Origin of the sequence: Calidithermus timidus DSM 17022 (assembly GCF_000373205.1) — a bacterium.
Taxonomy (GTDB): Bacteria; Deinococcota; Deinococci; order Deinococcales; family Thermaceae; genus Calidithermus; species Calidithermus timidus.
Window position 1 is genome coordinate 444,478 of sequence record NZ_KB890696.1, and the last position, 53,974, is coordinate 498,451.

58 protein-coding genes and 3 tRNA genes (2 of these 61 running past the window's edge) are annotated in these 53,974 nt (G+C 65.4%); 21 read left to right on the forward strand and 40 right to left on the reverse strand.

The features are described from left to right. A protein-coding gene (locus tag B047_RS0108715) for a TQO small subunit DoxD (protein ID WP_018466579.1) crosses the window boundary here: on the forward strand, positions 1–426 show its 3' portion. 153 nt of this gene lie to the left of the window's left edge; the window shows 426 of its 579 coding nt (coding positions 154–579); its start codon lies off the left edge, out of view; it ends in the stop codon at positions 424–426. Between the two features lie 87 nt (positions 427–513). Continuing rightward, positions 514–1,281 (forward strand): metallophosphoesterase family protein, encoded by a 768-nt coding sequence (locus tag B047_RS0108720; RefSeq protein ID WP_018466580.1) that lies wholly within the window; start codon positions 514–516, stop codon positions 1,279–1,281. A gap of 7 nt (positions 1,282–1,288) precedes the next feature. Here the strand turns inward: B047_RS0108720 and B047_RS0108725 are convergent, their stop codons facing one another. Next, positions 1,289–1,615, reverse strand: a complete 327-nt coding sequence (locus B047_RS0108725) for an HIT domain-containing protein (protein ID WP_018466581.1) — start codon at positions 1,613–1,615, stop codon at positions 1,289–1,291. A 17-nt stretch (positions 1,616–1,632) separates the two neighbouring features. Here B047_RS0108725 and B047_RS0108730 point away from each other — a divergent pair, with 17 nt between their 5' ends. The 3 genes from B047_RS0108730 to B047_RS0108740 are packed head-to-tail and all read left to right on the forward strand — an operon-like array spanning position 1,633 to position 2,723. Continuing rightward, a complete protein-coding gene (locus B047_RS0108730) occupies positions 1,633–1,998 on the forward strand; it encodes a hypothetical protein (protein ID WP_018466582.1) in 366 nt (121 codons plus the stop codon). Between the two features lie 22 nt (positions 1,999–2,020). Next, the gene (locus tag B047_RS0108735) at positions 2,021–2,407 is read left to right on the forward strand and encodes a HEPN domain-containing protein (protein WP_018466583.1); all 387 of its coding nucleotides are present in this window, start codon (positions 2,021–2,023) and stop codon (positions 2,405–2,407) included. Then, positions 2,358–2,723: a nucleotidyltransferase domain-containing protein gene (locus B047_RS0108740; RefSeq protein WP_026234758.1), complete on the forward strand. Its 366-nt coding sequence runs from the start codon at positions 2,358–2,360 to the stop codon at positions 2,721–2,723. The genes B047_RS0108735 and B047_RS0108740 overlap by 50 nt, the downstream gene beginning before the upstream one ends. Here B047_RS0108740 and B047_RS0108745 read toward each other — a convergent pair. Next, complete coding sequence (locus tag B047_RS0108745) at positions 2,720–4,027, reverse strand: MiaB/RimO family radical SAM methylthiotransferase (protein WP_018466585.1); 1,308 nt, start codon at positions 4,025–4,027, stop codon at positions 2,720–2,722. The two genes, B047_RS0108740 and B047_RS0108745, sit on opposite strands and share 4 nt — an antisense overlap. 91 nt (positions 4,028–4,118) lie before the next feature. On the opposite strand from B047_RS0108745, the gene B047_RS0108750 reads away from it, so the two are divergent. After that, positions 4,119–5,033, forward strand: a complete 915-nt coding sequence (locus tag B047_RS0108750; RefSeq protein WP_018466586.1) for a threonine/serine dehydratase family protein — start codon at positions 4,119–4,121, stop codon at positions 5,031–5,033. Positions 5,034–5,060: 27 nt separating this feature from the next. On the opposite strand, the gene B047_RS0108755 is transcribed toward B047_RS0108750, so the two are convergent. After that, positions 5,061–6,230, reverse strand: a complete 1,170-nt coding sequence (locus B047_RS0108755) for a M28 family metallopeptidase (RefSeq protein ID WP_018466587.1) — start codon at positions 6,228–6,230, stop codon at positions 5,061–5,063. A 115-nt stretch (positions 6,231–6,345) separates the two neighbouring features. On the opposite strand from B047_RS0108755, the gene B047_RS0108760 reads away from it, so the two are divergent. The 3 genes from B047_RS0108760 to B047_RS0108770 all read left to right on the forward strand — a co-directional run bounded on the left by B047_RS0108760 (position 6,346) and on the right by B047_RS0108770 (position 6,793). Further along, positions 6,346–6,422, forward strand: a tRNA-Pro gene (locus B047_RS0108760). A gap of 157 nt (positions 6,423–6,579) precedes the next feature. Beyond that, a tRNA-Gly gene (locus B047_RS0108765) sits at positions 6,580–6,655 on the forward strand. Positions 6,656–6,716: 61 nt separating this feature from the next. Continuing rightward, positions 6,717–6,793: transfer RNA gene (locus B047_RS0108770), tRNA-Arg, on the forward strand. Between the two features lie 105 nt (positions 6,794–6,898). Here B047_RS0108770 and B047_RS0108775 read toward each other — a convergent pair. From B047_RS0108775 to B047_RS0108780, 3 genes are read right to left on the reverse strand one after another with little or no spacing between them, the layout of a single operon-like run. Further along, the gene (locus B047_RS0108775) at positions 6,899–8,113 is read right to left on the reverse strand and encodes a site-specific integrase (protein ID WP_018466588.1); all 1,215 of its coding nucleotides are present in this window, start codon (positions 8,111–8,113) and stop codon (positions 6,899–6,901) included. Beyond that, a complete protein-coding gene (locus B047_RS18145; RefSeq protein ID WP_169336596.1) occupies positions 8,085–8,249 on the reverse strand; it encodes a hypothetical protein in 165 nt (54 codons plus the stop codon). The genes B047_RS0108775 and B047_RS18145 overlap by 29 nt, the downstream gene beginning before the upstream one ends. Continuing rightward, positions 8,230–8,421, reverse strand: coding sequence for a helix-turn-helix domain-containing protein (locus B047_RS0108780; RefSeq protein ID WP_052606089.1), 192 nt, complete (start codon positions 8,419–8,421; stop codon positions 8,230–8,232). Before B047_RS0108780 ends, B047_RS18145 begins: the two co-directional genes overlap by 20 nt. 174 nt (positions 8,422–8,595) lie before the next feature. On the opposite strand from B047_RS0108780, the gene B047_RS0108785 reads away from it, so the two are divergent. Continuing rightward, positions 8,596–8,847, forward strand: coding sequence for a hypothetical protein (locus B047_RS0108785; protein WP_018466590.1), 252 nt, complete (start codon positions 8,596–8,598; stop codon positions 8,845–8,847). 88 nt (positions 8,848–8,935) lie between these two features. On the opposite strand, the gene B047_RS0108790 is transcribed toward B047_RS0108785, so the two are convergent. From B047_RS0108790 to lipB, 16 genes are all read right to left on the reverse strand, one after another. Next, on the reverse strand, positions 8,936–9,436 hold the full coding sequence (locus B047_RS0108790) for a hypothetical protein (RefSeq protein ID WP_018466591.1): 501 nt from the start codon (positions 9,434–9,436) through the stop codon (positions 8,936–8,938). A 126-nt stretch (positions 9,437–9,562) separates the two neighbouring features. Next, positions 9,563–9,772, reverse strand: coding sequence for a hypothetical protein (locus tag B047_RS0108795; protein WP_018466592.1), 210 nt, complete (start codon positions 9,770–9,772; stop codon positions 9,563–9,565). Next, on the reverse strand, positions 9,769–10,419 hold the full coding sequence (locus B047_RS0108800; protein ID WP_018466593.1) for a hypothetical protein: 651 nt from the start codon (positions 10,417–10,419) through the stop codon (positions 9,769–9,771). Before B047_RS0108800 ends, B047_RS0108795 begins: the two co-directional genes overlap by 4 nt. 3 nt (positions 10,420–10,422) lie before the next feature. Then, on the reverse strand, positions 10,423–14,253 hold the full coding sequence (locus B047_RS0108805) for a hypothetical protein (RefSeq protein WP_018466594.1): 3,831 nt from the start codon (positions 14,251–14,253) through the stop codon (positions 10,423–10,425). 2 nt (positions 14,254–14,255) lie between these two features. Further along, positions 14,256–14,543 (reverse strand): hypothetical protein, encoded by a 288-nt coding sequence (locus B047_RS0108810; protein WP_136805034.1) that lies wholly within the window; start codon positions 14,541–14,543, stop codon positions 14,256–14,258. 85 nt (positions 14,544–14,628) lie between these two features. Continuing rightward, on the reverse strand, positions 14,629–15,195 hold the full coding sequence (locus B047_RS17230) for a terminase small subunit (RefSeq protein WP_018466596.1): 567 nt from the start codon (positions 15,193–15,195) through the stop codon (positions 14,629–14,631). An 89-nt stretch (positions 15,196–15,284) separates the two neighbouring features. After that, a complete protein-coding gene (locus tag B047_RS0108820) occupies positions 15,285–15,521 on the reverse strand; it encodes a hypothetical protein (protein WP_018466597.1) in 237 nt (78 codons plus the stop codon). A 125-nt stretch (positions 15,522–15,646) separates the two neighbouring features. Further along, on the reverse strand, positions 15,647–16,123 hold the full coding sequence (locus B047_RS0108825; protein WP_157205856.1) for a hypothetical protein: 477 nt from the start codon (positions 16,121–16,123) through the stop codon (positions 15,647–15,649). 274 nt (positions 16,124–16,397) lie between these two features. Further along, the gene (locus B047_RS16560) at positions 16,398–17,813 is read right to left on the reverse strand and encodes a YfjI family protein (protein ID WP_018466599.1); all 1,416 of its coding nucleotides are present in this window, start codon (positions 17,811–17,813) and stop codon (positions 16,398–16,400) included. After that, positions 17,810–18,664: a toprim domain-containing protein gene (locus tag B047_RS0108835; protein WP_018466600.1), complete on the reverse strand. Its 855-nt coding sequence runs from the start codon at positions 18,662–18,664 to the stop codon at positions 17,810–17,812. Before B047_RS0108835 ends, B047_RS16560 begins: the two co-directional genes overlap by 4 nt. Then, on the reverse strand, positions 18,654–18,785 hold the full coding sequence (locus B047_RS18545; protein ID WP_018466601.1) for a hypothetical protein: 132 nt from the start codon (positions 18,783–18,785) through the stop codon (positions 18,654–18,656). The genes B047_RS0108835 and B047_RS18545 overlap by 11 nt, the downstream gene beginning before the upstream one ends. Before the next feature lie 221 nt (positions 18,786–19,006). Further along, positions 19,007–19,180: a helix-turn-helix domain-containing protein gene (locus B047_RS17600; RefSeq protein ID WP_084784969.1), complete on the reverse strand. Its 174-nt coding sequence runs from the start codon at positions 19,178–19,180 to the stop codon at positions 19,007–19,009. Positions 19,181–19,246: 66 nt separating this feature from the next. Beyond that, a complete protein-coding gene (locus B047_RS0108845) occupies positions 19,247–19,684 on the reverse strand; it encodes a hypothetical protein (protein WP_018466602.1) in 438 nt (145 codons plus the stop codon). Between the two features lie 267 nt (positions 19,685–19,951). After that, on the reverse strand, positions 19,952–20,392 hold the full coding sequence (locus tag B047_RS0108850; RefSeq protein WP_084784970.1) for a DUF3054 domain-containing protein: 441 nt from the start codon (positions 20,390–20,392) through the stop codon (positions 19,952–19,954). Positions 20,393–20,458: 66 nt separating this feature from the next. Next, positions 20,459–21,436, reverse strand: a complete 978-nt coding sequence (lipA, locus tag B047_RS0108855) for a lipoyl synthase (protein WP_018466604.1) — start codon at positions 21,434–21,436, stop codon at positions 20,459–20,461. Next, a complete protein-coding gene (lipB, locus tag B047_RS0108860) occupies positions 21,433–22,134 on the reverse strand; it encodes a lipoyl(octanoyl) transferase LipB (protein WP_018466605.1) in 702 nt (233 codons plus the stop codon). Before lipB ends, lipA begins: the two co-directional genes overlap by 4 nt. A 136-nt stretch (positions 22,135–22,270) precedes the next feature. On the opposite strand from lipB, the gene B047_RS0108865 reads away from it, so the two are divergent. Both B047_RS0108865 and B047_RS16565 read left to right on the forward strand, forming a co-directional pair. Further along, on the forward strand, positions 22,271–22,828 hold the full coding sequence (locus B047_RS0108865; protein WP_018466606.1) for a YIP1 family protein: 558 nt from the start codon (positions 22,271–22,273) through the stop codon (positions 22,826–22,828). 62 nt (positions 22,829–22,890) lie between these two features. Further along, positions 22,891–23,595, forward strand: coding sequence for an MOSC domain-containing protein (locus B047_RS16565; RefSeq protein ID WP_018466607.1), 705 nt, complete (start codon positions 22,891–22,893; stop codon positions 23,593–23,595). On the opposite strand, the gene B047_RS0108875 is transcribed toward B047_RS16565, so the two are convergent. From B047_RS0108875 to B047_RS0108930, 12 genes are all read right to left on the reverse strand, one after another. Then, positions 23,578–24,249 carry a Dph6-related ATP pyrophosphatase gene (locus B047_RS0108875; protein ID WP_018466608.1) on the reverse strand — a complete coding sequence of 224 codons (672 nt, stop codon included), beginning with the start codon at positions 24,247–24,249 and terminating at the stop codon, positions 23,578–23,580. The genes B047_RS16565 and B047_RS0108875 overlap by 18 nt on opposite strands. Beyond that, positions 24,239–25,384: an alpha/beta hydrolase family protein gene (locus B047_RS0108880; RefSeq protein WP_018466609.1), complete on the reverse strand. Its 1,146-nt coding sequence runs from the start codon at positions 25,382–25,384 to the stop codon at positions 24,239–24,241. The genes B047_RS0108875 and B047_RS0108880 overlap by 11 nt, the downstream gene beginning before the upstream one ends. A gap of 21 nt (positions 25,385–25,405) precedes the next feature. Continuing rightward, positions 25,406–26,515 (reverse strand): aminotransferase class I/II-fold pyridoxal phosphate-dependent enzyme, encoded by a 1,110-nt coding sequence (locus B047_RS0108885; RefSeq protein ID WP_018466610.1) that lies wholly within the window; start codon positions 26,513–26,515, stop codon positions 25,406–25,408. Positions 26,516–26,660: 145 nt separating this feature from the next. After that, on the reverse strand, positions 26,661–27,110 hold the full coding sequence (gene rplI / locus B047_RS0108890) for a 50S ribosomal protein L9 (protein ID WP_018466611.1): 450 nt from the start codon (positions 27,108–27,110) through the stop codon (positions 26,661–26,663). Positions 27,111–27,120: 10 nt separating this feature from the next. Beyond that, positions 27,121–27,405 (reverse strand): 30S ribosomal protein S18, encoded by a 285-nt coding sequence (gene rpsR / locus B047_RS0108895; protein WP_018466612.1) that lies wholly within the window; start codon positions 27,403–27,405, stop codon positions 27,121–27,123. Then, positions 27,402–28,232 (reverse strand): single-stranded DNA-binding protein, encoded by an 831-nt coding sequence (locus B047_RS0108900; RefSeq protein ID WP_026234750.1) that lies wholly within the window; start codon positions 28,230–28,232, stop codon positions 27,402–27,404. Before B047_RS0108900 ends, rpsR begins: the two co-directional genes overlap by 4 nt. 116 nt (positions 28,233–28,348) lie before the next feature. After that, a complete protein-coding gene (rpsF, locus tag B047_RS0108905) occupies positions 28,349–28,648 on the reverse strand; it encodes a 30S ribosomal protein S6 (protein WP_018466613.1) in 300 nt (99 codons plus the stop codon). Between the two features lie 148 nt (positions 28,649–28,796). Beyond that, positions 28,797–29,402 (reverse strand): hypothetical protein, encoded by a 606-nt coding sequence (locus B047_RS0108910; RefSeq protein WP_157205857.1) that lies wholly within the window; start codon positions 29,400–29,402, stop codon positions 28,797–28,799. Further along, positions 29,399–29,950 (reverse strand): hypothetical protein, encoded by a 552-nt coding sequence (locus B047_RS16570; RefSeq protein WP_169336597.1) that lies wholly within the window; start codon positions 29,948–29,950, stop codon positions 29,399–29,401. The genes B047_RS0108910 and B047_RS16570 overlap by 4 nt, the downstream gene beginning before the upstream one ends. Before the next feature lie 170 nt (positions 29,951–30,120). Further along, complete coding sequence (locus tag B047_RS0108920) at positions 30,121–30,999, reverse strand: alpha/beta fold hydrolase (RefSeq protein WP_018466616.1); 879 nt, start codon at positions 30,997–30,999, stop codon at positions 30,121–30,123. After that, on the reverse strand, positions 30,992–31,228 hold the full coding sequence (locus B047_RS0108925) for a hypothetical protein (protein ID WP_018466617.1): 237 nt from the start codon (positions 31,226–31,228) through the stop codon (positions 30,992–30,994). Before B047_RS0108925 ends, B047_RS0108920 begins: the two co-directional genes overlap by 8 nt. A gap of 52 nt (positions 31,229–31,280) precedes the next feature. Then, entirely contained in the window at positions 31,281–31,868 is a 588-nt protein-coding gene (locus B047_RS0108930) for a class II aldolase/adducin family protein (protein WP_018466618.1), read from the reverse strand. Between the two features lie 197 nt (positions 31,869–32,065). Between B047_RS0108930 and B047_RS0108935 the strand changes: the two genes are divergently transcribed. After that, complete coding sequence (locus B047_RS0108935) at positions 32,066–32,545, forward strand: Hsp20/alpha crystallin family protein (protein ID WP_018466619.1); 480 nt, start codon at positions 32,066–32,068, stop codon at positions 32,543–32,545. A 64-nt stretch (positions 32,546–32,609) separates the two neighbouring features. Here B047_RS0108935 and B047_RS0108940 read toward each other — a convergent pair whose 3' ends face one another. The 5 genes from B047_RS0108940 to B047_RS0108960 form a co-directional block, all read right to left on the reverse strand. Next, a complete protein-coding gene (locus B047_RS0108940) occupies positions 32,610–37,190 on the reverse strand; it encodes a DNA-directed RNA polymerase subunit beta' (protein ID WP_018466620.1) in 4,581 nt (1,526 codons plus the stop codon). Between the two features lie 80 nt (positions 37,191–37,270). Further along, positions 37,271–40,648 (reverse strand): DNA-directed RNA polymerase subunit beta, encoded by a 3,378-nt coding sequence (rpoB, locus tag B047_RS0108945; RefSeq protein ID WP_018466621.1) that lies wholly within the window; start codon positions 40,646–40,648, stop codon positions 37,271–37,273. Between the two features lie 456 nt (positions 40,649–41,104). After that, positions 41,105–41,488 (reverse strand): 50S ribosomal protein L7/L12, encoded by a 384-nt coding sequence (gene rplL / locus B047_RS0108950; RefSeq protein WP_018466622.1) that lies wholly within the window; start codon positions 41,486–41,488, stop codon positions 41,105–41,107. Between the two features lie 35 nt (positions 41,489–41,523). Beyond that, entirely contained in the window at positions 41,524–42,048 is a 525-nt protein-coding gene (rplJ, locus tag B047_RS0108955; RefSeq protein WP_018466623.1) for a 50S ribosomal protein L10, read from the reverse strand. Between the two features lie 340 nt (positions 42,049–42,388). Next, on the reverse strand, positions 42,389–43,318 hold the full coding sequence (locus tag B047_RS0108960) for an acetamidase/formamidase family protein (protein ID WP_018466624.1): 930 nt from the start codon (positions 43,316–43,318) through the stop codon (positions 42,389–42,391). A gap of 68 nt (positions 43,319–43,386) precedes the next feature. Here B047_RS0108960 and B047_RS0108965 point away from each other — a divergent pair, with 68 nt between their 5' ends. From B047_RS0108965 to kynA, 3 genes are read left to right on the forward strand one after another with little or no spacing between them, the layout of a single operon-like run. Then, positions 43,387–45,675, forward strand: coding sequence for a xanthine dehydrogenase family protein molybdopterin-binding subunit (locus tag B047_RS0108965; RefSeq protein ID WP_018466625.1), 2,289 nt, complete (start codon positions 43,387–43,389; stop codon positions 45,673–45,675). A 10-nt stretch (positions 45,676–45,685) separates the two neighbouring features. Then, positions 45,686–46,921 (forward strand): kynureninase, encoded by a 1,236-nt coding sequence (gene kynU / locus B047_RS0108970; protein ID WP_018466626.1) that lies wholly within the window; start codon positions 45,686–45,688, stop codon positions 46,919–46,921. Positions 46,922–46,937: 16 nt separating this feature from the next. Further along, a complete protein-coding gene (kynA, locus tag B047_RS0108975) occupies positions 46,938–47,768 on the forward strand; it encodes a tryptophan 2,3-dioxygenase (RefSeq protein WP_018466627.1) in 831 nt (276 codons plus the stop codon). 27 nt (positions 47,769–47,795) lie between these two features. Here the strand turns inward: kynA and B047_RS0108980 are convergent, their stop codons facing one another. After that, positions 47,796–48,230, reverse strand: a complete 435-nt coding sequence (locus tag B047_RS0108980) for a hypothetical protein (protein ID WP_157205859.1) — start codon at positions 48,228–48,230, stop codon at positions 47,796–47,798. Positions 48,231–48,524: 294 nt separating this feature from the next. On the opposite strand from B047_RS0108980, the gene leuC reads away from it, so the two are divergent. The 5 genes from leuC to ilvD form a co-directional block, all read left to right on the forward strand. Next, positions 48,525–49,949: a 3-isopropylmalate dehydratase large subunit gene (gene leuC, locus B047_RS0108985; protein ID WP_018466629.1), complete on the forward strand. Its 1,425-nt coding sequence runs from the start codon at positions 48,525–48,527 to the stop codon at positions 49,947–49,949. Positions 49,950–50,005: 56 nt separating this feature from the next. Then, complete coding sequence (gene leuD / locus B047_RS0108990) at positions 50,006–50,611, forward strand: 3-isopropylmalate dehydratase small subunit (protein WP_018466630.1); 606 nt, start codon at positions 50,006–50,008, stop codon at positions 50,609–50,611. 65 nt (positions 50,612–50,676) lie between these two features. After that, entirely contained in the window at positions 50,677–51,729 is a 1,053-nt protein-coding gene (leuB, locus tag B047_RS0108995) for a 3-isopropylmalate dehydrogenase (protein WP_018466631.1), read from the forward strand. A gap of 29 nt (positions 51,730–51,758) precedes the next feature. Further along, positions 51,759–52,505 carry an SDR family NAD(P)-dependent oxidoreductase gene (locus tag B047_RS0109000; protein ID WP_018466632.1) on the forward strand — a complete coding sequence of 249 codons (747 nt, stop codon included), beginning with the start codon at positions 51,759–51,761 and terminating at the stop codon, positions 52,503–52,505. Between the two features lie 106 nt (positions 52,506–52,611). Continuing rightward, positions 52,612–53,974, forward strand: partial view of a dihydroxy-acid dehydratase gene (gene ilvD, locus B047_RS0109005; RefSeq protein WP_026234754.1) — the 5' portion only. Its footprint extends 293 nt past the window's final position; 1,363 of the gene's 1,656 nt are visible here — the first part of the coding sequence; it begins with the start codon at positions 52,612–52,614; its stop codon lies beyond the right edge, outside the window.

Below are 53,974 nucleotides of genomic sequence, written 5' to 3' on the forward strand. Positions count from 1 at the left end.
AACCCGGCTGGGGTTTGGATCGGGGATAAAGCGGGAACGGCGGTGGGCGGCTTCCTCGAGCGGGCGTTGAGCAAGACCACCGGCGAGCACCCCGACGTGACGGGCTGGTACGCCTGGTTCATCCAGAACGTGGCCCTGCCCAACAAGGTGCTCTTCAGCTACCTGGTGACCTACGGGGAAATCCTGGTCGGACTGGCGCTGATCGTCGGCTTCCTCACCGGCTTTGCGGCCTTTTTTGCCGGCCTGATGAACGCGGCCTTCCTGCTCGCAGGCACCGTCAGCGCCAACCCCTGGATGTTCATCGTCGCCACCTGGCTCGTCCTCGCCTGGCGCACCGCGGGCTACTTGGGCCTCGACTACTTCGTCCTGCCCCGGCTGGGCGTGGTCTTCAGGAGAAGGAGCGAAGCAGGAGCACAGAGCTCATAGGCCTTCGTCCCTGCTGACCCCACGGCAAGACCGTGGGGTTTTCGTGTGGTTACGACGGTTCTTCCAAAACCCAGTAGGCTAAGCCCAATGCTTCTGCGAACGCTGATCCTGCTGTTGTTGCTGTTGGGGTCGTGGGTATGCGCCCAGCGCCTCGCCGTGATCGGGGACTGGGGGGCGGCCAGCCCTCACCGGCCCAAGGTAGCCCAGGCCATGCGCGAAACCCACGAGCAGCGCCCCTTCGACGGCCTGCTCACGCTGGGGGACAACTTTTACCCCAGGGGCGAGCCCGTGCAAGCTTTCCTCGACGAGTTGCCCAGAGTGCGCATCTACCCAGCCTTCGGCAACCACGACGTTCCGGCACTGGGGGCGCAGCTCAAGCTCTTCGGCGTAGAGCGGCCCTACTACAGCTTCCGGCTGGGGGCGCTCGAGGTCTTCGTGGTCTACTCCGAAGGGTTCGACCCGGCGCAACGAAGCTGGCTCGAGGCCGCCCTCAGGGCCTCGAGGGCCCCCTGGAAGGTGCTGGCGCTGCACCGACCGCTGTACAGCTCGGGTTTGCATGGGGGCAGCCGCAGCTTGCGCAGCGCGCTCGAGCCCCTGCTGCTACGCTACGGCGTTCGCCTGGTGCTGGCCGGACACGACCACGACTACGAGCGCCTCGAGGCCAGAGGCATCACCCACGTGGTCTGCGGGGGCGGAGGGGCCTACTTGCGCGGCTTCCTCAAGGCAGTACCCCAAAGCCAGGTGCGTGCAGTGGCAGCCCACTTCGGGGTACTCGAGGCCTCCGACGAGCGGCTGACCTTCACGGCAGTCGCGCCGGAGAAGGAGGTGCTCGACACTTTCACGCTCAAGCGGTGAAGCGCATTTAAGCGTCCGACCGCAAGTGCACGTGCATGTGAAACACTTCCTGCCCCCCCTTCTCGCCCACGTGGATGCGCACGAAGTAGCCCTCGAGGCCCATCTGGCGGGCGATGCGGTTGGCCGTCAGCAGCAGCTTGCCCAGTTTGCGCGCACCCTCCTCGGTGTCGGGGTAGTCGGCCAGGGTGGGGATATATTCCTTGGGACAGACCAGGATGTGCACCTTCGAGCGGGGGCGGATATCCTCGAAGGCGATGAACTCCTCGTCCTCGTAGACGATGCTGGCGGGGATTTCACGGCGGATGATCTTGCCGAAGACGGTGGGGTTGTCCATGCGCAATACTTTAAGCCATGACCGCTCGAGCCCTCTGGACGGGCATCCTCCTCATCCTCGTGAGCACCATCGCCATAGTGGCTTCCAAGCCCACCCCCACCGCCTTCATCCCCGGCACCCTGGGCCTCTTGATCGCCCTGCTGGGCATCGTGGGCGACAAGACCCCCACCCTGCGACGCCCAGCCATGAACGCCGCGCTGGGCCTGGCGACGCTGGGCATCCTGGGCTCACTGCGCGGCGTCCCCGACTTCCTCACCCTGCTGGGCGGGGGCAGCGTCGGGCACCCGGTAGCGACCATGGCCCAGTTCGCCACCCTCTTCATCTGCCTGGGCTTCGTGGTGCGCGGCGCGCAGGCTTTCCTCGAGGCGCGGCGAAAGCCCTAAGCATCGAGGGTACACTTAGACCATGAACCGCGCCCCAGACTGGCTGGAGCAGGCCGAGAAGGATCTGGCCCTCGCGGAAATCGCCCGCAACGCCACCCGACATGAGTGGGCCTGCTTCGCGGCTCAGCAGGCGGCGGAGAAAGCAGTGAAGGCCCTGCACCTCTCCCACGGCCAGGAAGCCTGGGGGCATCTGGTGGCGCGACTCCTGCGCGAACTTCCCCTGTCTGCACCTCAAGAGCTCGTGGAAAAGGCCCGGACACTGGATGCCCTCTACATTCCAACCCGCTACCCCGATGCCTTTCCCGAAGGCTCCCCAAGCGAGCACTACGGTCCCATGCAAAGCGAGGAGGCGATTCGCTATGCCCGTGAGATCCTTGCGTTCGTCCGTGATCACATGGCCCAGCCGTGAAGCGGTGGAGCAGGGCTTGCGGGAGTGGGTACAGCGGCTCGAGCTCCCCGGCCTCCTGGCAGCCGGCTACTTCGGCTCCTATGCTCGTGGCGATCAGGGGCCCGGAAGCGACTTGGACATCATCCTCATCGTCCAGGAGGCTTCTTTGCCCCCCTGGCAGAGGCCCCGTCTCCTGCCCCTGGAGGAGTTGCCTGTGCCGGCTGAAGCCTTGGTCTACACCCAGGCCGAGTGGCGGAAGCTGCCTCGAGCCAGCCCCCGCTTCGCTCGAACCCTGGCCCTCGAAGCCCGCTGGCTCATCGGCCCGCCTATGCCCTAGGCCATCGGCAAGAGCACGCGCTGCGGCTCTTCCTTCACCGCCTCCACCGGCCCGATGAGGGTGTAGCCCTCGAGACGCTCGACCCGCACCCACACGGTCTGGCCCTGTTTGGAGGCGGGACCGTCGGCCAGGACCTCGTAGTAGTCGGGGGTGTGGCCCACCCACTGCCCCCCTCGGCGGGACTCGAGCAACACCTCCACGCGGCTGCCGAGCTTGGGGGCGATGCGCTGGGCGGCGAGTTGTTGGGCCAGGGCGATGATCTCGTGGGTGCGCCTTTTGCGAATTTCGATGGGCACCTGGGGCAGGGAGGCGGCGCGGGTCTTGGGGCGGGGGGTGTAGGTGAAGGCGTGAACGCGGCTGGGGCGCAACTCGCGCAGGAACTCGAGCGTCTGCTGGTGTTCCTCTTCGCTCTCGGTGGGCAACCCCGCGATCACGTCGGTGGTGAGGGCGAAGCCGGGGATCAGCTCGTAGGCCCGCATGACCAGCTCGCGGTAGTAGTCCTTGTCGTAGCGGCGGCCCATCAGCTTGAGCAGGCGCTGGGAGCCGGTTTGCAGGCTCAGGTGCAGGTGAGGTCGCACCTGCGGGGCATAGCGGGCGATGGTGCGCAGCAGGCTCTCATCGGTGTCCTCGGGCTCGATAGAGCTCAGGCGCACCTTGGCCCCCATCAGGGCCAGCTCCTCCACCAGGCCCGCCACCCCGCGCGGATGGCCCTTGTAGGAGCCCAATCGCACACCCGTCAGCACGATCTCCTGTACCCCGGCCTCGAGCAGCCTCTTCGCCTCGCTCAGCGCATCGCGGCTGTCACGGTGGCGCTCACGCCCGCGCAGCCGGGGGATGATGCAGTAGGCACAGCCCGCGTTGCAGCCGTCTTGCACCTTGACGAAGGCCCGCACCCAGTTGTTGAGCAAGCCGCGCTCCCCGGCTCCCCAGAACTCGTTGGGCGGGGTGGTGAGGGGGTCGGCAGGCAGGCCGAAGTGCTCGAGGATCACCCTGGGCAGCTCGGCTTTGCGGGCGTTGGGCACCACGGCGTCGGCGCCCAGCTCGGCCAGTTGGGCGGGGACCAGCTCGGCGTAGCAACCGGTGACCACGATGAAGGCCTGGGGGTTGGCCCGCCGCGCCCGGCGCACCTCCTTGCGGGCATCGGCCTCGGCGCTGGTGGTCACGGCACAGGTGTTGATCACCACCAAGTCGGCCCCCTCCTCCAGCCGCACCACCTGGGGCTCGAGCGCCCGCAGCAGCCCCACCAAGGCATCGGACTCAACCTGATTGACCTTGCAACCCAAGGTGCGCACCGCCAGCCGCATAGCTGAACCATTGTCGAGGGTCGGGGGGCGGGGGTCAAGGGTCGGGGAATGTCGACAGCCTCCGACCCCCGCCCCACGTACAATGACCCTCGTGATCACGCTCGAGGACATCCAGGCCGCCGCCCGCCGCATCGCCCCTTACGTTCACCGCACGCCAGTGCTCACCAGCCACAACCTGGACCGGATGTTCGGCAAGGAGCTTTTCTTCAAGGCCGAGCACCTGCAAAAGACCGGCAGTTTCAAGGCTCGAGGCGCGGTCAACGCCGCCTTACAGCTGCAAAAGCCCAAGGGCATCATCGCCGTGTCCTCGGGCAACCACGCCCAGGGCGCAGCCTACGCGGCCCGGGTGATCGGGGTCCCCGCGCTGGTGGTCATGCCCCAAGACGCCTCCGAAACCAAGAAGGCCGCCACCCGCGCCTACGGGGCGGAGGTCTTCGACGAGGGCGTGACGGTGGAGAACCGCGAGGAGATCGTGCGGCAGAAGGCCGCCGAGCTGGGCTACGCCCTGATCCATCCCTTCGACGACCACGCGGTGATGGCCGGACAGGGCACCCAGGCGCTGGAGTTGCTCGAGCAGGTCGAGGGGCTCGAGGCCGTGCTGGTAGCGGTGGGGGGCGGCGGCCTGATCTCGGGCATCGCCACCGTGGTCAAGCAGCTGCGGCCCGAGTGCGAGGTGATCGGGGTCGAGCCCGAGAACGCCAACGACGCCCAGCAGAGCCTCCGCTTGGGTCGGCGCGTCAAGCTGGAGCAAGCCCCCCAAACTGTGGCCGACGGCGTACGTACGCTGATGGTCGGCGAGCGCACCTTTGCGGTGATGCAAAAGCACGTCGACCGCATCCTCACCGTGCCCGACGAGGTGACGCTCGAGGCCCAGCGCCTGATGATGAGCCGCCTCAAGCAGGTGGTCGAGCCCACCGCCGGACTGGCCCTCGGCCCCGTCTTGATGTCTTACGAGCTGCCCAAGCGGATAGCCGTGATCGTCTGCGGGGGCAACTGGATGCCGTAGGGCGAGCCAGATCACCCCTCGCGGCGTTTAGCGCTTTGCATTCGACTTGAGGATGCGCTCCAGGGCCAAGCGCACCACGCCCGCCGTCTCGGCCATGAGCTGGGGGTCGGCCATGGTGTCGGTGGGTTGGTGGTAGTTGGGGTCTATTCCCCAGTGGAAGAACAGCACCGGCACCCCAGCCTGGGCGAAGGGCACGTGGTCGCTGCCCCCTGAGCTGCCGATGTCGTTGAACTGCGCCCCGCTCTGCTCGAGCAAGCGCAACAGGGCCGGATCTCCCCCGATCCCTAGCATCTGGCTCGCCCTCACCCCCACCATGTCCAGGTTGATCATGGCCCTGAGGCCCCGCACCCACTCGGGATAGGCCTGCACGAAGTTGCGCGAGCCCCATAGCCCGTCCTCTTCCCCGTCGAACCACACGAACCACACGTCCTTCGCCCAGCCCTCCGCCAGCAGGGTTCGCGCGAGCTCGAGCACCGTCACCGTGCCCGAGGCGTTATCGTTGGCCCCTGGCGCCCCCGTCACCGAGTCGTAGTGACCGCCCACGATCACAGCCGGAGCCTGGCTGTCGGCTCGGCGGGCGATGACGTTGCGGGAGTGGGCCTGCTCGAGCACAGCCCCCACCACCAGCCGCGCCTGTTCCCCACTGCGGGCAAACAACCCCTCCCCCTCCCGCCCGGCGACCGTGACCCCTGGGATTGGCCCCGTGGTCCCATACGTACCCCGCACCCCACCCGGCTCGTTGTTGACCACCACGATCGCCAGCGCGCCCCTGGCCGCCGCCTGGCGGGCTTTCTCGAGGAAGGGAATTCCCCCGCGCCGCACCACCACGATCTTGCCCTGCACGTCCAGCTTGTCATAGTCGCCCGCTGCGCCAATTCCCGGCACCGCCTGCAATCTCGCCTCGAAGATCCCACCCGGGCTGCCCGAAAGCGCAAAGGCCTCGAGGCGGCTCTCCCCCAGGCTCAGACTGCTGCCGGTGTCGCGGCTGCGGGTGTAGCTAAAGGGCTGGAACTCTGCCACGTAGCCTGCGACCCTGGCCTGCTGCGCGAGGTACTCGGCGGCCTGGGCCGCCGCAGGGCTCCCCGCCACCCTGGGCCCAATCCCCACCAGGTAGTCCAGGTCGGCCTTCGCCCGCTCCGGGGCGAAGGAAAGCGCGCTAAAGCTAAGGAGCAGGGCAAGCCACAGGCTGCGTTTCATGGGCACAGTGTGGCAGCAAGGCCCCCAATCAACCATCGGCCAGATCACCGAGGCTTTACCCGCACAAAAGCGCGTGCTATCTTTGGGTTCGGGTCCCGCATGACCCGAGGTGCGCCGGGGCGTAGCGCAGTCTGGTAGCGCACCTGCTTTGGGAGCAGGGGGTCGCTGGTTCGAATCCAGTCGCCCCGACCACAAACACCGCGGAGTCGGGCGGGCCTTGTCATTCCGGCACTTTGCTGTCAAAATGACAAGCCGGAGACAGAAGCGCTTTCCGAGTAGGAAGTGCGAGGAAACTCCGCTCTGGAGCAGGAAATAGTGCGGCCTGATAGCACAGCTGCTCATGGGAAACGCGGGAGTAGCTCAGTTGGCAGAGCGTCAGCCTTCCAAGCTGAATGTCGCGGGTTCGAATCCCGTCTCCCGCTCCACCAAACCCCGCTTGAGCGGGGTTTTTCCTCTAGCGAGACTCTGCTAGACTATCGCGCGGATGCGCCCGTAGCTCAGCCGGATAGAGCAGCCGCCTTCTAAGCGGTAGGTCGGGGGTTCGAGTCCTCCCGGGCGCGCCACCCAGGAACAACGTCACCAACGCAAAACCTCCCGACCTATGCGGTCGGGAGGTTGGCGGTTTTGGCCGAAAATGTAGCAACCGTGTAGCAACCCAAGTTGAGGGGTTAGTTCGGGAGGGTTGCCGCCGGGGGTTGGGGGGGCTCGAGATGGGCCACCGTGTCGGTCACGCCGAACAGGTAGCCGGTGTGCTCCCGCTCCAACAGGTGGCGGTACACGTTCAGCGTGATCGTGGGGTTAGCGTGGCCCAGGCGGGCGCTCACCACCTCGAGGGGCACCCCGCTAGCCAGCAAATGTGAGCCGTAGGTGTGCCTCAGATCGTGAACTCGCAGGGGCCTAATCCCGGCCCGTTTGCACATGCGCTTCAAGGCGTGGTTGGGCGCACAGGACTCGAGGGGCCGATTGGCAAGGGGGCTACTGAACACGTAGACCCCGCCGATGTTCGGCCCTATGGCCTTTACGGTGGCCTCCCGCAGGGCTCGGAGGGCGTGTGCGGTGTTCGGGGGGATGGGCACCACCCGCCTCGAGCCTCGGGTCTTGGGCTGGGTCATGTGGCCCTGCTTGCCGTTGCCCGTCCACGCCTTGGTGATGCTCAGCCGGGCGGGGGCGGCCTCGAGGTCGAGATCGGCCCAGGTCAGGGCCAGCGCCTCGCCCTTGCGAAGCCCACAATCGAGCACCAGCTTGAAGAACAGGCCCAGCGGGTGAGCCTCGCACTCCCGTAACAGGGCGGCCAGCTCTTGCGGCTCGAGTGCCCGGCCCACGGGCTCAGGGGCGGGGGCCTTAACCCGGATGCCGTCACAGGGGTTGCGGTAGACGACCTCGAGCCGCACGGCGTCTTGCAGGATGGCCCTGAGCCGCTCGAGGCACTTGCGGATGGTGCGCGGGGTGTAGGGCCTGGGCTCGGGGTTGGGGTTGCGCTTGTGCGGCTTGGGGGTCCACCCCTCCCGTGTCATGCGGTCGAGCATCCCCCTGACGTGAAGGGGCTTTATCGCCTGTAGTTTCATGTCACCCAGGAAACGCAGGATGTGCCCGACCTCGGTCTTGTAGTTGCGCCGGGTGCTTCGTGACTTGCCCACCGTCTCCCGCTCGAGCCAGCCCTCGGCAAACTGCCGCAGGGTCACGGCGTCAGGCTCGGCAAGGATGCCCTTGTGGTGCTTGTCCAGCAGCTCGGTGAGCTTTTGCGCGGCTTCAGCGCGGGTGTCACCGTACACCACCCGGCGCTTGGGGCTGCCGTTTGGCCCGTAGCCAACAGTGACCGCACCGACCCAGCGGCCATCTTTGCGCCTGTAGACGCTACCCTCGTTGTTGCCGCGCTTGCTCATCCCGCACCACCTCCAGCACGTCACCCACCTCGAGCCGTTTACCTGTAAGCCGCCCGGTGGCTGCGAAGGTACACACCAGCACTACGCCGTCCCATCCGTCGGACTGTTTGCAGGATTCAGCTTTGGCCCTCTCCATTCTTGGCCTCTTCGATGAGCTCGAGCCGGATTCGCACCCCTAGGAACTCGAGCAAGTCTTTCCCGGTGTCTGTCAACAACGACTTGTGACCCCGGAAGTACGGGTTTACCGCTTGTGGGGTCTTGCCCTTGGCGGCGGCAAAGTCCTTCTGCGTTAGCCCTCTACGCCGCATAACCCTAAAGATTTCGTCCAGTAGTTGGTTTTCGATATCTCTCACCCCCAAACGATAACTTGCCACGCGCTCTATACACCCATGATAAACCTTTCAGGGTGATTTATAAACTTGTAGGGTTTATCAGATGATGTATCATTGCCACGCTGACACGCTCAGCGAAAGGGAGACAACATGCAAGTTCAAGCTATCGAACGGGACACGCAGATCGTTGACGCCGAGTTTATAGTGGTTCACAGCCTGCGCGGAGTCATCAAGCCCGGCACCGAGATCACGGTAGAGTGGCGTGACCCAGAGCCTGGTGAGATCGGTTGGGGGTTGCTGTTGCCAGAGAGCAACGAGCCCATGACCTTGATCTACCGCTGCCAGGGCAATGAGGGCGAGGATTTCCCGCTTAGGGGTACGGTGGTCGGGTATCGGTCCTAACTCAAGGCCAGTGGAAGGCCAGCAGCACTCATACACTGGCCCCCGGTGTTCAACCTGGGGGCCAGCCCTTACGCCAATCAAAGCCCTGTTACTTATAGCACTTGAGGTTGCTCAGGGCATCCTTTAGACCTACTACGCTAAAGCGGTAGGTGTAGCTCTCGAGCTCCAGGAGCCCAAGGCGTATAACAACCTCCTTACCCGTTAGTAGGCTTTCAGTAAAGCGCTTATGCGCCCCCGAAGGAACAAATAATGCTCTCCCCGTGGTTGATCGGCTGCCTTGAATGGTTTGAACTTGGCCGCGATCTACCCTCCAGAAGATGGCTTGTCCATAGTCGCGGTCAAGCAGATCGCCTGCAAAAACCAGAATCTCGAGCCGGTCACCCCTACACCGCCAAATGATTTGTGCCTCCGAACGGGGATTTAGTTGGTCTGTCGTAAAGACCATAGAACGATCCTCGTCAGTCATGAGGTCAACACGATTGATGAGGCGAACATCCCCGAAAGTTTGCCCCTGCTCCTGTTCTTGCGCTAGGGCAAGTCCATATACCAAACCACATAGAACCAGCCATCCGAGGAATGCTCTCTTCATACTCTCACCTCGAGAATGAGAATACCAAACCGGGAGTAGATTCAAGGTTTGTTTTGGATATTCATTGTGGCTCACCCGATCGCCATATCTCTCATCTGCGATCGGGCGAACCCTTAAGGCTAAACCCTACTCCCCCCTGCCCCTGCGGGCGGTCAGTATCCTGCGCCCCAGACGGCGCTCGAGTTGGTTGAGCAGGTCATCGGCCAGGGCCGGACCGTTGCTACCGTAGACGTTCATGCTCTGGATGTTGAGCGAGACCATAGGCCCGCCCACCGGGGCCACGGCGGGCTGACCGCCGGGCAAGCGGGCATCGAGGATGTCCCTGATCTGGCTCAAGATGCCGATTTGCGAGGGCAGGGAGGCCAGGGGCGAGAGCAGATCAATGAGCAGGTCGCGGGTGGGGCCGGTGATCTCGCTGACTCGAGTCCCGCCATTCCTGGGGCTCTCCCCGCCCCCACCGCCTCCACCGCCCCCCCACCGCCACCGCCGGGGCTGCCGCCCTCCGGCAGGTCGATGGTGTCCACGTGGACCCCGGCCCAGCCCAGGAGGTTGTTGATCGCGGTAGCTATCGCATTCCAGATACCGGCAATAAGCCGCGCCACGAACACAAACACCGGCGCGACGATGTTTTGCAGCACCCAGGAGATGATTTGCAGGACGGGCTTTAGCTGCGCGGCCATCAGTTGCACGACGGCCGCCACCGGGGGCACCAGCGCGGCGATGGCGGGGATGAGGGGCTCGAGGAAGATCTGCACGATGTCCCGCTCTCGGATGTCGAGGGGGTGGGCTTGCGTGCCGCCCCGAAAGGCGGCATCAATGCAATCCCAGTGTGGTGTGAGGTTCCACTCGAGGTCATAGATGAGGGCGGGGGTGGGGGTCACGCTCCCCACCCCCAAAAGCGTCGCCGGGCCGCTGAGGTTGCTATACGCGGCCTTTTGGGCTGCCGCCTTGGGGTCCAACACGCGAACCACGAAACGAGACATACGTTAGACCCTCCGAAGCGCTCTAGACAGGGGCATGTAATCCCCTCTGAGGCTCATTACCGTTTTCTCGAACAACTGGGCGGCCCGAAGCTGGATGTTCGCCGCGTTGAGCATGATGTTCGCCGCCTCGAGGTTGGCGACGCTGATGGACGGGCTGCCTGCCGAGGGCGCGGGCATAGACGCGCTGGGCGAGGGGCTCGAGGCATCCCCAAAGGCATTGCCGCCGCCTTCCGGCGCGGGGATGCTGGGGGCCTGTACCCGCATATCCACGGTGCCGAAGGTCACGATCCGCACCAGCTCGGCAATCGCGTTCCAGATGGCGAGCAGCACGTTAGCGACGAAGGTAAAGACGGGTACGACCACCTTCTCGAGGATCCAGCCCAGCAGTTGGAACGCGGGCCGCAACTGCCCCGCCAGAGCCATGGCGAGCTTGGCGACCACGGGGATGAGCAGCTTGAGCGGGGGGATTAGCGGCTCGAGTAGCTGCCCGATCGCCGCCAGGGCGTCGAACAGGGGGCCGAGCACCGGCTGAAGGCGCTCGAGAAGCGGCCCCAAGAGCTTCAGGATCGCCCCGAGCACGTCGCCTGAGGCTAAGGAGGCCCCGGCCCCCATGAGGGCTACGCCCGCCTCGGCGTCGGGCCGCCTGCGGTCCTTCCTGTCCATCAGGCCCGCCACCCTGCCGCCCAACTGCTCGGCAACGCCCAGGGCGGCTTTCAGGCCCTCTACGAAGCGCTCCCAGAAGCCCTTGCTATTTTTATCCAGCTCTTTCTGCGCCTCGTTGACCTTGCCCAGCGCCTCGGCCAGCGCCCCGTAGGCGTCGCTGCCCTCCTGGGCTGTGGCGAGCTGGGCCTCGAGCTGGGCCTTTAGCTGGGCTAGCCCCGTGCGATACTGCTCATCGGTGATCAGGCCGGCTTTACGTTTGGTCTCGAGGAGCTCCACCGCGTCGGCAAGCTCCTTGGTGCGGTCTGCGGTCTCGCTCGAGGCGGTGGCGATGTAGCCCAGGCCCGTGATGTAGGTGCCCATGCCCTCGTTGGCCCCCTCGAGGCTCCGGGTGGTGGCCGCGAGCTTGGCGGCCAGAACCTCAGACGCAGCCGCCGCGCCAGGGATGCCCGCCGCCGCCAGCGTGTCCAGGGTGACGGCCAAAAGGTTGAGCTGCTCGAGTTCCTCCTGCGTGGCCTGGGACAGGTCGGCCCCGCCCAGGATCGCCGCCAGGGGCGTGAGGTCCTGGGCTTCCTGCGCGGCCCGGATTAGCTCGGGGATGCCCAGCTTCTCCGGCAGGCTCAGCCCGCCCCCGTCGGACGGCCCGGCGAACACCTCCGCGATCTTCTTCTCGAGTTGCTCGGCCTTGGCTATGGCCCGGTCGAACTGCTCGCCCGTGATGTCGCCCCACTCGAGGAAGAGTTGGGCATTGGCCCGCATCTCCTCAGCGATCTGGCCCAGCCGCTCGGCGTACTCGGTCGGGCCGATGGCCCCGGACTTGAACAGCCGCTCGATGTCGGCTATTTCCTCCTCCATCAGGAGGCCCTCGAGGATGTTGATATTTCCGGCTTTGCCCAGATCCTCGAGGTATTGGTTGACGATGGCCTGTAGCTCGGCAGTCCAGGTAGGCAATATCTCCCCGAGCCACGCCTGCAATTTCTCCTCATCGAAGGTGGCGGCTAGGGCCTGCTGTAGTTTTTCCTCGCCACTATCTACGAAAGAATCGTAGAGCCGTCTGGACTCCGGCCCCCACTGCTCATCGAAGGTGTCAACGAAGCCCTTGAGGGTGGCTTTGGTGGCCTCGGAAATGGCCGGGTTGTCCAGCAGGGAGCGGAAGAACTCGACGATGCCCCCGGCGGTGAAGAAATCCCCGCCCTGGAGTGCAGCGGATAGCTGATTCAGCAGGTCGTCCAGGTCCACCCCGAACAGCGCCTGGATGAGGTCGCGGTCCTTGGCCTCAGTAGGGGTAAATGCCAGGGTGATGCGCCGCCGCAGGTCGCCAACGGCATTGCTAAGCTGCTTGAACGCCTCGGCCACCGGCCCGCCGATGCGGTCAGCGAACTGGGCGAGCTTTTCGCCCAGGCTGGGGATTTTGCTGAGCAGGTCGGTGATTTTATCCCCGACCTCCTTGTACAGGTCACGGGCCTGCGAGAGGATCTTATTCTTCTTGATCCACTCGTCAGAGCCGGGCTTGAGCGCGTCCCGCTCCTTGGTCAGGGTGCCGATGATCCCGGCCAGCTCTTCCCTAATGGCTTTGAGGCTCTTGGGGTTTTCCTCGGCTCGCGCCTTCAGCACCTCGAGCCGCCGCTCCACGGCGCTAAGCCCTTTGTCGGCTTTGTTGCCCGCGTCGCCGGTGCCCTCGAGGGCGGGGCTGAACTTGTCGGTGAGGGTGTTTGAGGCGTCGCCGGAGGCGCTCGCCAGCCCCGCAATCTGCTTATAGAGGTCTTCCCCGATCTTAAGGAACCTCTGGGTCTCGGGGTTCACCTTCCCGCTGAAGGCGTCCGCGACGGCGCTCACGCCCTCCAGGAGGGTCTTATTGGCCCCCTCGAGGTTGGCCGCCCAGCGCTCGAGGTTGATCCCTTCCCGCAGGGCCTTGCCCGCCTCGGCAAACTTGCCCTGGAAGGCCAGGGCCACGGCGTTGCCCAGCGCTACAACGCTCTCCACCACCGACTTGATAAACCCGCCGATGGCCTGCCCGGTGCCGATCAGGACTTTTCCGACCCCGATAGCGCCCTGGGCGATCAGCTCGAGGCGCTTACGGGCCTCCTCTGCCGGGCCGCCGAACTTGACGTAAGCCGCCGCGAGCGCGGCGACGGCGAGCACTAGCGTGGTGATCGGGTTGGCCTGCATCACCGCCCACAGGCCCTTAGTGGCCCCGGTTAGGGTGATCTTGCGGGTGGCGAGGGCGATAACCGCCTTGCCCAGCGCGGTTTTCTGGAGGGTGAGGGCAACCACCACCCCCAGCAGGGCCGAAAGGCTGCCCGCGAGTTCGCGGCTTTGGGGGTCGAGCCGGGTGAACGTACTCAACAGGGCGTTGGCCGCGCCCACCACCTGATTCGCCACCCCGTAGAGCTTGACCATCACGGGGGCCACGAATGAGCCGATGGTCTGGGCCAGTTGTTGCTTCTGCTTGTTCAGCTCGATGGTCGTCTTGAGCTGCCCTTGCAGCATCACATCGGCCACCTTCACATCATTGGCTAGCTCAGCGTTGAGCGCCGCCGTGATCGCGGTGGCCCGCTCCTGCTCAGTCAGCTCCTCTGCCGTTTTCCCCAGGCTCTTGGCGTATTTGTCCAGGGTAGGGCCGATGTTGGTCACGATCCCCGCGTACTCGAGCAGCTCGCTTCGCCCGGTGGCGAGGCCCTGGGCGGTGTTCTCGAGGGCGATCCGCATCTGCCCAAGGTTGCCCTTGGTCTTGACGACCGCGCTCGAGAGCGCCCCGTTGAGCGCCTGGGCCACCTGATCCACGGTGTAGCCGTTGCGGAGCAGCAGGGCCGTGGCGTCCTGGAGGTCGGACTTAAGCAGCCCGTACCTATCGGCCAGCTGATCCACGACCAAGTTGGCCTTTTCCGCCGAGACGTTTTGGCTCTCGAGGGTGAAGGCGAAAACCTTAGCCGCAGTGGTGGCCTCGGTGAACTGGCTCGCCGCGTCCTGGAGGTAGCCGGTGAGCTGCTGGATGCCCACCGCCACGCCCACCGCGCCGAGCGCCTGGGTGATGGTGCGGCCCATGCGCTCAAAGGCGCTCTCAACAGTTTTAGCAACCTGTTGGGCTTTCTGCTCAACCGCATCGAGGTCTTTGACAGCCTGTCCCCGGTTGATGATGATCTTTCCGAAGAGCTCGAAGGCTTCGAATGCCATGACTACCCCGCCTTCCTCTTGACTTTTGAGGCGATGTACCCCGCCACAGCCTCCCAGCCCCTCCGAACCTCTTCACGGTCGGGGTCTTCACCCGAGAGCTCAGTCAGCCACTCGAGGGTTTCCCGAACCTCCCGCATCGCAGTCGCTTCGCTCTTGCCTTGTTCGCGGGCGAGGGCATAGGTGAGATACCCAACGTGCATTACAAGTCCTGCAACGAATCTGCGGATGCTCTCGAGTTCTCTCGGATCACTGGAAACCTCTTTGGTCTTGCGAAGAAAGAACCGTCGCATATCTACCTCTCAACACAAGCCCCATGCCGGTATCACCACCGCACGGGGTCAGAGGGGCAGATGCCCCACCCTGTGTGAAACGGCTTCAGTTGGGCCGTTCCCTTTGGTCACGCAGGGCCTCGATAGACTCCACCAACTTATTTAGCGGGCTATCACCGTCGTTTTCCTCAGCCTTGCCGGGTTCCAGAAGGCCCAAGTACCGCCCCAACAGCTCGAGGGCCTGGACTTTGGGGTGTAGCTCGATGGTAAGGGTGTCCTCTTCGACCTTGCCTCGTTTGCGAACGTGCTTGATGCTCCGGATCATGCGACGTATTTCGTTCCGCAAACCCGCCGAGTCTTTGACGTTGACGAAGAGTTGTCCGTTTTCATCCCTTCCCCACTCGCATATCTCGCCAATGTCGGAAAGACCGATGTAGAGTAGTTCCCGAACAATCCGCTCGCGAGTGATGTTGTACTTCTCCAGCAGCGGTTTGACCCGGTTACTAAGGGCTCGAGCAACACTAGCATTTGCTAACAGCCTCGAGCCCTGTTCGTTGGCGCTCTTCTTGCTGTAGCCCGCCCGGATCGCCGCCTGAGTAGCATTGAGGTCAGTCAGGTATTCCTCGACAAACCGCCGTTGCTGAGGGGTCAGCCCCTCATGGTCCTTTGGCATTTTCCACCTCCCTTCGATCTGGCCTGCCCAAGGGACAGACCCAATAAGGGATGAGCCAAGCGCTCACCCCCCACCTGATGCCAGCGCCTCTACTCGGGCTGCTTGCCATCAGGTCGTACGTCGAGCTGTTGCTGTCTCAGAATCTCTTGCAACTCCTCAAGGGTTGTATCCGGCCTGATCACCACCGTTTGCTTTCCAATGAGTGCCACGCTGGTATAGCCCTCGGGCACGTTGAGGACTTCCTCGAGCGTCTCGCATTCCCGTACCGTGATGCCGAGAGCTTCATAAGTTCGAAGTAGTGCCTCAATGCCCTTGCTTTTCTTCATGGCCCCATCGTAGCTCAGTTAGGCTCACGGCAATTCCGAGATTTCGGAGCGGTTTTATTTCTCTTCAGGCTGCCGCCATCCCCGTCTCGAGGGCGGCCAGCTTCCGGACGGCCTCGAGCACCGCGTCAACCCCAGCTCACCCTACCGTGCGAGCTTCTGGCTTTGGTAGCGGGCGACGCCGCCAAGTTCGCTCTCGAGCTTGGCGTTCGCAAACTTTTGAACCTGCCATAGTCGGTATCTCCACTCAGATTCAGAGGGCTTAAGGTCTGGAGCTTATAGGCGGGGTGAGCGAATCTAGGGGGTGCTCGAGCCGGGCGGTGGGCCAGCACCACCCGGCGCACCGGCTGGGAGGGGGTGCCCGGCCACAGGCCGATGACCGCCACCGCTCGAGGGGCGGGGTAGGTGGCGGCCAGCACCTCGAGCACCTGCCCCAGGAGGGAGGTCACGCCCTCGGGGTCCAGGCCCTCGAGGGAGCGATACGTACGGGCCAGGCCATCCACATCCACCCTGAGCCGGGGGGCCTGTAGCTCCACCAGCCGGGCGGCCAGGCCATCCAACTGAGCAAGTAGGGTAGGCCAGGGGCTCGACCCAACCGCACACATACCGCTACCTACCCGCAAACCTGCAAGGTCGGGGTTTTCCTCGTCCAGGACGCTACTCCCGCTTGCGGGTAGGTTACCCGCATCCACCCGCATAACCCGCGAGTCCACCCGCGAGGGGGTAGGGGGGTCAGGGGCTTGCGGGTAGGTTGCGGGTGCTTGCGGGTGGGTTGCGGGTTGAGTACCCGCATACTCCAATGCTGTGCTGGACGGCGTTTCTCGGGGGCTTGCGGGTTTGCGGGTGGGGTGGGCTATGTGTACTAGCAGCGAGTCAAGGTCAAACATTGTCTACCTCCCGCACGCGGGGATTGGCCCGGTAGCCGTCCCACTCGCGGATGACCCACCCGGCCTCGAGCAGCCGGGCCACCACCCGCCGGGCCTCGGCAATGGTGGCGATGCCCGCCACGTTGCGGTGGGATAGGTGGCGCTCGGTGAACGTGACAAGCTCCCCGGCCCTGAGCTTGCGGGCCAGCCTCAGCACCGGCTCGTCATTGCCCGAGAGGGCGCGGTGCCAGACGCGCCGGGCGTGGGGCTCCAGCCACAGCACGAGGGCGATGGCCCGCCGTAGGGTGGCGGCGCTTATCTCGCCGCTGTGCTCATCCCACAGCAGGGAGAGCACAGCCGCGAGCCTCGCGGTGAGCCCCAGGCGCTTGCCCAGCAGGGCCTTCCAGGCCTCAGGGTGGTCAGGGTGACGCTGCTCCCGCTCGGTCTGGCCCTCCCACTGGTGCCACAGGCTTTGAGCCTCGGGGGTAAAGCGCAGCACCCGCTCATCCCCGTGGCGCAGGGTGTCGTACACGCGGGCGATGAGGGCGTGATAGCGCTCCTTGGCCTCGAGGGGGATGGCCGGGCGCTCGTCCACCCAGGGCCGCTCTTGGCCGGTGACGATCACGAAGCGCTGCAAGAGCCCATCCGCGCCGGCCCCGTCGCCGCCCTGGGCCTCGAGGACACGCTCGCGGAAGGGGCCGGGCTGGACGAAGCCGATGAGCGAGAGCACCGGGCGGGGGATGTGGGTACTGCCGCGCAGGATGCGGTCAACGGCGACGGGGGCGGCGCTGTAGGCGCTGAGGTAAAAGGCCCGGTCCGCGCCCCGGTCCTCGCGGCCCCAGGTCTTGAACAGGCCCGACAACTCGTCGTGATAGGCCAGTATGCCGGGGTTGTGGGCCAGCAGATCGCCCAGGGCCTCACGCGTGGCGTCCTGCGCCAACAGGCGCTCAGGCACCGGCGGCTTGGGCTTGGGGCCGCGCTCTCCTCGCTTGGCGGCCTCCCAGCGGGCTAGCTCGGCCTCGTACTCGGCCATAGCCCGCTCATGGGCCGCACGTAGCTCGGCCTCGATGGCCCACACCGGCGCGAGGGCGGCCTTGAGCAGGGGCGTCTTCTTGGTGCTCACCCCCATCACCACCGCGAGCCACAGGGCGGTGGGCTCGCGCCAGGTGGGGTTATCCCGGTCGGGCTCGACCCACACCCGGCCATTGCTCGCGGCGGTGGCGGCGGCGAGCATGGTGAGCATCACCGGGCCGGGGTCCAGACACAGCCGGTCCGCGAAGGCCAGGCCGTAATCCTCGATCTCGGGCGGCAGGATAGCGCCCTCGGGCCAGGGCCTGAGCCGGGCGGCGGTGTCGAGGGGCTCGGGCTCCGGCCATACCTGCTCAGGCGTGGCCTCGGGGGCGGCTTTGATGGCGTCCAGGGCGCTCATGCCGCACCTCCCGCAACGGCGTCGAGCCAGTCCGCACCGGCTCGAGGGGGTACGGCCATCCGCACCTTGCGCCCCTCGGAGAGCAGCCGCCGGGCCAGCTTGCGGGCGGCCTCGAGTCCTGCCTGATCGTGGTCGGCGGCTATCACCACCTCACGGGCCTCGGCGGGTAGCTGCACCCGCTCGAGCCCGCCAGCCGATACGCAGGCCCACGCGGGCCAGCCGGTGGCCTGGTGCACGGCTAGGGCGGTCTCGATACCCTCGCAAAGGGCCAGGGGTTGGCCGGGCTCGAGGGCATAGAGCCGGATGGCACCACCTAGCGGCTTGCTACCGGCGGCTAGGCGCTTGCTCACCCGCCCTGAGCCATCGGGCAATAGCTCGGTGACGTGCATCCCCACCAGCCCGTGTGTGGGGTGCTCCACGCGGGCCAGCATCACCGGGGTGCCGGCCCACAAGGCCAGCCTTAGCGAGGGTGGGGGCTTGAGGGAGAGCCCTCGAGCCCGCAGATACCGGGCCAGCAGCGGGTGCCCCGGCTTGGCGGCGTCCCACCAGCTCGCCCACCGGGCTACCCGCTCGGCGTCGGGGGTGGCAGGGGCCGGCGCAGGGCGGTAGTAGCCGGGGGCCTCCCAGGGTCGGGCGTGGCCCTGGTGCAGATCGGCCCAGGTCAGGCCCACAGCCTCGAGCACCCGCTCAGCCGGGCAACCGGCGAAGCAATGGAGCAGGATTTTATCCCCCTCGAGCCGGACGCTCAGGCTCGGGGTTCGGTCGGGGTGGGCCGGGCAAAGGGCTACCCACCGGCCCTGGCCGGTGGGGTGGGCGCGGCGCAGCCGCTCGAGCAGCAGATCAACGGCCACGGCCTGCCTCCTCGCGCCAGAGACGCAGATCAACGGAACGGTTGATCAGCTCGAGCAGGGCCAGCAGCGCGGGCCAGGGCAGCCGCGAGATGGCAAGCGTGATAAAATGCTTGTAGCACATCCCCACACCTCCTACCCAGCCCCGCCCTCGCCCTGGGCGGGGGTTTTCTCTTGTTGGATTCGACTTCTGTTCAATGTGGTGCTCCTTTCCGGGCGCTTGTTGCGCCCCGATGTTTTGTTAGCCACGTTGTCAAGGTTCGCGGTTACGTGAATGACGTAACCAGAGGCGTTGATCTATGAGCCGCTAGAGCAAGTTGAGCGATCTAGAGCTTGGGGGTTAGGTCAGTTGTTGGAGTTTTCCTCGAGCCACCTTTGAAGGGCTTGAACCGGGAATACGATCTTTCGACCAATACGCTTGTGAGGGATTTTCCCGGCCCGGACCCATTTATAAACACTCTGCTCGTGCGCTCCAATCAGCCGCGCAGCTTCGCGAGCGCTAAGAGCCAACTTTTCCACTGCAACACTCCACTGCGGCAGAACGGTGCCGCACCGCTAATAGCCTGAAGCCGAAAGCCTCGAGTCCTAGCGGGCGTTGGGAGCGTTCGGGATTGTGGTTCTGGCTTTGATCGGCAGTGTCTTGAGCAGGGGTCGTGGGGGGCTTAGGTAAAACAGGAGCCTCACCCAGAGGGAAAAGAATACGGCGAGACCTACAACCCCCAGCTGTGCCAGCATGAGGCCAAGCCCTCGGAATATGGCCTCGAGCCGTTCGAGCGCATACCACTCGACGAGCACCGCGTGAATCAGGCTTCTGTGCCGGGGGTGGACATGCGCGGCCAGGTGGGCCCAGTATGCAGCGCGGTTGGCGCGATGGTGCCTAAGAGCAACCTCAAGGAGTACCGCGTTAAGTGTGGGTTTATGTTCGTTGAATAGCTCGACCAACTCCGCGAGCTTACGGAGCGCCGCATTCAGCGCGGGATTATGCTCTTTTAATAACTCGATAAACTCCGCGAGCGGATGCATGCTGTTTAAAGCTTATGTTTTTACCGAAGTGCTGTCAAGCCCGTCCAGGACGGATATTAGCCCACTTATATCAGTGTAGCAACCATGTAGCAACCGTGTAGCAACCAGGGGCTTAAACAGACTTAAACCAACTCAGCTATACGAAGCACCTAAGCCTTTATTATCGCGAAAAGCTTAAGTCGGCTTAAAACCGCTCAATGCCCGAAGGCAACTTCTAAGCGGTAGGTCGGGGGTTCGAGTCCTCCCGGGCGCGCCACTTTCGAACACTCAGCGCTTGGCGTTCGATACGCTTTGGTTTTGGTGCAAGCGCCACCACAGCATGGCCAGTCCTCGCCAGGCCAGCAGCAACGCCAAAGTAGAAGCCAGTGCCACACCCCAGAAGATGAAAAAACCCAGGTTGAAGTCTTTGCCTAGGGCCGTGAAGCGAAAGAACACCCCAGCCGAGACCGCCAGTGCCCAGTTGAGCAGCAGGTTGCGCCAGGTGGGGCGGGTGTAGGTGCGCAGGAAGGGGGCGAGCAGAAACCAGACCACCAGGATGGGCAGGGAATTCTCGAGAAAACCCCTCCAAGCTGCGGCCAGGCCGCTCAGTGTGCCGTGTATCCCCTGCCCGATGAGGGCAAAGAGCACAAGGCAAAGGGCGTCACCTCGAGCCAACAGCCGCCCGAAGGGGTTTGTGTGGGGTTGAGTGGTGGAGGTGGGTTCGGTCATGCGCGATAGCGGGATATCTAGGGGCGAGCGCCTTGAGCATTGGCCCTTGACCCTCACCCCCAAGCTCTAAACGCTTTGAGTCGCCTCGAAGAAGACCTTCTCGGCCCGGTAGGAGCTGCGCACCAGCGGCCCGCTGAAGACCTCCATGAAGCCCTCCTCGTAGCCCCACTCGGCGTAAGTGGCGAACTCCTGGGGGGTCACGTAGCGCTCGACGGGCAGGTGGTGCTTGGTAGGACGCAAGTATTGGCCCAGGGTGAGGATGTCCACGCCCACTGCGCGCAAGTCGCGCATGGCCTGGCGAATTTCCTCTTCGCGCTCGCCCAGGCCCAGCATCAGGCTGCTTTTGGTCAGGACCTCGGGGCGTACCTTCTTGGCGTGCTCGAGCACCTTGAGGGTCTGGTCGTAGCCCGCGCGGGGATCGCGCACCCTGGGGGTGAGGCGGCGCACGGTCTCGAGGTTGTTGGCGAAGACCTCCTGGCCTCCTTGTAGCACGGTCTCGACGTCGGCCAGGTTGCCCCGGAAATCGGGGGTCAGGGTCTCGACCTTGACCTCGGGGTCGCGCTGCTTGATCTGGCGCACGCACTCGGCAAAGTGGAAGGCCCCGCCGTCGGGCAGGTCGTCGCGGTCAACGGAGGTGAGCACCACGTACTTGAGCCTCATCTCGGCCACGGCCTCGGCCACGTGGACGGGCTCGAAGGGGTCCACCCAGCCCCTGGGATTGCCGGTATCCACCGCGCAGAACTTGCAGGCGCGGGTGCAGATGCCGCCCAGCACCATGATGGTCATGGTGCCGTGACCCCAGCACTCTCCGATGTTGGGGCACATGGCCTCCTGGCAGACGGTGTGCAGCTTGAGCCGCTGGGTCAGGGCCTTGAGACGGGTGTAGTTTGGCCCAGTGGGCACGGTGGCGCGTAGCCAGGCGGGTTTGTGGCGGTCGATGGGCTCGGGGCGCTCCTGAGCCACGCCCTTGTGGATGACCTTGAGTTCGATCATCCCGCCGGTGGCGAAGTCTTCGAGCTGGACGGTCTTGATGCTGTCGCTCATGTAAGCTCCTTCGGAGCGTCGTAGGTCGCGCGTCGTAGGTCAAAGGCCGGAAATTCCCGTTCAAAGGCGCCGATCACGCGCTCGGCCACCTCTTCCATGCTCACTTCCCGACCCAGCAGCTTTTGCAAGCTGGTCACGCCCTTGTCGCGGATGCCACAGGGCACGATGAGGTTGAAGTCCTCGAGGTCGGTGTTGACGTTGAGGGCGAAGCCGTGGAAGGCCACGTCCTGCTTGATGGCCACCCCGAAGGCGCACAGCTTCTCCTCGAGGTCGGGCCAGGAGGGGATGGGGGCTGGCCGCTTCACCCACACGCCCGCGTAGCCCGGGCTAGGAAAGGTCTCGATACCGTAACTGGCCGCCACCCGCATGATGGCCGCCTCGAGCCGGCGCAGGTAGTCGCGTACCCGCCGCCCCACCGGGAAGATGGGGTAGCCCACCAGCTGGCCAGGGCCGTGGTAGGTCACGTCACCGCCGCGTTCGATCCAGAATAGCTCGATTCCCTGAGCCCGGTACTGTTCCTCGCTCAGCAGCAGGTTTTCGCCGGTGGCTCCCCGACCCAAGGTGATGGTGCGGGGATGCTCGAGCAGCAGCAGCGTAGGGGGCCGCACACCCGAGACAACCTCGGCGTGGACTTGCTTTTGATAATCCCAGGCCTGGGCATAGGGCACCCGGCCCAGGCGCTCTACCCGGAAGGGCATTCCGCTCACGCCCTCTAGCATACGCCCGCGGCGGAGCTCTTTGGAGCCCAAAGACACCATCGCTGGGCCGCGACCGGCGATCGGGGGTACAATCGGGTGGAAGCACTACCGCAAAGCTAAGCCGGGAGGAAGCCCTATGAACCCCAGCCCCTCCATCACCGAGACCATCAGCACCATGTTCAGCCAGAGCCTGCAGGTGCTCACCAAGCCCAGCGTGGCCACCTTCGAACAGTACGAAGCCAAGGGCACCCTGCGCGAAGCCCTGATCTACGTACTGTTCTTCGCCATCATCGGGGCGCTGGGGAGCCTAGGCGGCGGGGTCACGGCTTTTCTCAACAGCATCATCGCCACGGTGGCCGGCTTTCTGATCTTCGTCTACCTGGTCCACACCATCGGCAAGAGCCAGGGCGGCACCGGTAGCCTCGACCACGTGGCCTACACCTTCGCGCTGTTCTGGGGACCGTTGTCGGTGCTGCTGGGCATCGCCACGCTGATCCTGATCATCACCCTCGTCGGCATCCTGCTGCTGCCGCTGCTGTTTCTGGCCTTCCTGGCCGTCAACATCTACTTCGGATACCTCGCCGTGCAGTCGAGCATGAACCTCACCGACAGCGGCAAGATCTGGATCACCCTAATTGGGGCTGCGGTGGGCAGCTTCCTGGTCAGCATGGTGATCGGCGCGATCCTGGGCTGAGCCGCTGGTTTTCGCAAGGGCGGCCCGAATCCTTGGCGGGCTCCTCTGCTAGCATGGGCCCTATGCGCCTGATCGCGGTCAACCTGGGGAAGGAGCGGGAAGTGCAGGTGGGGGAGCGCACCGTACGCACCGGGATTTACAAGACGCCGGTGACGGGCAAGGTGCGCATAGGCGCCTACGGCCTCGAGGCCGACGTGGTGGCCGACACCAAGCATCACGGCGGGCGCGACCAGGCGGTATATGCCTACAGTGCCGAGGACTACGACTGGTGGGCCGAGCAGCTCGGCGAGGCGCTCGAGCCCGGTACCTTCGGCGAGAACCTCACCCTCTCCTCCTTCGGTCCCGAGCCGGTGAGGATAGGCGACCGCTTCCGCGTGGGCGAGGTGCTGCTCGAGGTCAGCGCCCCGCGCATCCCCTGCGGGGTCTTCGCCACCCGCATGAACGACCACCCCGCCATCGCGGCGAAAATACGCCTCGAGTGGGTGAGGCAGTTTCGCCAAGCCCGCCGACCTGGTTTTTACGCCCGCGTGCTGGTGAGCGGCCAGGTACAGGCGGGCGACCCTATCGAGCGCCTTTCCACCCCCCACGACTACCCCACCCTCGCCGAGCTCTTCGAGCTGCACTACGCCAAGAAGCCCGACCCCGCCCGGGTGCGGTGGCTGCTCGAGGCCCCCGTCGCCGAGCGGACCCGGCGGGCCTGGGAGCGCTGGCTCGAGGCGTCGTTTCGCCGCGACAGCGGGGTGGAGCACTCAGCCCGCAGCGCCTGAGGGGGGCAAGGGCTCGAGGAACCAGTAGTCGCCGTGGAGGCGCCTGGCGCCGAAGCCCACCTCGAGCCGCTGCGCGAAGAGCGGGCAATTCACCACCAAGGTATGGTACTCGCCGTTCTCGCCGCAGGGATCGGCCCCGGCCGCCTCGAGGTCGGCCACGGTTTCGGCGGTGAGGGTACGGCCTAAGAAGCCGGGGCCCAGGTGGAGGTTGCAGGAGACGATGACCGCCTCGAGCCCCTCGGCCACCATGCGGCGCACCAGGGCGGCGCGGTCCTCCTTCCACAGCGGCAGCACCGGCTCGAGGCCCACCCGCGCACACACCTTCTCCTCCCACTCGCGGTGGGGCTCGAAGTCGATGTCGCCGAAGACCGCGTGGGTCACGCCGTGCTCGAGCCGAAGCTGCTCGAGCGCCCCCACGAAGCGGCTCTCGTACTCTGCCCAACTGCTGGGGAAGGCCACCAGGGGCACCCCCATGGCCCGGGCCTGCTGCTCGAGGACGGGGCGGGGGATGCCGTGGGAGCGGGAGATTCGGCCCTCCTCGTTGAGCACGTTGAGCAGGACGGCGGGTTCCAGGCCGCGCCGCCGGGCCTGTAGCACGGCGTAGCAACTGTCCTTGCCCCCGCTCCAGGAGGCGACGAAGCGCCTAGCGTCCATGCTCGAGGCGGATACCCACCTTGGCGCGGGGCCGGAAGCCGGGGAGGCCGGGCTCGAGGTACTGCCCGGCCCGGGCGTCGCCCTTGAGGTGATGCTGGAAGAAGGCGGCGGTGAAGTGGCGGGCGAGGTCGAAGAGGCGCTCCTTGTCCCACACGGGCTCCCAGCAGCGCTCGAAGTCCTCGGGGTTGGCGCGGGCCTCGGGCGGGCAGACCACGAAGGGGTTGTGGCGGGCACCCTCCAGGGTCAGGAGGTACTTGGCCTTCGACCCGGCGCGGCGGTAGACCTCGAGGCCGTCGCGGGCGTAGGTCGCCACGTCGTCCTCCTCGCCCACCGCCACGAAGAGCGGCACCTCGAGCCTGGGCAGCGAGCCGTAGTACCAAGGGGCGCCGTAGGGGGCAATGACGAACACCGCCTTCACGCGCGGGTCGGGCCGGACCGCTTGGGCCCCCCGCTGGGGCTCGACCTGCGCCAGGAAGGGCAGCAGGAAGCAGGGGCCCTCGTTGCCCGCCTTCTGGCAGTACTGCTCGAGCCCGGCCCGCTCGATGCCCGCCCCGGCCGCGTTGAGCACCGAGTAGCCGCCATAGCTGTAGCCGATCAGGCCCGCCGTGTCGCCGTCGGCGCTGGGCACGCTCTTGGGCACCTGGCCCAGCACGAAGAGGACGTCGAGCGGGCGGTCGACGAGCGAGGTGACGTAGGCGGGCTGGGTGAGGTCGCGGTAGAGGCTGCCGGTGTGGTCGATGGCCGCCACCACGAAGCCCCTCGAGGCCAAATGCTCCATCAGGTAGGCCGACTGGTAGCGGCTGCCGGGCTGCCCGTGCGAGTAGACGAGCAGCGGGAATTTCCCGGCCTCGGGCGCCGCGTCGCGCAGGGCCTGGCCCGGCAGGTCGAACTCCACCGAGCCCACGACGCCCTTGTAGACGGCGGGCTGGGCCGCCCCGGTGGCGCGGCGGGCCGGGTACCACACCTCCACGGTGAGGCCGCGGCCGCGGGCGGGGTCGGTGAGCTGCAGGGTGCGGACCCCCACGGCGTAGCTCCCGGGCACGGCCAGGGGCGGGGCATCAGGCCGCTGCACAGGGACCCTCTGCGAAAGGGTGAAGGCACACAACGTCAGGGAAAGGGCGGCGATTTTCCACATAACCCAGAATACCCGCTGGGCTCACCCCCGCGAAAGGAAGCGCTCGAGCCGCTCCAGCGCCTCGGGCATGTTCCTGCGCCCGTAGCCCACCCGCAGGTGCCCGGGCTGGTCGTAGACCGTCCCCGGCAGCAGCAGCACGCCGGTCTCGCGCACCACCTCCTCGCAGAACTCCGCCACGTCCTGCGGCGACTTGAAGCGGGGGAAGCCGATGGGGCTGGCGTCGGGCCGGACCCACTCGAAGAGGTGCGCGTGGCGGGCGAAGAAGCCCTCGAGCAGCGGCAGGTTGGCCCGCACGATCCCCAGGTTGCGCTCCACCAGCACCTCCCGGTGGCGCAGGGCCAGGGCGCTCAAAAACTCGCTGGGGGCGCTGTTGCAGATGCTGGTGTAGTGCTTGAGCTCGAGGCAGCGCCCGATCACCTCGGGGTCGCGGCTCGCCAGCCAACCCAGCCGCAGCCCCGGCAGGCCGTAGGTCTTGGACATCGAGCCCAGGCTGATCGCCTTCTCGTACACGTCGCAGGCGGCGGGCAGGCGGTCGGCGGGGTCGTGCTCGAGCTCGCGGTAGACCTCGTCGCAGAAGACGTACAGGCCACGCTCGCGGGCGAGCCCCATCACCTGCTCGAACACCCCGCGCTCCATCAGGGTGCCGGTGGGGTTGTTGGGGGTGTTGACGTAGAGGAGGCGGGTGTTGGGCCGCAGGAGGCGCTCGAGGGCCGCGAAGTCGTTGGCCCAGCCGTCCTCGTAGCGGCGCTCCCAGGCCGAGACCTCGGCGCCGGTGCTGCGGGCGAGTTCGAACGCCGACTCGTAGCAGGGCGTCTCCACGATCACGTGGTCGCCGGGGCCCACCAGCGCGTGGTAGACCAGGAAGATCCCCTCCTCGGCGGCGGCGGCCACCAGCACGTCGTCGGGGGCGAGGCGCTCGTAGATGGCGGCGATGGCCTCGCGCAGGTAGGGCGCGCCCGGCGACTCGGTGTAGCCGAGCCACAGCCGGTCGAGGCGCTCGCGGGCGTCGGGCTCGAGCGCCAGCAACTCCTCCACGCTGCGCGACTCGGCGTCGGAGCTGGAGAGCATGTACTGGGCGGTGAACTCGTACTTGGCGTAGTACTGCTCGATGCGGAAGGGCTTGAGCTTCATGCCCTCGAGTCTGGGGGATTGGGGGCCCCGCCGTCTAGGGCGAACCCGGCCCGGTGCTGCGCAGGGGTCACGCCTGCCCTCCGCTCGAGCGACAAAGCGAGGAGGGCGGCCCTGGCGGCCGCCCTCCCGCGAACGCCGAGGCCGGTCAGGCCTTGTCGGCTACCACCACCACCTTGAGGTTCATGGGAACTTCGGGGTGGGGCTTGTAGACCAGGGTGTACTCGCCCAGGTCCTTGATGGGGCGCTCGAGCAGCAAGCGCTTGGGGTCGATGCCGATCTGGTGCTGGGCCTCCAGCGCCGAGGCGATCTCACGGCTGGTGACCGAGCCGTAGATCTTGGTCTCGCCGGCCTTTACCTTGAGCTCGAGGGTCAGGGACTCGAGGATCTCCTTCAGGCGCTCGGCCTCGGCCTTGCGCTCGGCGGCCTTCTTAGCCTGGGCGCGAATCTTGGCCTCGAGGGTTTTGAGGTTGGACTCACTAGCCAGTGCGGCAAGGCCCCGGGGCAGCAGATAGTTGCGGGCATAGCCCGGCTTGACGTTGACCACAGCGCCCACGTCGCCCAGGTTCTCCATGGGTTCGAGCAGAATCACCTTCATGGCTCACCTCTTACTTGCGCACCAGCTTCTCGACGTAGGGCAGCAGGCCCAGGTGGCGGGCGCGCTTGATGGTGCGGGCCAGCTTGCGCTGGTCTTGGGCGTTGAGGCCGGTGCGGCGACGCGGCAAGATCTTGCCGGTCTCCGACAGGAAGCGCTTGAGGATGTCGACGTTCTTGTAGTCGTTGAGGTCAAAGGCCCCAACGGCAGCCGCTACTTTGGGCTTGCGGCCACGACGGGCGCCACGATCGGGGCGTTCGCCCTTGGCGCCTTTAGGAGAGACTTTCTTGGTGCTCAAAAGGGTAGATCCTCCTCCGGTGGGAAATCTTCTAAGCCTTCGTCAATGTCTACCTTGCTCGTACGGCCTCCAGCAGCACCCTTCTCTGCGCCGCTGAGGGAAGCGGCTCCACCATTACCGCTTCCACGGGCAAGGCGCTCGAGGCGGCCGGCTTCCACACGGGTGGTGTAGCGCCGCTCGCCGGTCGAGCTGGTCCAGGAGTCGTTTACCAAGCGCCCGATTACAAAAGCTCCGTCGCCCTTCTTGAACTCGGCGGCCCACTCGGCGAGGTCACGCCAGGCCTGGCCCTCGACGTAGTGCACCTTCTCCTGCTCACCCTGGCGGGTGGTGAAGCGTTCGTTGACGGCCAGAGAGAAGCGGGTCACGGCGGTGCCCTGGGGGGTGTAACGCAGCTCGGGGTCGCGGGTGAGGTTGCCCACCAACATCACGTGGTTGAGCCCCTCGCGCAGACGGTGCTGCCCGCGCGCGTCGGTGACGGTGAGCTCGCCGCGCTTGCCCTCGAGGCTCACCACTTCCAGGCGATCGGCCCTGATCTCCAGCGTGCTCTTCTTCTGCCCCTCCTGTTCCCAGGAACGGTACTCGAGCTTGCCCTCGACGAAGAGAGGGGTTCCGGCCTTGAGGCCATCGCCCCAGAACTCCGCACTCTTGCCCAGCAGCTTCACGCGGTGGTACCAGGGAACCTCGCGGGTGTTGCCCGACTCGTCGATGATGATGTCGTTGCCGCCGAGATTGAGTTCCAAAACAGCCAGCCCCCCGGGGGTGTAGCGCATCTCCGGGTCCTGGGTTAGGGTTCCAACGAGCGTTACGCGGTTGAGTCCTCGTGCCATATCGGTCATCCTTCTTCAGCTTGCTTGCGTTTGAGTCATCCTAACTGCTCTTGGGGGCTTGGGCCTGCTTTGGTCGGCTAGGAAGCTTGGAAAGGCTTGGAAAAACAAACCCGCGCTCACTTGCGCCACTCGGGGCGGTCACGGATGATCAACACCCGGCGCACGTTGTCCCGCAGGCGCAGTTCCTTCTCCAGCGGCTGGGCGTTGGCACCTTCCATCTCGAGGGTGTAGAAGATCACGTAGCCCTCGGGGTCCTTCTGGATGGGGTAGGCCATGCGGCGCTGGCCCCACTCGTCGGTGGCTTTGACCGTGGCTCCGTAACGGGCGAGGGCCTGCTGGATGAACTCCTTCTCCACGGCAACCTGCGCAGCGTCGAGGTTGGGGTTGAGCACCAGGTTGAGGTCGTATTGCGGCATATTCACCTCCTTTCCCTCTTGCAGCCCAATCCAGCCATGAAAGCGGTATGGGCAGGATAAACCTGTGGTTCCGACGAACCACGCAAGTGCCAAGTATATCAGGCCAGGCTTAGGGTGGCTAGCCTTTTTCAGGCCACCCGCGGGGTACTTAACTCCCCGCGCCAGCGTTTAGCGCCTCACCCCAGATCCCCATCTCCAAACGCAACAGCTGCCGTATGATCCGCAAGAAATCTTCCGGGTCAACCTGGCTCCAGATCGGGCGCACCAGGGTGTCCAGCCTCGACAGCAATTGCTGGATCTCTTCCGAGGTCCAGCGCTCACACATGAATTCCATGAGTTCATTGGTCGGGACGGCTTCCCGCCAGAGCTGTTGGTAGGTGCGGTGAAAGCACCAGTTCATGGCCAGGGCCAGCGGGTAAGGCAGGCGCTCGAGATCGGTGAACACCTGGCAGTAACGTTCGGTTTCGGGGTATAGCGGGTGGTGCAGTGGGCTGATGTGCTCCTCGAGCCAGTCGGCGTCCTCGCTCAGCGTCAGCAACAGCACGGCCAGGATATGGCGGTGGGAGGGCGGGGCCTCGCGCAGGAGGTGGGCCTGGAAGCGGATCAGGGCGTCGTTGATGTAGAGCCCCTGAACCATCCAGGCCGTGAAGGCCCTTGAGGGCAGGCTGCCTGAGGAAAGCCGCTGCACGAAGGGGTGCTCGGCCACCGCTTCGAGCTGGGGAAGGCGGGTGGAGAGAAAGTAGTTGAACATCATGAGCTCTGATCTGCCTCCTCTGCTATGCGCAAAGCCATCTCCCAGGAGCTGTCTTCGAGGTCGAAGAGCCGGTTGAGCGGGGCATCAAGCTCGGAGAGATCGAGGTGCTCGAGGGCTTCGTCGGCCAGAACCGCCAGGTCGTAGAGGACGGCCCCGAAGCCGCCATCGGCCCAGCGCTCGAGGATGACCTGCAGGCGCTCATCGGGGGCGTCGATGGTTTTGAGCGCATCCATAAACACCTGGTGCGTAGCCCAGTGCATGACCGTCAGGTGGGGATAGGGTAGACACTGGAGGTCCTGGAAAAAGGCCTGGTAGCTTTGGCGGGAGGGGTGAGGGGGTTCGCTGAGGTCGATCCCTTGTGACAGCAACCAGTCCATCTCCTCGACCATGTTGAGCACGATCTGCGCCAGCAGTACCCGGTGCTCACGCGGAGCCTGACGCAAGATGCCGAGCTGAAAGCGCATCATGAGCTCGTCAAAGTAGTAGAGCTGGGTCAGCCAGCGACCGAGGGCCACCGGCGATACGCTGCCCTCACGCAGACGCCGCAAGAAAGGTTGAGCCGCAAAAGACTGCCACCGCAGTAAATACCGCTTACGCAGACTTTGTATGCGGTTGGTCGGGTACATCCATAGCTATGATAAGCCCAGGAAAAGCCTTCCAGGTTGTAAAGAATCAAAATAGGGCGATTTAGGTAATTTTACCCAACCACTCCCTCATCCTAAGTGCCGCCGTCCGGCTCGAGCTGCTCGAGAAAGCGCTGCAGCGCTTGGGCGAAGGCCACAGGCTGGTCGATCCAGGGGTAGTGCCCAGCTCCCTCGATCACCTCGAGACTGCCCCCGCTGAGATCTGCCACCACCTCGGCCTGCTCGGGATAGCTGGTCCCGTCCAGCGAGCCCACCATCACCACGGGCTGCACCCGCAGCTCGAGCAGGTGAGGGGTGTAGTCCAGTTCCCACAGCCCGTTGTAGACGAACATCTGGCCCGGAGCATCGTTGCCCAAGATGCCCGCACCCTCGCTCAGCCATTCGTACTCCATACGCCCGTGCTCGCTGGGGAACATCAGCGCGTCGAAGATGGCCTTGGGCTCGAGCAACCTGAAAGCCTCGCTCAAGGCCAGCATGGGGTCTTCAGGGGCAGCCGCAGCGGGCAGATCGCGCAGGGCCAGCGCAGCCCGGAAGAGCCGCTGGGCCAGCGCGGGGAAGCTGACCCAAGGCGCAATCAAGCCCAGGCAGAGCACGTTCTGGGCAAAGTGCCGGGCGTACTCCAGGGCCGGTATCGCTCCAAAGCCATGGGCCAGCAACCCCCATCGCTCGATCTCCAGGTGCTCGCGTAGGGCCTCGAGGTCCTCCACCAGCGCATCCACCGTGAACAGACGCGGTTCGGCCTCCAGCATAGGGCTGCGCCCACCCCCGCGCTGATCAAAGTAGATCACCCGGAAAGCGCTCAGCTCCTCCTCGAGGCCCTCGCGCAACACGTAAGCCGACCCTCCCGGCCCCCCGTGCAACACCACGATGGGCAACGCATCCACGGGGCCCACATCCTCGACGTAGAGCTCGACTTCGTCATTAACGGCGATTATGTCTATTTCTTCACGCATCCGCGGCCCCTGTCTTGTACCCCTCTTCGACCAGTTCAAAACTCCAGGCCCTAAAGCCCTCCAGCCCCCCCACCGCAGCCTCCATCTGTGGCGTGACGGCCCAGGCCTCGAGCACGTAGAGCCCCTGCTCCTTGCGGTAGAGCAGGCGGTAGGGGTTAGGGAAGCTGCGGGCGAACTCCCGCAGCTTATCGCCATTCTTGCCTTCGACAAAGAGCACCTTCACCGCCATGGCCTCCCGCTCACGCCTACAGCGTCCCCGAAAGAAGCACTTTTCGCAAGCCTCAAGGCAGACTGCGCCAGAGCTTCTCCAGGTACAACACCTCACAAGCCTCCTCGAGGCTGGTCATCAGCGAGTAGGCCTTGAGCAGCGACTTCTCGGCGCTCTCCTCCACGCCCTTGACGAAGGCCCCGTGCCCCCGTAGCACGCAGGCCCGGTGCGTCTTGAGGGCCTCGGCCACGGCCTCGGCGGCCTCCTCGGTGCCTGAGAGGGTATTGGGGGCGAGCACGGGGACGGAGTCGAAGTAGTAGCGGCCCTCGAGGTCGATGGGTTCGATGGCGTCGAGGTGGAAAGAGAGGGCGATGGCGTAACGGGGGTGGGCGTGAACCACCGCCAGGGCGTCGGTCTGACGGTAGATGGCCCGGTGGATCACCCGCTCAACGGAGGCCCCCTGGTCTTTGTCGGGGTCGGGCTCGAGGGGCAAGAACATGAGATCCTCGGGGTTCAGGTGGGCTTTCTGAGCCCCGCTGCGGGTAATCCACAAGCCCTCTTTATCCCGCACCGAGAAGTTGCCCGAAGTGGCCGAGGCCAGCCGGGAGGCGAACAGGTCAGCGCCGATCTGCTGAAATGTGGCGAAGAGTTTGGCCTTCATAAAGGTTGCCGATAGATAGCTTATAGGCAATCGAGCCGAAGGCTTAAAGATCCCGACAGCCCAATGCCCCAATCCATACTGTTCGTATAAGGATACTTGACAAAACAACGCTCAGATTTTATATTCCGAATTGCGGACTACGAGGAGCCCAATCCCTTGTGGTCCTCGAAAATTCAAGCTCAAAGGAGGTTTCAGTCATGCTGGACATCGCGAGGAGACAAAACCTTCAACCGGTGCCCTTCAGAAGCTGGAATCTCGCTAATTTTGGCGCTTTCAACGACCTCTTCAGCGAGTTTGACCGGCTCTGGGGCGAGCTGAGCGCGCCGCTGTCGAGCCAGTTCCGCTGGGCTGCTTCGTACCCGGTGGACCTGTACGAAACCGGGGACAGCGTGGTGCTGGAGATGGCGGTCCCTGGCATCCGCAAGGAGGACCTCGACATCAGCATCGAGGGCAACCAGCTCACCATCCGGGGCAAATACCCCGAAATCCCCGAGGGTGACGAGCGTCGCTACTGGGTGCAGGGGATCCCGCACGGAGCCTTCAGCCGCAGCGTGAGCCTGCCGGCTTCGGTCGAGGTGGACAAGGTCAAGGCCGTCATCAACGATGGCTTGCTGACCCTGACCATGCCCAAGGTAGCTGAGGCCCGGGTGCGCGAGATCGCCATCGCGAGCAATTGAGGAAACACTGAGGCAGGGCCGGGTAAAGACCCGGCCCTGCGGTTAATTTTCCGCTCAGAGCGGTTCAGCGCTCGGCTTCACGCCCCGGTGGCTCGGGGCGAAGCGCCGGACGGCGTCCGGAGATGGCAGGGGCCTCGGACACCTCCTTGCGCAGCTCCTCGAGGCGCTTGAGGGTCTTGGTATCGACCACCTGGGTCTCGCGTACGAAGTCGGAACCCGTGCCCGCCGGGATGAGCTTGCCCAGGATGACGTTCTCCTTCAGGCCGATGAGTTCATCCATCTTGCCGGCGATGGCGGCCTCGGTGAGCACGTGGGTGGTGTGCTGGAAGGAAGCGGCGGAGAGCCAGCTCCGGGTGGAGAGGGCGCTCTTGGTCACGCCCATGAGCACCGGCTTCCAGGCCGCGGGGAGCTTGCCCTCCTCGCTGAGTTTCTCGTTGGCAGCCTCCACGTCCCACTTCTCAATGACCTGACCTTCCAGGAAACGGCTCTCGCCGGAGTCGGTGATCTCGACGTACTTCAGCATCTGCCGCACGATGACCTCGATGTGCTTGTCGTGCAGCTTCACACCCTGGGCACGGTAGACGCGCTGGATCTCGTCTACCAAGTAGCGCTGCACGGCGTCGGGGCCCTTGGCGTCGATGAGCTGGTGAGGGTCGATGGCGCCACGGGTGAGGGGCTGCCCAGCTTCGACCGCCTCGCCTTCTTTGACGATGATGCGGAAGTCCTTGGGTACCTTGTACTCCTTGTTGAAGCCCTCGCTCGTGACGAAGATGCTGGTCTTGTCCTCGTGCTCTTCGATGTGGACGATGCCGTCAATCTCGGCGATGATGGCCTTGACCTTCGGACGGCGGGCTTCGAAAAGCTCGATGACGCGGGGCAGACCCTGGGTGATGTCGGTGCCGGTAGCCACGCCGCCGGTGTGGAAGGTGCGCATGGTGAGCTGGGTACCCGGCTCGCCGATGGACTCTGCGGCCACCACACCCACGCTCTCGCCGATGGAGACCAGCTTGGCGGCGCTGAGGTCCCAACCGTAGCACTGCTGGCAGACCCCGTAGCGGGTGCGGCAGGTCAGGGGCGAGCGCACCGGGATCTCCTCAATGAGGTTGGCCTCGGCGGCTTTGTAGAGGAAGTTCACGTCCTCGAGCGAGAGCTGGCTTCCCTCGGCGAAGGTACGCCCATTCACCTCGAACTCCCGGGCCACGGTGCGGCCATACAGCCCGCTCTCGATGTCGCTCTTCTTACGCAGGCGCTTGGCCCGGAAGGCCTCGTCGAACTGCATCAGCGGGACGACGATGTACTCGGTGGTCCCGCAGTCAGCCTCGCGCACGATGACCTCGTGGGCCACGTCGTGGAGCTTGCGGGTGAGGTAGCCCGAGTCGGCGGTGCGCAGCGCGGTGTCGGCACCACCCTTACGCGCACCGTGCGAGGAGATGAAGTACTCCAGCACCGTGAGCCCCTCGCGGAAGGAAGAGAGCACCGGGCGCTCGAAGGTCTCGCCCGAGGGCTTGGCCATCAGGCCGCGCATCCCCGAGAGCTGGCGGATCTGCTGCTTGTTACCGCGCGCACCTGACTGGCTCATCATGTAGAAGGGGTTGAAGGGGAAGTTCTGCTCGAAGTTGTCGAACACCGCTTTGGTGACCTTCTCGGTGGTCTCACTCCACAGCTGCACGATCTGGGTGTAGCGGTCCTGGTCGGTCATGAAGCCCATCTCGTAAGCCTGCTCGATCTGGGCGAGCTTGGCGTCGGCTTCCTCGAGGTAGCGCCGCTTCTCCGCCGGGATCACCGCGTCGTCGATGCCGATGGTGATGCCGGAGGTGGTCGAGAGCATGAAGCCGTAGTACTTCAGCGCGTCGAGCAGCTTGGCGGTCTTCTCCACGCCCAGGAGCAGGAAGGACTTGTAGACCAGGTCCTTGAGGTTGTCGCGCTCCATCACCAGGTCGTAATTGACCAGTTCGGTGGGGGCGTCCTCGCCCACGGCCTCGAGCACGATGCGGTTGAAGAGCACCCGGCCAGGGCTGGTCTCCAACACCCGCCCACCCACGCGTACGCTCACCACATCCTGCAAGTCGATGATGCCGTGGGCCACGGCAGTGAGGGCCTCTTCGGGGTTGGCGAAGATGTACTTCACCCGGCCTACACTGGTTTCCTTACCTGCGATCTTGATGGGGGCGTTGAGCGCGACCTCGCCAGCCTCGTAGGCGGCAATGGCCTCGGCGGCGTCCTTGAACTCGCGACCAGCACCCTTCTTCTCACGGCGGAGCTGGGTGATGTAGTACAGGCCCAGCACGATGTCGCGCGAGGGCTTGGCGGTGGGCTCACCCGAGGCGGGCGAGAGCAGGTTGTGCGAGGAGAGCATCTGGACGCGAGCTTCGGCCTGCGCGTAGCTCGACAGCGGCACGTGCACGGCCATCTGGTCGCCGTCGAAGTCGGCGTTGAAGGCCTCGCAGACCATGGGGTGAAGCTGAATGCTCTGGCCCTCGACCAGCACGGGCTGGAAGGCCTGGATGCCCAGGCGGTGCAGGGTGGGGGCGCGGTTGAGCAGCACCACCTTGCCGTGGATGACCTCTTCCAGCGCGTCCCAGACCTCGTCCTTGATGTCGCGGGAGCGCTCGAGCATGCGCCGGGCGTTCTTGACGTTGTTGGCGATGCCCTTCTCCTCCATCTTCTTCAGCAAGAAGGGCTTGAAGAGCTCCAGGGCCATGCGCTTGGGCAGACCGCATTGGTGCAGCTTGAGCTGCGGACCCACCACGATCACCGAGCGGCCGGAGTAGTCCACCCGCTTGCCCAGCAGGTTCTGGCGGAAGCGGCCCTGCTTGCCCGAGAGGATGTCGGTTAGCGAGCGCAACGCCCGGTCGGAGCCGGGGTTGGTGACGGGGGTGCCGCGACGCCCGTTGTCGAGGAGCGCATCCACGGCTTCTTGCAGCATACGCTTCTCGTTGCGGATGATCATCTCCGGTGCGCCCTGGGAGAGCAGCTTCTTCAGGCGGTTGTTACGGTTGATCAGGCGGCGGTAGAGGTCGTTGAGGTCGCTGGTGGCGAAGCGCCCACCATCGACCTGCACCATCGGGCGCAGATCGGGGGGCAGCACCGGCACGGCCTCGAGGATCATCCACTCGGGCTTGTTGCCCGAGTCGCGGAAGGCACGCACCACCTCCAGGCGCTTCCTGGCCTTGGCCCTCCGGGCGCGGCTGGGGTGCTTCATCTCCTCGACCAACTCGGCCTCGAGCACGCCGAGGTCGAGCTCCTTGAGCAGGGCCTGGATGGCCTCGGCCCCCATGCGGGCGTCGATGTCGTAGGACTCGATGACCCGCACGTTCATGCGAACGAGGTCCACCTCCACGCGCCCGTATATGTCGCTGGTGACCTTGCCGCCGTCGGCCAGGCTGTCGCCGGGGCTCACGCGGTCGCCGTTGGTGACCTCGACGTCGTCTTCGAAGGGATAGACCCTGGCCTTCATCACCACGATGGAGGCGGGCTCGTGCAGGTGCACCACGCCGTCGGCCTCGGCGATGACCTCCTCGGCAGCCTCGATGGCCCCCACCAGCTTCTCGCCCTTGCGCACGCTGGCCCCCTCACCCACCAGCACGTGCATGTGGGGCTGAAGGGGGTAATCCTTGGCCTCGGTCCACTCCAGCGTGAGCGACAACTCGACCGTGCGCTTGCCGGTGGCCTCGAGCTCGCTGACCTTAACGTGGCGTGGCATACGCACCAGGCCCTTGCCCTCAGCCAGCACCTCGCCCTTGCCCACCAGCTCACCCTCCCCCACCTTGGGACGGAAACCCACCGGCAGGAAGTAGACGGCGCAGACCGCGGAGGTGTCGGGGTCGAGGATCTTGATCAAGGCGCCCTCTTCCCACTCGACGATCTGCACCGCTCCGGCTTCCTCGCTCAGGATCTGGTGCTTCTCGGCGATCTCGGCCAGAGGCTCGCCCGCGCGGTAGCTCTTCTGCTCGATCCAGCCCTCGCGGGGCAGGGTCAGGTGGGCCCGCTCGCGCCGCAGGTAGTCCACGCGGATGCGACGGGGGAAGCGGAAGAGGCACAGCCCATCCATCTTGCTTACGACGCCGGGGGCGAGTTCCTGACCCTTCTTCACCTCGTCGCCGTCCCTCACCCGCGCGTCCACGCCGACGGGGATGGAGTAGGTCTCCTGCTTGCCAAAGCGCAGCTCGCGGTATTCCTCGTCGGTGAGGAGCTGGCGCTTTTGCACCGGTTGCCCGCCCAGCATCGCGCCCTTGGGATCGATGGTGATGTACTTGGCAAAGTAAAGGACCTGCTCGAGCTCCTGCGCAGAGAGGTCGAGCAGGGTGCCGATCTTGGAAGGCACGTCCTTGACGTACCAGATGTGGGCTACCGGCGTGGCCAGCTCGACGTGACCCATGCGGTAGCGCCGCACGATGCTCTTGGTCACCTCGACGCCGCAGCGCTCGCAGACCTTGCCCTCAAAGCGCTGACGCTTGTACTTGCCGCAGGCGCACTCGTAGTCCTTCTGGGGACCGAAGATGCGCTCGTCGAAGAGACCGTCGCGCTCGGGTTTGAGGGTGCGGTAGTTGATGGTCTCGGGCTTCTCGACCTCGCCGTAGCTCCAGCTACGGATCTTCTCGGGCGAGGCCAGGCCGATGCGTACCTTGCGTACTTCTCGTTTCATCATTTGTTCCCTCGCTGATAGCCGATAGCGGATGGCTTAGGGCGGAAATCTCGAGGCTATCGGCTATTCGCTATCAGCTATTAGCGCCTGGAGGCCAACCCCTCGAAAATATCCAGATTCCTCGCGTTCTCGTCGTAGGTATCGACGTCGAGGCCCAGGGCCTGCAATTCCTTGACGAGCACGCGGAAGGATTCGGGCACGCTGGCCTCGGGCACGTCCTCGCCCTTGACCACCGCCTCGTAAGCGGCGTTGCGGCCTTCGATGTCGTCGGACTTGATGGTGAGGATCTCCTGCAGGGTGTGGGCGGCGCCGTAGGCTTCCAGCGCCCACACCTCCATCTCACCGAAGCGCTGCCCGCCGAACTGGGCCTTACCGCCCAGGGGCTGCTGGGTGATGAGCGAGTAGGGGCCGGTGGAGCGGGCGTGCATCTTGTCCTCGACCATGTGGTAGAGCTTCATGATGTACATCACGCCCACCACGATGGGGCCCTCGATGGGCTCGCCGGTGCGTCCGTCGTAGACGATGCTCTTACCCTGCTGGGCCACCTGGCGCAGTTGCTCGACCACGTCCTTCTCGCCGTCGACGATACCCAGCTTGGCGGCGCGGCGCAGCACCTCGAGCTCGCGGTTGTCCACGCCGAAGCCCTCGCGCTGGCGACGCTGCCACTTGAGGTCGAAGGCTTCGCCCAGGAGTTCCTTGATCTGCTCCTCGGTGGCGCCGTCGAAGACCGGGGTCACGAACTTGATGCCCAGGTCGAGGCCGGCGATGCCCAGGTGGGTCTCGAGGATCTGCCCCAGGTTCATGCGGCTGGGCACGCCCAGCGGGTTGAGCACGATGTCGACGGGGGTGCCGTCGGGCAGGTGGGGCATGTCCTCGGGGGGCAGGATCTTGGAGACCACGCCCTTGTTCCCGTGGCGGTTGGCCAGCTTGTCACCGACCTGGATCTTGCGCTTCTGGGCCACGTAGACCCGCACCACCTCGCGCACGCCGGGCTTGAGCTCGACGCCGGGGTCGCCGCGGCGCAGGCGCAGGGTGCGCACCACGATGCCACCCTCGCCGGGAGGCACGCGCAAGGAGGTGTCCTTCACGTCGCGGGCCTTCTCACCGAAGATGCTGCGCAGCAGGCGCTCTTCGGGGGTGGGCTCGGTCTCGCCCTTGAAGCTGGTGCGGCCCACCAGGATGTCGCCCGCCTTGACCTCGGCGCCGATGCGCACCACACCGTCCTCGTCGAGGTCGCGCAGGGCGGCTTCGGAGAGGTTGGGGATGTCGCGGGTGATGCGCTCGGGGCCCAGCTTGGTGTCGCGGGCCTCGATCTCATAGCGCTCGATGTGCACCGAGGTGTAGAAGTCGCGGCGCAGCAGGTCCTCGGAGATCACGATGGCGTCTTCGAAGTTGTAGCCGTCGAAGGGCATGATGGCCACGACCACGTTCTGGCCCAGGGCCAGCAGGCCCTCTTCGGAGGCCGGGCCGTCGGCAAGGAGGTCGCCCTTCTTGACCTCCTGGCCCACCACCACGCGGGGCTTCTGGTCGAGCGCGGTGCCCTGGTTGCTCCGCACGAAGCGGCGTAGGGTGTACTCGCGCAGGCCCTTGTCGGTGGCGCGCACGGCGATGCGGTTGCCGTCGACGTACTCCACCACCCCGTCGACGTCGCTGTAGAGCGAGGTGAGGCTGTCGCGCACCACGCGCTCCTCGACGCCGGTCATCACCACCGGGCTCTCGGCGCGGATCAGCGGCACGGCCTGGGCCTGCATGTTCGACCCCATCAGCGCGCGGTTAGCGTCGTCGTGCTCGAGGAAGGGAATGAGGTTGGTGTTGACCGAGAAGACCTGCTTGGGCGAGACGTCCATGTACTCGACGTCCTCGGGTCGCACGATGATGGGATCGCCCTTCTTGCGAGCTACCACCCGGTCGGTGGCGATGGTGCCATCTTTCTCGAGGGGGGTATTGGCCTGGGCGATGATGTACTTGTCCTCCTCGGAGGCCACCATGAAATCGACCTGATCGGTGACCTTGCCGCCCACCACCTTGCGGTAGGGGGTGAGGATAAAGCCCAGCTCATTGATACGACCGTAGGCGGCGAGCGAGGAGATGAGGCCGATGTTGGCGCCTTCGGGGGTCTCGATGGGGCAGATACGCCCGTAGTGGGTGCGGTGCACGTCGCGCACGTCGAAGCCTGCCCGCTCTCGGGTCAGGCCGCCCGGCCCCAGCGCCGAGATGCGGCGCTTGTGGCGCAGCTCGGAGAGCGGGTTGGTCTGGTCCTTGAACTGACTGAGCTGGCTGCGCCCGAAGAACTCGCGGATGGCCGCGACCAGCGGGCGGTTGTTGACCAGCTTGGCCGGGGTCGCGCTCTCGGGGGTGCCCAGCAGCATGCGCTCGCGCACGCCGCGGGCCAAACGGGAGAGGCCCACGCGGAACTGGTCGGCCAGCAGCTCACCCATGGTGCGGATGCGACGGTTGCCCAAGTGGTCGATGTCGTCGGCTTCGAAGCCCGCAACCCCGCTCTGCAACGAGAAGAGGTACTTGACCACCGGCAGCAGGCCCTCGTCACGGAATTCGCCCTCGACAAACTTCAGCAGCATGCGGCCGGAGAGCTTGATGCCCAGCTTCTGCTCGGCCTTGTACTTTCCTGCTTCGCCCAAATCGTAGCGGCGGGGGTCGGAGAGGAGGGAGTGTACGTAGGCGACGGCCTTATCGCGCTTGGGCGGGTCGCCGGGGCGCAATTCGGTGAAGAGCTTGAGGAGCGCCTCGTCGGGGCCCATCTCGAGCACCCTCGAGCCACGGTACTGCGCCTCGAGCAGCCCCGGCAGCAAGTCCTCGAAGCCCTTGAGCTCGGTAGCGAGCTTGTCGGCGGTGTAGCCCAACACCCGCAACAGCAACGCCAGCGGGAACTTCTTCTTGTTGACCTTCATCACCACCACGCCGCTGGGCTCGAACTCGAGGTCGATCCAGGGGCCGCGCTTAGGCAGCGGGATCACGCTGGCGACGTACTTGCCCGGCCGCGCCTGGTCGGGGGTGAAGTACACACCCGGCGAGCGGTGGATCTGGGAGACGATCACCCGGTCGGCCCCGTTGACGATGAAAGAGCCGTCCTCGGTCATCAGGGGCAGGTCGCCCAGGAAGACCTCGTCCTCCTTGATGAGGCCGGTGTCCTTGTGGATGAGCTGGAGCTTGGCGTAGAGGGGGGCCTGGTAGGTCAGGTCTTTTTCACGGCACTCGTCTTGACCAAATGGGGGTTCTCCCAAGCGGTACTCCAGGAAGTCCAGAACCAGCCCACCCCGCCCGCGCTCGCCTTCCTCGATGGGGAAGGTCTCCTTGAAAGCCGCTTGCAAGCCGACATTCTCCCGCTTAGCCGCAGGAACGCCCATTTGCAGCGCTTTCTTGAAGGATTCCACCTGAATCTCGGTCAGGGGCGGTAGGGGGATCACCTCGGAAATACGTCCAAACCGCTCTATCTTCATGCATACACCTCTAAAACCCTCTGCTCTGGGGGTCGGGATGGAAGCAGCCCAACCATTGCCTGGCTCGGGGTTGCCTTTGGTTATGCGTAAGCTAACAGGGTTCTTCCGCAGAACACCCTCACGGTGCCTGCGGCGGCTGGCTCTTACGTTGTGCCCGCTTGGCGCTGCCAAAACAGCACGCCCATGAGTATAACACATGGACACAACATGGCGCAATGAGCGCCCGGTGGTGTTCGCTCAATTGCCTTGAAGTGTAGCACAAGCTGCAGGATCTGCAAGCACAACGTGGTCCCCAAGCTTGCCGGACTAAACGCTTGAGGACCACGGTACCCATAGGTGGGGAGTACCCCACAGCTAGAGTTTAGGGCGCAGACATCCTGGCAGTGTAGGGCAATGCGCTTTGGCAAAGCGAAAAACCCTGGGCAAAGGCCCAGGGTTTCGCGCCTTCGAAAGCGGTTACTTCAGCTCGACTTTGGCGCCGGCGTCCTCGAGTTGCTTCTTGATCTTCTCGGCCTCGTCCTTGGAGATGCCTTCCTTCACAGCACCACCCTGCTCGGCGAGGTCCTTAGCCTCCTTGAGGCCCAGCCCGGTGATGGCGCGCAGCTCCTTGATGACGTTGAGCTTGTTGGCCCCGGCATCCTTGAGCACCACGTCGAACTCGGTCTTCTCCTCGGCGGCGGGGGCAGCAGCAGCACCAGCAGCGGCGCCGGGCATAGCCACGGCCACGGGGGCGGCCGCGGTCACACCCCACTCTTCCTTGAGCACGTCGATGAGTTGCTTGAGTTCCAGCACGGTAGCGCCGGAGAGCTGTTCCTTGATGGCAGCGATGTCCAAAGCCATGATCTACCTCCACGAGTGGGCATATGCCCAACCGCTTATGCCGCCTCCTGCTTGGCGACGAAAGCGTCCAGAATGCCTACGAACTCCTGAGCCTTTGCGCCCAGCACCCCGACCAGCTCGCTCATCGCGCTCTGGAGCACGCCGACGAGTTCGGCGCGCAGTTCGGTCTGGCTAGGCAGCGAGGCCAGCGCCTTCACGTCATCGGCTCCGATGACGTTGCCCGAGAGCACGCCCCCCTTGGCGGCGGGCAGCCCCTTGTCGTTGGTCTTGGCGAACTCTGCGATGGCTTTGGCTGCTGCGACCGGGTCGCTGAACAGCACCACCGCCGAGGGCCCCTTGAGGCCGTCCAACTTGGGCAGGTTGAGCTCGGCCAGCGCACGCTCGATGAGCGTGTTCTTGGCAACGATCATCTGCGCGCCCTTCTCGCGGAAGGCGCGGCGCAGCTTCTGTTCCCCGTTGGAAGGTAGGCCCTGATAGTCCACCAGGAAGAACGACCCCTTAGCCCCAGCCAAGGTGTTCTTGAGGCTCTCGAGCAACTCTACGTTGCGCTTGCTCGGCACGTATCCTCCTGACTACGGCTCCTTCTGAAGCCACAGGCAGACTCACTATTTGGGAATGGGGAGTTCCCAGCCTATAAACCGCGATGTACGCTTCCCCGTCAGCGCCTCGGCGAGATATTTAAGGTCTCCTTCCGCCTAGCAGGCGGCGACCCCTCGCTGTCTTGGGCCACCCCATGGGTGCCAAGGTGGAAGTATAGCCAGCCGCAGGGGGAAAGGCAAGAGGGGGTAGAAGCCGTCAGCGCAAAGCTCGTGGTTGCCCCACCCCAACCCTCCCACCCCCTTTGCCAAGGGGGTGAAGAAAAAGCGTCCTGCGTGCGGCGTAAGACGTTTTGGCTATCGACTATCGACTCAGCCGCCCCAGCAAGCTCTTCGGCATCTTGCAGATCATGGTGTAGGCCGGGTCGAAGACGTTGCCCAGCTCGTAGCGTACGCACTGGCCCATCAAAAGCGAGGCATGCTGGGGCTCCATGCCATAGCCAGCCTCGAGCCAGCGCAGCATCTCGCTGGTGGCGTGCTGCACGCACTGGTCGAGGGGGCGGGCGTTACCGACGGTGAAGATGAATTCCCCGTTCTCGCCCCGTGGCCAGAAGATGCGCTGGCCTTTGACGAGCTCGAGCGAGAACTGCACGTCCATGGAGATCTCGATACCGGTTCCGGCGATCTCCCCGTCGCCCTGCAGGGCGTGGCCGTCGCCCAGGAAGAACAAAGCGCCTGGCTCGAACACGGGGAAGTAGACGGTCACGCCCGCACGAAAGCCCCGGTAATCCATGTTGCCGCCGTGGGGGCCGGAGGTGGCGGTGGAGATGGCCTGGCCACCCTCGGGGGCCACGCCGAAGCAACCGAGCATGGGGTCGAGCTCGAGCTCGAAGCCGTCCAGCGGGCTGCCGGGATGGTCGAGCCGGGCAACCCCGGCCTCGGCGTCCACGGCCCAGTTCCAGCGGGCGCTGAAGTCGCCCGAGCGGGCCAGCTCGGGCACCTGCTCGGGCTCGAGCACGTTGGGCGCCAGCAGCACCCCGGACCAGCCGCGGCGACGGTTGGGGGTCAGGCGCTCGAGGCGCACCACCAGGGTATCGCCGGGCTCGGCCCCCTCGACGAAGAAGGGGCCGGTCATGGGGTTGCCAGGGGGCGTCACCCGCCGGTCGTGCCGGTCGAAGCCACGGGCGTCCACGCAGGTGGTGATCACGGTGTCGCCGGGGGCAACCCTCATAACGGGGGCGTGGGGGCCGAGGGTGGTGTGGTAGTGGGTGGGCTGGAAACGGTGGGTTGCCATGGGATCCAGCATATCGGCTGGTGATCCAGGGCTCTGAGTGCCCGGGTCCGACCCGGTAGCATGGCGGCATGTCCTCTGTAGTAAAACCCCAGGTTACCCCTAGGTGGATCGGCAAAGCGGTCAAGCGGCTCGAGGACGGCAAGTTCATCACCGGCAAGGGGACGTACCTCGACGACCTCACCCCCTCCGGCACCCTGCACCTGGCGCTGGTGCGCAGCCTCTACGCCCACGCCCGGATCGTGGGGATCGATGCCCGTGAGGCGCTGGAGGTACCCGGCGTGCTGGCGGTTTACACCGCCGCCGACCTGCCCGAGCTCTACGCCCCCGGCTCGGGCGGGCGCGACGCCAAGGTGGTGCAGCACCCCGTGCTGGCCAAGGACTACGTGCGCTACATGGGCCAGCCGGTGGCGGCGGTGGTGGCGACCTCGAGAAGCGCTGCCCAGGACGCACTGCAAAAGATCTACGTAGACTACGAAGCCCTGGATGCGGTGTCTGATCCTCTGCAGGCCATGCGGGATGAAACGCTGGTGCATCCTGGGCTGGGCACCAACCACGCCCTCAAGCGCAGGACCAGCGCCGGAGACGTGACTGAAGCCTTCGCCAAGGCCCATCGCATCGTGGGGGCGCGGATGATACAGCAGCGGGTAGCGCCCACCTCGATGGAGCCGCGCGGCGTGCTGGCGTCTTGGGACGGGATTCGCGAGTCGCTCACCATCTGGTCGAGCACCCAGATGCCCCACGACCTCAGAAGCGCCATAGCCGAGGCGCTGGGCCTGGCCGAGAACCAGGTACGGGCCGTGACCCCGGACGTAGGCGGGGCTTTCGGGGCCAAGATCAACGTCTATCCGGAGGAAGTCCTGGCGGCCCACCTCGCGCGCACCCTGGGCAGGCCGGTTAAATGGGTGGAGAGCCGCAGCGAGAGCTTCGTGGCGACCATCCACGGGCGGGCCCAGGTGGCCGATCTGGAAATGGCCCTCGATGCGGAGGGCAAAATCCTGGGCCTACGGGGCCGGGTGGTGGCCGATTTGGGGGCCTACATCCTCGAGACCACCCTGGGCAATGCACCGGGCACCATCCTGATGCTGCAAGGCCCTTACGAGATCCCGGCCATCGACCTCGAGCTCGTCTCGGTCTACACCCACGCCACCCCCACCGGGGCCTACCGGGGCGCCGGACGGCCCGAGGCCACCTACTACCTCGAGCGTCTGATGGACATGGCCGCCCGCGAGCTGAAGCTCGATCCCGCCGAAATCCGGCTCAGGAACCTGATCAAAGGGCCTTTCCCCTACAAGACCCTCACCGGGGCCAAGTACGACAGCGGGGCCTACCCCGAGACCCTGCAAAAGCTGCTCGAGCTCGCCGATTACCCCGCCTTGCGGGCCGAGCAGGCCAGGGCGCGGGCCGAGGGCCGCCTGCTGGGCATCGGGCTCACCACCTACGTGGAGATCACCGGCTATGGCTGGGACACCGGGGGGGTGCGCATCAACCCCGATGGCAGCGCCGTGGTTTTCACGGGCACCTCACCCCACGGCCAGGGTGCGGGGACCGGCTTCGCCCAGATCGTGGCCGAGCGGCTGGGCATCCCCCTCGAGCGCATAAGCATCGTCCAGGGGGACACCCTGGCCATCCCCTTCGGCCAGGGCACCGCCGGAAGCCGCACGATGTCGGTGGGGGGATCGGCCATCCTGAATGCGGCGGAGAAGGTACGGGCAAAGGTGATCAGGATCGCCGCCCACCTGCTCGAGGCCGCCCCTGAGGACATCGTCCTCACCGAGGAAGGTTGGGGGGTGCAGGGTACCGACCGGGTGGTGAGCCTCGAGCAGATCGCGCAGGCCGCCTACAACCCGCGCAAGCTGCCCCCGGATTTGGAGCCGGGGCTCGAGGGCCAGGCCACCTTCAACCTCAAGGAGGCCAACTACCCCTTCGGCGCTCACCTGGCCCTGGTCGAGATCGAGCGCGAGACCGGTCAGGTGCGGGTGCTGCGCTACGTGGCCCTCGACGACGTGGGGGTGGTGATCAACCCCCTGCTGGTCGCGGGGCAGCAGCAGGGCGGGGTGGCGCAGGGTCTGGGGCAGGCCCTCTACGAGGGCATCAGCTACGACGAGCTCGGGTACAACCGCAGCACCAGCTTCCTCGAGTACAACCTCCCCCGCGCCGACCAGGTGGTGTGGGTAGAGGCTCACCGGGGCAACACCCGCTCCCCCACCAACCCCCTGGGGGCCAAGGGCATCGGCGAGGCGGGCACCATCGGGGCCACCCCCACGGTGGTCAATGCGGTGATGGATGCGCTAGGCCTCAAGCACCTCGACATGCCGCTGACCCCCGAGAAGGTCTGGCGGGCCCTGCGGCAGGGGTAGACTGTCAGCCATGACAACCCAAGCCGAGCTGGTTGCGCTGGACCAAAGCGACCCCCTGGCCCGCAAGCGCGAGGAATTCGCCCTTCCTGAGGGCCTGATCTACCTCGACGGCAACTCGCTGGGAGCCTTGCCCAAAGCAGTGGTGGAACATCTCGAGCACGTGGTGAGGGAGCAGTGGGGCCGCGACCTGATTACAAGTTGGAACAAGCACGGCTGGATCGACCTCCCAGCCAGGGTAGGGGCCAAAATTGCCCGCCTGATCGGGGCTGAACCCGAGGAGGTCATCGCTGCCGACTCCACCAGCGTCAACCTCTTCAAGGTGCTGTTGGCCGCGCTCAAGTTGCGCCCCGAGCGCCGGGTGATCGTCTCCGACATCGACAACTTCCCCACCGACCTCTACATCGCGCAGGGGGTAAAGCAGCTCCTGGGCGAGAGCTACGAGTTGCGGCTGGTGAAGAAAGACCGGCTCGAGGTCGCCCTCGACGAGCACACGGCGGTGCTGATGCTCACCGAGGTGGACTACCGCAGCGGCTGGCGCTACGACATGGCCGCCCTCACCCGCCTGGCGCAGGCCAAGGGGGCCCTGGTGATCTGGGATCTGGCCCACAGCGCAGGGGCCTTCCCGGTGCGCCTCAACGCCTGCAACGCCGACTTCGCGGTGGGCTGCGGCTACAAGTACCTGGGCGGCGGCCCCGGAGCCCCGGCTTTCCTCTATGTGGCCCGGCGGCACCAGGACTCGGCGCTTCCCTTCCTCACCGGCTGGCTGGGGCACCGCGCGCCGTTCGACTTCGACCCCTTCTACACCCCCGCCGAGGGCGTCCACCGCATGAAGGTAGGCACCCCACCCGTGCTCAGCCTCTCGGCCCTGGACAAAGCCCTCGACGTCTTCGCCGACGTAGACATGGAGGAGGTGCGGCGCAAGTCGCTGCGCCTGAGCGATTTGTTCATCGAGCGGATGGAGCCCTTGTGTCAGCGCTACGGCTTCGAGCTCATCACCCCGCTCGAGCACGAGCGCCGGGGCAGCCAGGTGGCCTACGCCCACCCCGAGGGCTACGCCATCATGCAGGCCCTGATCGCCGAAGGCGTGATCGGGGACTTCCGTGCGCCCAACATCCTGCGCTTCGGCTTCACCCCGCTCTACCTGCGCTACGCGGAGGTGGCGGAGGCGGTGGAGCGGCTCGAGCGGGTGATGAGCCGGGAGCTGTGGAAAGCCGAGCGTTTCCGTGAGCGGGCCAAAGTCACCTGACCTCCGAGGTTCAAGCATGAACAAACCCAATCCTGCCGAAGGCGCCTACACCGACTTCAAGAACAACCTCTCCTATGGCGATTACCTGGCCCTCGACGAGATCCTGGCGGCCCAGCGCCCCCTCACCCCCGCCCACGACGAGGTGCTGTTCATCGTCATCCACCAGGTCTCGGAGTTGTGGATGAAGCTCATCATCCACGAGCTCGAGGGCGCGATGAAGCTCCTGAAGCAGGGGATCATCGATCCCTCGCTCAAGATGCTCACCCGGGTCTGCCGGGCCCAGGAGCAGATGACCAGCGCCTGGGAAGTGCTCAAGACCATGACCCCCAGCGATTACCTCGAGTTCCGCTCCTCTTTCGGGCAGGCCTCGGGCTTTCAGTCCTACCAGTACCGCCTCATCGAGTTCCTGCTGGGCAACCGCAACCCCTTCATGATGCGGCCCCACGAGCACCGGCTCGACCAGCACGCGCTGCTGCAAAACGCCCTGAACTCCCCCAGCCTCTACGACCTGTCCTTGCGCATCCTGGCCCAACGGGGCTTCGCAATTCCTACCGAGGTGCTGGAGCGCGACTTCACCAAACCCTACGAGCCCAACCCGGCGGTGCTTCAAGCCTGGCTCAGCGTCTACCGCAACACCCTCGAGCACTGGGACCTCTACTACTTGGCCGAAAAGCTCATCGACGTAGAGGACAACTTCCGCCGCTGGCGCTTCAACCACCTCACCACCGTCGAGCGCATGATCGGCCACAAGCGCGGCAGCGGGGGCACCTCGGGCGTGGGGTACTTGAAGAAGGCGCTCGAGGTCGTGCTCTTCCCCGAGCTGTGGCAGGTGCGAACAGAACTATAGCCGCGTTCGTACTTTTGGAATCCGGTGTCAGTAGTCTTCGAGGATCAACACCGCCGCGTAGCCGTCGGAGTCGGGCATCTTGGCAGCGGTGAGGCTGATCTCCACCACGCCGCCATCGGAGGTGAACTCGTGTTCGACCTTCGTGGTGTCGGGGTCGCTCTCCTTGAAGATGGCCTTACCGTTTTCGTAGGCCATCTCCACGTCCACGTCCTGCATCACCTCTTCGTCCGCGACGACGATGATCTTGTAGTCGGTGTTCTTGCGGGTCTCGAAGGAGTAGGTGAAGCTGTCTCCCTCCTCGGAGAAGAGGAAGCCCACGGTCTGCACCAGCGTCAGGCCAGAATTGTCGTCTTCCAGGGCTTTGCGGGCGATGTCAAAGATATTCGCAGCCGTGTGGGTCGCGATCACCCAGCCACCCAACACCATCACCAATGCCAGGCTCAGTATCCGAAGTGTACGCATAAGTCTACCTCCAGGGCTCACTCAGCAGACCCGGAATTCACCAGCACCCACCATGCCTCATATCCGAGTTGCTCACGCATAATACTCCACCCGCCGCACCCTGCCAGATCAAACCCGACCTCCCTTGACGTTTTGGTATACCAAAAGCTATACTTTGCCCAATGCGCCACCGGATTGAATTCCTAAGCCTAAACCCACCCGCCCCGTGGGCTTAGGTGCGATCCAGCGCTGCGGCTTCCGGGGACTTCCTCGGGAGTTTTTTGCGCTGTGTCATGGCGCGGGAGGTTAGCGGAAATGGGAAAAAGTCTGTACGAAAAGGTCTGGGAAGCCCACGCCATCAGGACGCTGCCGAGCGGCCAGACCCAGCTTTTCATCGACACCCACCTCATCCACGAGGTCACCTCGCCCCAGGCCTTCGGCATGCTCAAGGACCTGGGGCTCAAGGTGCGCTTCCCCGAGCGCACCTTCGCCACCGTGGACCACATCGTGCCGACGCACAGTCTGCTCGAGCCCTTTGCCGATCCCCAGGCCGATGAGATGATCCGGAAGCTGCGGGAGAACGTGCGCGAACACGGCATCACCTTTTTCGACGTGAGCAGCGGCCTGCAGGGCATCGTCCACGTGATCGGCCCCGAACAGGGCATCACCCAGCCGGGCATGACCATCGCCTGCGGGGATTCCCACACCTCGACCCACGGAGCCTTCGGGGCCATCGCCTTTGGCATCGGCACCACCCAGGTGAGGGACGTCTTGGCGACGCAAACCCTGGCCATGGGCAAGCTCAAGGTGCGGCGCATCAACGTCGATGGGCGGCTGCGGCCCGGGGTCTACGCCAAGGATGTGATCTTGCACATCATCAAGGTACTGGGCGTCAACGGCGGCCTCGGCTACGCCTACGAGTACGGCGGCAGCGTATTTGACAACTTCAGCATGGAAGAGCGCATGACCGTGTGCAACATGAGCATCGAAGGCGGGGCGCGTTGCGGCTACGTCAACCCCGATCAGACCACCTTCGACTACCTCAAAGGCCGTCCCTATGCGCCCAAGGGAGCCGAATGGGAGGCGGCAATCGAGCGCTGGAAAGCCCTGGCCTCCGATCCCGACGCCCACTACGACGACGTGGTGAACATCAAAGCCGAAGACATAGCCCCTACCGTGACCTGGGGCATCAACCCCGGCCAAGGCTGCGCCATTACCGACCGCGTGCCCGACCCCGCAGACTACCCCGAGTCCGAGCGATCCGGGCTGGAAGAGGCCCTCAAGCACATGAAGCTCCGGCCCGGCCAGCCCATCAAGGGTGTGAAGGTCAACGTGGCCTTCCTGGGAAGCTGCACCAACGGGCGCATCTCCGACTTCCGCGAGGTGGCGAAGTACCTCAAAGGGCGCAAGGTAGCCCCCGGCGTGCGGGCCATCGCGGTGCCGGGCTCGCAGGTAGTGGCCAAGCAATGCGAGGAGGAGGGCATCGCTGAGATCTTCCGCGAGGCCGGCTTCGAGTGGCGAGGAGCGGGCTGTTCGATGTGCTTGGCGATGAACCCGGATAAGCTGGTGGGCGATGAGCTGTGCGCCTCGAGTTCCAACCGCAACTTCAAGGGACGGCAGGGCTCGGCTACGGGCCGCACGGTGCTGATGAGCCCGGTGATGGTGGCTGCGGCAGCGGTGACGGGAGAGATCAGCGACGCACGCGAGGTGTTCGGCGTGGGAGAGCTGGTAGGAGCATAGGCACAAGGCGGCTCACGGCATTCGAGCGATCAGCGTGCGACGGAAGGAGTACATCAATGGCCCTGGAGAAAATCCGGCAAGTCACCGGACGTGCCGTGCACGTCCCCGGCAATGACATCGACACCGACCGCATCACCCCGGCTCGCTACCTGAAGGTGGTGACCTTCGACGGGCTGGGCGAGGCGCTTTTCTATGACGAGCGCTACGGCCCCGACGGCTCACACAAGCCCCACCCGCTCAACGACCCCCGCTTCAAAGGGGCTTCCATCATGCTGGTGGGAGCCAATTTCGGCTGCGGCTCCTCCCGCGAGCACTCCCCCCAGGCCATCTACCGCGCCGGCTTTAGGGCCCTCATCGGGGAGAGCTTCGCGGAGATCTTCTTCGGCAACGCCACCGCGCTCTCTATGCCCTGCGTGAGCGCGGACAAAGCCGACATCGAGCGCCTGGCGGCGGCGGTGGAGCAGAACCCGGCCCTCGAGGTCACGGTCGACGTAGAGCGGCTCGAGGTGCGCTACGCTGACCACTCCTTCCCGGTAAAGCTGCCCGAATCCGCGCAAAAGGCCCTGGTCTCGGGCCGCTGGGACCCCATCGCCGACCTTCTGGAAGCCGGCAGCTTGCTGGAAGAGTTCGACCGCAAGCTGCCCAAGGCTCTGAAGAGCTGACGCGTCCTGCGGCGTACGCAGGATGCCAGGCGTAATGATGTACAACGCTTGGCAGAAAGGAAACCATGCCCAAAATCGCCCTACTTCCTGGTGACGGCATCGGCCCCGAAGTGACCTATGCCGCCGTAGACGTGCTCAAAGCCGCCGATGAAGCCTACGGGCTCGGGCTCGAGTTCGAAGCCTTCCCCTTTGGCGGAGGCGCCATCGACGCCTACGGCGAACCCTTTCCCGAGGTGACCCAAAGGGGATGCCTCGAAGCCGACGCCATCCTGCTGGGGGCCATCGGTGGGCCGAAGTGGGACAACGTGGCCCGCGACATCCGCCCCGAGACCGGCCTGCTAGCCATCCGCAAGGCCCACGGCCTCTTCGCCAATCTGCGCCCGGCTAGGGTGCTGCCCGGCCTGGAAGCCCTCTCCCCGCTCAAGCCCGAGATCGCCAGGGGTGTGGACGTGCTGGTGATCCGCGAGCTCACCGGCGGGATCTACTTCGGGACTCCTCGCGGGATGAACGAGGAAGAAGGCTGGAACACCGAGCGCTACTCGAGGCCCGAGGTCGTTCGCATCGCCCGCGTCGCCTTCGAAGCCGCCCGCAAGCGACGCGGACGGGTGTGCAGCGTGGACAAAGCCAACGTGCTCGAGGTTGGCGAGTTCTGGCGCAAGGTGGTAGAGGAGGTTCACAAAGACTACCCCGACGTCGCGCTCGAGCACCAGTACGTGGACGCCATGGCCATGCACCTCGTCACCAAGCCGGGGCGCTTCGACGTAGTGGTGACGGGCAACCTCTTCGGGGATATCCTCTCCGACTTGGCCTCGGTGTTGCCGGGGAGCCTGGGGCTGTTGCCCTCGGCCAGCTTGGGCGAGAAGACCCCGCTGTTCGAGCCCGTGCACGGCTCGGCACCGGACATCGCCGGCAGGGGAATCGCCAACCCCACCGCCGCCATCCTCTCGGCAGCCATGCTGCTCACCCACGCCCTGGGCCGGCCCGACATCGCCCGTGAGCTCGAGGAGGCCGTCAGCCGCGCCCTGGCCACCAACCCCACCCCCGACCTCGGCGGCCGGGCCAGCACCCAGGAATTCACCGCACAAGTGGTGGCCTCCCTGCACCGCACCGCCGTTTGAGGGTAGTCTTGGATGAGGGGTGGCTGCGAATGAACCTGCACGGTAAGACCTTCATCATCACGGGGGCCAGCCGGGGCATTGGCGAGGCTCTGGCGCTCGCGATGGCCAAAGCCGGGGCCAATCTGATCCTGGGTGCTCGCAACCAGGTGGCGCTGGAGTTCGTGCGCGACCGGGTGCGCGAGCTGGGCGTGCAGGTGGTCGCGGTGGCCGGAAGCGCAGCCAGCGACGCGGCGGCGCGGCAGATGGTGCAAGCGGCGCTCGAGCTAGGCCACTTTAAGGGTTTCGTCCACAACGCCGGAATCCTCAACGCTGGGCCACTGGTCTATGAACTCGTGGAAGCCCAGTACGACGAGATCCTCGAGTCCAACGTCAAGGGCGGCTACCAGCTCGCCCGTCACGCCTACCCCCACCTGCTGCGCCAGGAAGGCAGCGTGGCGGTCTTCCTGGGTTCGGGCGCGGCGGAGCACAACGTCCCCGGCATGGGCATCTACGCCATCGCCAAAGCCGCCGAGGAGCACCTGGCCCGCCAGCTAGCCGTCGAAGCCCCCGACGTCATCTGCTTCATCTACCGGCCGGGCATCGTGGAGACGGACTACACCCGACAACTCATCGAGGCTGAAGGCGGCGGCGCGCGCGTGGTGCGGCCTCTGTTCAAGAGCTACCTCGAGCAGGGCCAGGTGATCACCGCCGAGCAGTCGGCTAAGGCTTTGGTGCGCATCCTCGAGGGCAACCCCCGCAAGTACCACGGCAGAATCGCCACCTCGGAGAGCATCTAAGCCGCGTGCTAAACCCAGCGTTTCTACGACAAGGTAGCCACAATGATGCCTAACGCCGAAGGCCCAAAGATCCCCTGCGTTGGGCGTTGAGCACACCGGAGGTACTATGCGTTCAGACCGGATCAAACAAGGACCCCAACAGGCCCCGGCCCGCTCGATGCTGCGAGCAGTGGGCGTGACGGACGACGACTTCCAGATTCCCTGGGTGGGCATCGTCAACACCTGGACCGAGGGCATGCCCTGCAACTTCCACCTGCGCGACCTGGCCGCCGACCTCAAAATCGGAGCCAAGGAGGCGGGAATGCACCCCTTCGAATTCGGCGCCCCAGCCATCTCCGACGGCATCAGCATGGGCACGCCGGGGATGCGGGCAAGCCTCGTCAGCCGCGAGGTGATCGCCGACTCGGTCGAGCTCATCGCCCAGGGCTACCTCTACGACGGCATGGTGGCGCTGGTGGCCTGCGACAAGACCAACCCCGGGGGGGCCATGGGCGTCATCCGCTCGGGCGTGCCGGGGGTGGTGCTCTACGGCGGATCCATCGCACCGGGCCAGCTGGGGGGCAAGAAGCTCACGGTGGTCTCGGTGTTCGAGGCCGTGGGGCAGTACGCCGCCGGCAAGATCGGCGAGGAACAGCTCGCCGAGGTCGAGCGCACCGCCATCCCCGGCCCCGGTGCCTGCGGCGGCCAGTACACCGCCAACACCATGAGCATGGTGCTCGAGGTCTTGGGCCTCTCCCCCGTCGGCTACAACTCCATCCCCGCCATCGCGCCCGAGAAGAAAACCGCCGGAAGGCGGGCCATGCAGGTGCTGGCCGAGGCCATCCGCAACGACTGGAAGCCCACCGACTTCCTCACCCGCCAGTCCTTCCTCAACGCCATCGCCGCCGTGGCCGCCACCGGCGGCTCCACCAATGCCGTGCTGCACCTCTTGGCCATCGCCAAAGAAGCGGGGATCAAGCTCGAGCTCGACGACTTCGACCGTATCTCGCGCAAAACCCCGGTCATCGCCGACATGCGCCCCTGGGGCACTTACACCGCCTGGGAACTGTGGGAGGCCGGAGGCATCCCCCTCATCATCCGCCGCCTGATCGAGGGCGGCTTGATCGATGGCGACCAGAAGACCGTCACCGGCAGGACCCTATGGGAAGAAGCCAAGGACGCTCCCGAGACCCCTGGTCAGCAGGTGGTGGTCCCGCGCGAACGCGCCTTCAAGCCAGAGGGCGGCCTGCGCGTGCTGCACGGCTCCTTAGCCCCCGAAGGCGCGGTGCTCAAGCTGGCCGGCACCGAGCGCAAGCAGTTCCGCGGCCCGGCACGGGTCTTCGATGGCGAGGAGGGGGCCATGAAGGCCGTGCTCGCCAAGGAGATCAGGCCCGGCGACGTGGTGGTCATCCGCTACGAAGGCCCCAAGGGCGCGCCGGGGATGCCCGAGATGCTCTCCGTCACCAGCGCCCTGGTGGGCGAAGGGCTGG

Excerpts from the sequence above, each read along its gene's own strand:
- kynA (WP_018466627.1), top strand. The coding sequence starts at position 46,938 with ATGAACAAACCCAATCCTGCCGAAGGCGCCTACACCGACTTCAAGAAC.
- B047_RS16565 (WP_018466607.1), top strand. The coding sequence starts at position 22,891 with ATGCGCCTGATCGCGGTCAACCTGGGGAAGGAGCGGGAAGTGCAGGTG.
- B047_RS0108820 (WP_018466597.1), bottom strand. The coding sequence starts at position 15,521 with ATGAAGAAAAGCAAGGGCATTGAGGCACTACTTCGAACTTATGAAGCT.
- B047_RS0108980 (WP_157205859.1), bottom strand. The coding sequence starts at position 48,230 with ATGCGTACACTTCGGATACTGAGCCTGGCATTGGTGATGGTGTTGGGT.
- B047_RS0108800 (WP_018466593.1), bottom strand. The coding sequence starts at position 10,419 with ATGTCTCGTTTCGTGGTTCGCGTGTTGGACCCCAAGGCGGCAGCCCAA.
- B047_RS0108875 (WP_018466608.1), bottom strand. The coding sequence starts at position 24,249 with ATGGACGCTAGGCGCTTCGTCGCCTCCTGGAGCGGGGGCAAGGACAGT.
- B047_RS0108805 (WP_018466594.1), bottom strand. The coding sequence starts at position 14,253 with ATGGCATTCGAAGCCTTCGAGCTCTTCGGAAAGATCATCATCAACCGG.
- B047_RS0108900 (WP_026234750.1), bottom strand. The coding sequence starts at position 28,232 with ATGGCACGAGGACTCAACCGCGTAACGCTCGTTGGAACCCTAACCCAG.
- B047_RS0108925 (WP_018466617.1), bottom strand. The coding sequence starts at position 31,228 with ATGGCGGTGAAGGTGCTCTTTGTCGAAGGCAAGAATGGCGATAAGCTG.
- B047_RS0108785 (WP_018466590.1), top strand. The coding sequence starts at position 8,596 with ATGCAAGTTCAAGCTATCGAACGGGACACGCAGATCGTTGACGCCGAG.
- leuC (WP_018466629.1), top strand. The coding sequence starts at position 48,525 with ATGGGAAAAAGTCTGTACGAAAAGGTCTGGGAAGCCCACGCCATCAGG.
- B047_RS0108725 (WP_018466581.1), bottom strand. The coding sequence starts at position 1,615 with ATGGACAACCCCACCGTCTTCGGCAAGATCATCCGCCGTGAAATCCCC.
- leuD (WP_018466630.1), top strand. The coding sequence starts at position 50,006 with ATGGCCCTGGAGAAAATCCGGCAAGTCACCGGACGTGCCGTGCACGTC.
- B047_RS0108850 (WP_084784970.1), bottom strand. The coding sequence starts at position 20,392 with ATGACCGAACCCACCTCCACCACTCAACCCCACACAAACCCCTTCGGG.
- B047_RS17230 (WP_018466596.1), bottom strand. The coding sequence starts at position 15,195 with ATGCCAAAGGACCATGAGGGGCTGACCCCTCAGCAACGGCGGTTTGTC.
- rplL (WP_018466622.1), bottom strand. The coding sequence starts at position 41,488 with ATGGCTTTGGACATCGCTGCCATCAAGGAACAGCTCTCCGGCGCTACC.
- B047_RS0108910 (WP_157205857.1), bottom strand. The coding sequence starts at position 29,402 with ATGATGTTCAACTACTTTCTCTCCACCCGCCTTCCCCAGCTCGAAGCG.
- B047_RS0108745 (WP_018466585.1), bottom strand. The coding sequence starts at position 4,027 with ATGCGGCTGGCGGTGCGCACCTTGGGTTGCAAGGTCAATCAGGTTGAG.
- B047_RS0108740 (WP_026234758.1), top strand. The coding sequence starts at position 2,358 with ATGCCCGTGAGATCCTTGCGTTCGTCCGTGATCACATGGCCCAGCCGT.
- kynU (WP_018466626.1), top strand. The coding sequence starts at position 45,686 with ATGACAACCCAAGCCGAGCTGGTTGCGCTGGACCAAAGCGACCCCCTG.
- lipB (WP_018466605.1), bottom strand. The coding sequence starts at position 22,134 with ATGCCCTTCCGGGTAGAGCGCCTGGGCCGGGTGCCCTATGCCCAGGCC.
- rplI (WP_018466611.1), bottom strand. The coding sequence starts at position 27,110 with ATGAAGGTGATTCTGCTCGAACCCATGGAGAACCTGGGCGACGTGGGC.
- B047_RS0108960 (WP_018466624.1), bottom strand. The coding sequence starts at position 43,318 with ATGGCAACCCACCGTTTCCAGCCCACCCACTACCACACCACCCTCGGC.
- B047_RS0108880 (WP_018466609.1), bottom strand. The coding sequence starts at position 25,384 with ATGTGGAAAATCGCCGCCCTTTCCCTGACGTTGTGTGCCTTCACCCTT.
- B047_RS0109000 (WP_018466632.1), top strand. The coding sequence starts at position 51,759 with ATGAACCTGCACGGTAAGACCTTCATCATCACGGGGGCCAGCCGGGGC.
- B047_RS0108755 (WP_018466587.1), bottom strand. The coding sequence starts at position 6,230 with ATGAAACGCAGCCTGTGGCTTGCCCTGCTCCTTAGCTTTAGCGCGCTT.
- B047_RS18545 (WP_018466601.1), bottom strand. The coding sequence starts at position 18,785 with ATGTGCTACAAGCATTTTATCACGCTTGCCATCTCGCGGCTGCCCTGG.
- B047_RS0108810 (WP_136805034.1), bottom strand. The coding sequence starts at position 14,543 with ATGCGACGGTTCTTTCTTCGCAAGACCAAAGAGGTTTCCAGTGATCCG.
- B047_RS0108735 (WP_018466583.1), top strand. The coding sequence starts at position 2,021 with ATGAACCGCGCCCCAGACTGGCTGGAGCAGGCCGAGAAGGATCTGGCC.
- B047_RS16560 (WP_018466599.1), bottom strand. The coding sequence starts at position 17,813 with ATGAGCGCCCTGGACGCCATCAAAGCCGCCCCCGAGGCCACGCCTGAG.
- rpoB (WP_018466621.1), bottom strand. The coding sequence starts at position 40,648 with ATGAAGATAGAGCGGTTTGGACGTATTTCCGAGGTGATCCCCCTACCG.
- leuB (WP_018466631.1), top strand. The coding sequence starts at position 50,677 with ATGCCCAAAATCGCCCTACTTCCTGGTGACGGCATCGGCCCCGAAGTG.
- B047_RS0108930 (WP_018466618.1), bottom strand. The coding sequence starts at position 31,868 with ATGAAGGCCAAACTCTTCGCCACATTTCAGCAGATCGGCGCTGACCTG.
- B047_RS0108845 (WP_018466602.1), bottom strand. The coding sequence starts at position 19,684 with ATGCATCCGCTCGCGGAGTTTATCGAGTTATTAAAAGAGCATAATCCC.
- B047_RS0108920 (WP_018466616.1), bottom strand. The coding sequence starts at position 30,999 with ATGCGTGAAGAAATAGACATAATCGCCGTTAATGACGAAGTCGAGCTC.
- B047_RS0108720 (WP_018466580.1), top strand. The coding sequence starts at position 514 with ATGCTTCTGCGAACGCTGATCCTGCTGTTGTTGCTGTTGGGGTCGTGG.
- B047_RS0108940 (WP_018466620.1), bottom strand. The coding sequence starts at position 37,190 with ATGAAACGAGAAGTACGCAAGGTACGCATCGGCCTGGCCTCGCCCGAG.
- B047_RS0108885 (WP_018466610.1), bottom strand. The coding sequence starts at position 26,515 with ATGAAGCTCAAGCCCTTCCGCATCGAGCAGTACTACGCCAAGTACGAG.
- B047_RS0108935 (WP_018466619.1), top strand. The coding sequence starts at position 32,066 with ATGCTGGACATCGCGAGGAGACAAAACCTTCAACCGGTGCCCTTCAGA.
- B047_RS0108775 (WP_018466588.1), bottom strand. The coding sequence starts at position 8,113 with ATGAGCAAGCGCGGCAACAACGAGGGTAGCGTCTACAGGCGCAAAGAT.
- B047_RS0108825 (WP_157205856.1), bottom strand. The coding sequence starts at position 16,123 with ATGTGTGCGGTTGGGTCGAGCCCCTGGCCTACCCTACTTGCTCAGTTG.
- B047_RS0108865 (WP_018466606.1), top strand. The coding sequence starts at position 22,271 with ATGAACCCCAGCCCCTCCATCACCGAGACCATCAGCACCATGTTCAGC.
- B047_RS0108780 (WP_052606089.1), bottom strand. The coding sequence starts at position 8,421 with ATGCGGCGTAGAGGGCTAACGCAGAAGGACTTTGCCGCCGCCAAGGGC.
- B047_RS18145 (WP_169336596.1), bottom strand. The coding sequence starts at position 8,249 with ATGGAGAGGGCCAAAGCTGAATCCTGCAAACAGTCCGACGGATGGGAC.
- rpsF (WP_018466613.1), bottom strand. The coding sequence starts at position 28,648 with ATGCCGCAATACGACCTCAACCTGGTGCTCAACCCCAACCTCGACGCT.
- lipA (WP_018466604.1), bottom strand. The coding sequence starts at position 21,436 with ATGAGCGACAGCATCAAGACCGTCCAGCTCGAAGACTTCGCCACCGGC.
- B047_RS0108790 (WP_018466591.1), bottom strand. The coding sequence starts at position 9,436 with ATGAAGAGAGCATTCCTCGGATGGCTGGTTCTATGTGGTTTGGTATAT.
- B047_RS0108730 (WP_018466582.1), top strand. The coding sequence starts at position 1,633 with ATGACCGCTCGAGCCCTCTGGACGGGCATCCTCCTCATCCTCGTGAGC.
- B047_RS0108965 (WP_018466625.1), top strand. The coding sequence starts at position 43,387 with ATGTCCTCTGTAGTAAAACCCCAGGTTACCCCTAGGTGGATCGGCAAA.